A 54,754-nucleotide genomic window follows, 5' to 3' on the forward strand; every position below is an offset into this window, starting at 1 on the left:
ATGGGTGCGACGGGCATCCGGACCCCGCGCGCGTCATCGGCCCGTCGTCAAACCGCCATCGGGCTGTCGCCGGGGCCGTGCAGGCTTCGGCGCATCCGGCCGCCGGACCTGAGGAGCACGCCATGCACGAACTCGAGCAGCGCGACGCGCGGGAGGCCGCCACGCGGCCCGTGACGACCCTGGCGCCCCATCGGCGGGCGGTCTTCCTCTCCGATGTCCACCTGGGCTCGCGCCACTGCCACGCCGCTGAACTGGCCCGGTTCCTGGCCGAGCTGCGCTGCGAGCGCCTGTATCTGGTGGGCGACATCATCGACCTGTGGTGGATGGCGCACCGCCGGGCCAGCTGGCGGCCGGCGCACAGCGAAGTGATCCAGGCCCTGCACGCGCTGCAGCGGGCCGGCACCGGGATCATCTACATTCCTGGCAACCACGATGCTTCGCTGCGCAAGGTCTGCGGACTGATGCTGCCGGCCATGCAGGTCCGCCGGCGGGCGATCCACGTGACCGCCGACGGACGCCGGCTGCTGGTCGTCCATGGCGATGACTACGACGGCATCACCCATTTTGGCGGGCTGCAGGAGCAGTTCGGGGACTGGCTGTACTACCGCATCCTCACCGGCAACCGCCTGCTCAATGCCGCGCGGCGGCGGCTCGGCCAGCGCTACTGGTCGCTCTCCGAATTCCTCAAGAAGCGCAGCGGCGCGGCCGAGCGCTACATCGAACGCTTCGTCCAGGCCGGACTCGAGGATGTGCGGCGGCGCGGTCTGGACGGGATCGTCTGCGGGCATATCCATCGCGCCGCGCTGGTCGAGCGCGACGGGTTGATCTATGCCAACGACGGCGACTGGGTGGAAAGCCTGACCGCGCTGGCCGAAGACCCGGATGGCAGCCTGCGGCTGCTCGATCACACCGGGCAGACCCTGGCGGCGCTGCCCGGCAACGCTGCACTGGCCAGAGCGGCCTGAGCAGAACGGCAGGGGCGCAGGGCCAGGCCCGGCTGCTAGCATCGGCCGATGGACTCCCTTACCCAGATCGTACTCGGCGGCGCGGTGGCCGCCGCCATTGCCCCGGCCGGCCATCGCCGCGCCGCCCTGTTGGCCGGTGCCGCGCTCGGCACCCTGCCGGACCTGGACGCGCTGCTGCTGGCGTTCACCGCCGCCGATCCGGTGGCGCTGATGGTCGAGCACCGCAGCTTCAGTCATTCCCTGCTGGTGCTGCCGTGGGTGGCGGCGTTGATCTGGTGGCTGTTCAAACGCTTTGGTCATGGCCGGGTGGCACAGGCGCCGGGCCGCTGGTTCTGGGCGATCGCGCTGGCGCTGATCACCCATCCGCTGCTGGATGCCTTTACCGTTTACGGCACCCAGCTGTGGTGGCCGTTCACGCCGCCTCCGACGATGTGGGCCAGCGTCTTCATCATCGACCCGCTGTATACGGTGTGGCTGCTGCTCGCCTGTGCGGTGGCGTGGTTCGCCCGTGCGCGGCCGCTGGCGCAGAAAGCGCTGGTGGCGGGGCTGGTGCTCAGCAGTGGTTACCTGGGCTGGTCGCTGCTGGCCAAGCACAGCGTCGACCGCGAGGCCGACCGCGCGCTGGCCGCCATGGGGTTGGGTGACGCCCCGCGCTTCTCGGTGGCGATGCCGTTCAACACGCTGCTCTGGCAGGTGGTGGCGATGACGCCCAGCGGGTACGTGATCGGCGAGCGCTCGCTGATCGCCGACCGCGGCGCGATGACCTTCGAAGGGCATCCTTCCAACGTGCAGGCCTTGCGCCAGGCGGCCACGCTGCCGGCCGTGCAGCGGCTGAACTGGTTCAACCGCGGCTTCATGCGGGCCCAGGTGGTCGATGGCGAACTGCAGCTCAGCGACCTGCGCATGGGCCTGGAGCCGGACTACACCTTCACCTTCGCGGTGGCCCGGGCCGAGGGCCAGGGCTGGGCGGCGATCACGCCACGACAGCTGCGCCCGGCGTATGAAGGGGAGCAGGGCAGGGCGATGGTGAAGCGCCGGTTCTCGGCGATGTGGCAACGCATCTGGCACGCGCCGGCGCATCCCGAGGTGATCGCACCGAAGGCAGGTTGGACGGAGGCACCGTGACCGAACGGTTCGACATGGAGATCAATGGCACGCGCTACACCCGGCTGGCCGATGTGCCGCCGGAGTACCGCGCGCTGTTGCTGGATGTGACCCCGGGCCGCTCCGCCGAGCAGCCAGCGGTGCCGTTGCGCGAGATCCTGCACAAGGCCAAGGCGCAGCCGGACCGCGCGCGTCAGCAGCAGGTGCTGCTGGAGGAACTGCACAAGGTCGACCCCGAGCGGGCGCGGCGCATGCAGAACAAGCTCACCGAGCGTAACCAGCGGCCGGCCACCGGCACCCTGGAGGTGGGCAACACGCCCACCGCGCGGCCGCGCGAAGGCGCCCGCCTCACCGCCGGTGGTGCAACGGTCGCCCCGGGTGATCGGGGCGGGCTGGGTCTGTGGGTGGTGCTGGCAGGGGTGGTCGTGGCCAGCCTGGTGGCGTGGCTCATCGGGTAGGGCGTGCTGCCGATCAATACACCGTCGCGCGCGCCTGCACGAAGGAGAAGAAGAACACCGCGTTCGGATCGTTCTGGACCAGGCTGAACTCGCGGCGCATGCCATCCACCGTCTCCTGGTCGACCAGGCCGGCGTCCAGCAGCGGATCGGCCGCCGACAACAGCAGTTGCTCCCAGAACGCGATCATCGTCTTGCGACGTGCCGGCTCGCGGTTGTCCAGGTGGATGGTCTTGATCTCGGTGTGCACGTCGCGGAAGCCGCCGGCCAGCAGCAGGTTGCCGAGCTTGGCACCGACGAACGGATCGCCACCGTGGTCGTACTGGAAATCGTTGAAGGCCATCCAGTAGCGCCAGATATGCGGTGAATACGGATCGAGCAGGAACGAGGCGTTCATCACTTCGGTGACATACACGGGCGAGCCCGGCACCAGCACGCGGCGCACTTCGTTGAGCACCCGCGCCGGCGAGGGCACGTGCTCCAGCACCCAGCACAGGAAGGCCGAATCGAATTCGCGCGCGCCGAACGGCAGGTTGCCGGCGTCGGCCTGCAGCAGGGTGTAGCGCTCGCGGCACCACGGTGTCCTGGCCAGGTTGGTGGCGGCGGTGGCCAGCTGCGCCTCGCTCAGGTCCACGCCGGTGACGTGCAGCTCCGGGAACCGCCGCAGCAGGATGTCCGTCTGCGCGCCAACGCCGCTGCCGACTTCCAGCAGGCGCGTGGCGCCGCCGTAGTCAATGCCGCTGAAGATGCTCGATTCGAACAGGCGCGACTGGGTGACCAGGCGATGCTGCTCGGTATCGGAGAAGCCGTGGAGGTAGGTCGGTGCGGTGATCGGCGGAGTCATGGCGGAAGGCTCAGGCAGCGGACGACAACGGCTCGCCGGCGGCGAGGGCGTCGAAATAGTCAGTGGTCAGGGCGACTTGGCTGGCGGCATCTTCGGCGCGGTTGACCACCGCACGGAAGGCGGCGTTCTCCGGCCGGTCCTTGGCGTACCAGCCCAGGTGTTTGCGCGCGATGCGCACCCCCTGCTGCTCGCCATAGAAATCGTGCAGCGCGTGCAGGTGCCCCAGCAGCAGGTCGCGCACCTCGGTCACCGAGGGCGGCGCCAGCAGCTCGCCGGTGGCCAGGTAGTGCGCCACCTCGCGGAAGATCCAGGGCCGGCCCTGGGCGGCGCGGCCGATCATCACCGCGTCCACGCCGGTCTGCTTCAACACCTGCGCGGCTTTCTGCGGTGAGTCGATGTCGCCGTTGGCGATCACCGGAATACGCAGCGCTGCCTTGATCGCGGCGATGGTGTCGTACTCGGCGGTGCCGGTGTAATGCTGGTCGCGGGTACGGCCATGCACGGCCAGCGCGGCGATGCCGCTGTCTTCGGCGATGCGGGCGATCAGCGGGCCATTGCGGTGGTCGCAGTCCCACCCGGTGCGGATCTTGAGCGTGACCGGCACGTCCACCGCACTGACCACCGCGCCGAGGATGCGGGCGACCAGGTCCTCATCGCGCATCAGCGCCGAGCCGGCCCAGGCGTTGCAGACTTTCTTGGCCGGGCAGCCCATGTTGATGTCGATGATCTGCGCACCGTTGTCCACGTTGTAGCGGGCCGCCTCGGCCAGCTGCTGCGGCTCGGTGCCGGCGATCTGCACGCTGATCGGGTCCGGCTCACCGGCATGGTCCATGCGGTGCAGCGATTTGCGGGTATTCCAGAAGCGCGGGTCGGAGATGGTCATCTCCGAGGCGGCCAGGCCCGCGCCCAGCTGTTTGCACAGCAGGCGGAAGGGCTTGTCGGTGACACCGGCCATCGGTGCCAGCACCACGTTGGGCTGGATGTTGTAGGGGCCAATCTGCATAGGCGCATTGTAGAGCGCCCGGCCGGCGCCGGCCGCGCTGGCGGCCAGCCCGTTCAGGCCGATCCGGAAGAGCCTGATGCGCTCCGGTCATGAGCATATGCTTGACGATTGGTTCCGCCGCCCCCAGCGGCGGCGGATGCTGGCTGGTTACCGGTCGCGCCGGACGCTGGCTGGGAATCGCATGATCAGGTGGAGCCTGCCGCGATTCCGGCGATGGTCAGGGCGCCGGACCACATGCATAGGCCAACACCGCCAGATGCCGCTGCGGGTCGAGCCCGAGCAGGGCCAGCACGGCGGCGTCCTCGAATGAGCCGATCGCGCAGCCGGCGGCGTTCATCGCGGCCACCTGCTGCCCCAGCGCGCCCAGCCAGACCCCGGCCTCGATCAACACGAAGCGGCCGCCGCGCTCGCCGTACTTGGCCAGCGTCCCACCCGGCTCGGCGATCAGGAACAGCACGGCCGCCGGCCGCTCCGGCCAGTCCACGCCCAGCAGCCTGGACAGCGCCGGCCATGCAGGGCAGGGCGCTACCGGCACCAGGGCGTGCTCGAGCGGGTCGTACCACTGGATGCCCGGCGCTACCGCGGGCGCATCGTCGTTGCCGTACAGCGCGGCATAGGCCTGGATCGGGTACTTGGCCCCACCGGACGGCAGACGCCGCGTGTCACTGTCGCCGGGGCGGGCCCGCAGCGGGGCCAGCACGCGCCCCAGTTCCTGCGCGCCCCACGGTGCATCACCGAAACGGCGGCCACTGCGGCGCTGCGCGAGGGCATCGCCGGGGTGTACCGGGTCCGGCAAGGCGACGCCGGCTGCTGCATGCAACGGCCGTGGCGGCGACCAGGCACGTGCGGCATCTTCGGCGATCCGCGCGCGCATCACGTCTGCGCGCGCGGGATTGAGCTCGCCGTTGTGCCAGAACAGATGGAACAGCGGGGCATCGTCCCAAGGGGAAGGCGGTGACGGCATGCGGTTCTCGGGGATCAGCCCAATGGATGCGGGAAGGGGTTGGGAAACGCGCCGCCGTGCGGCACGCCGGGATAGCGCCATGCCACGTCCCGGCAGCGGCCACCCAGGAAGGGCGCACGTTCGTCGGCATGCAGGCCGACGAGCGCTGGCGACAGCACCCGCATCACCCGCAGGCCGGCCGCGGCCACATCGGCGGTGGTCAACTCGCGGTAGTACAGCGCGATGCCAGCACGGCCCAGCCGGCGTCGCAGCTGATCAAGCTCGATGACCGCGCGCGGCGCGGCGGGCGGGATCGCCGCGCCCGGTGGTGGCAGCTGCAAGGTACTGTCGCCTGCCTTCCGTAGCAGCGGCAACTGCGGCCACAGCTCCGGGCGCAGGGTGTAAAAGGCGGCATGTTCGTCGAAGCTGCGCAGCGCTGACGGTTCACGCGGAAGCCGTGCACGTTCGCGGCCACACAGATGGGCGGCGAAGGTCAGCGCCTGCTGCCATTCCAGCAGCGCCTTGTGCAGCGCCTCACCCGGATCGGCGCGGCAGGCGATGCCGAGGACGTGCCGCGGGCGGCCTTCAAACGGGATGCCACCGGCGACCGCGATCACCGGGTGCGGGTTCCAGTGCTGGGTGAGGTCGAAGACGTGCAGTTCGCCACCGCGCTCGTGCGCGAAGGCCTGCCATTGGGCCGGCAGCGCGATTCGCCGGCCGGCCACGCCATTGAGCCAGGTGACCGCCAGCGCATCGCGCTCCAGCAGCTCCTGCGCCGCGCGCAGCAGCGCCAGCCAGGCGCCATCGCGCCCATCCCGCCAAGCCGCCAGACCACTGGACGTCGACGGCAACCGCGCCTGGCCGCTGCGCGGCCCCAGCCCAACCAGCTCCTGCGGCACCCAGGCGACCCGGTTGTTGTCCAGCGCATGTACCGCTGCGAACAGGTCCTCGTCGCGTTCGGGCATCGGCCACGGGAAGTCCGGCATGGCGCGTTGGCTCGCCGAGAACAGCGCGAACGCCGATTCGTCCAGACGTTGTGTGGGCGTCAGCGCATCGCGGCGACGCACCTCCAGACTCGCCTGCGCCGCCGCCAGCCGCTCCAGGGCCTCGGCGACCGCGCCGTCGGCGGCCGCAGCGGCCTCCAGCGCGACTGCGCCCGAGACGCCCTGCCAGGGATTGGCCGGGTCGGCTGGCGTGGCGGCATTGTGCACGCGCCGTCCCTGGAACAAGGGGCCGGTTGCATCGCACGGGTTGGCCTCGATCGGTTGCGCCGGGCGCACCAGACCGCAGCGCGGACGCGCTGCGCCATGCAGCAGGTGCGACGACAGCGTGGGCGTTTCCGGCACCGCCGCCTGCACGGCGGCGTGGCTCATTTCAACACGCTCAGCCAGAGCATCATCTCGAGCGCGCCCACGGCGAACAGGCCCAGCAGCAGCCCGATGGCGATGCCGATGCCGCGCCCGAGCGAACGCCCCGCGCGCTCGTAGACGAGGGCGTAGATGCCGAGATACAGCCCGACGGCGACGAACAGCCCGAATATCGGATTGGAAGTGCTCATGAAAATGCCACCGCCGATCGCGGCCAGCGGCAAGGCGAACAGCCCCAGCAGGATCCGGCTGGGGCGGCTCATGCCGGCTGCCGGCATCACCGGTGCGGGTGTCGCCGGGTGATCCGGAGTGACGGCGCTGGGTGGTTCCTGCGGCAACGCAGGCGGCTGGCCGTGGCGCTCGGTGGGGGTATCGACGGTGACGGGCGTGATGGCCGCGGCGCCGGGATGGGCGGCAGGCGCAACCGGTTCCAGCCTGCCAAGCACCACCGCCGACAGCACCGAGGTGCCGAGCAGGGTGACGACGCAGGAACTGCAGGTGGTCGACGTCGAGCCGCCGCCTGCCGCGGCAAGGTCCTGGCGCGAGGCACTGGCATCGAACTGGGTCGGCAGGCGATACATGGGGTCACTCCCTTGACCAGGGCGGAAACGCCCGGCGCGTGGCGCACATTATCACGGGCGCCCGGGGTCCCAGGGCAGTGGCAGCGGTGCAGGCAGTGACGCTTCACCGCCGTGGCAGGCGGGGCACCACGGCAGCCGCAGCACCCGGTCGCGCTCCCCATGCAGGCGATGCAGGTCGAGCCAGACGCTGCGTTCGAGATAGCCCAGCAACAGGTGCGGCTGATCCAGCAACGGCGCGACCAGCGCAGCGATCCGCGCCGGTTGCGTTGCGACTTCCGGCAGCGCCGGCACCACTGCTTCGCCCCAGCGACGCAGCACCCGGTTGCCCAGGCAATACACGCAGGCGCTCTGGCCGGGCACCACATAGGGCCCAAGCGCGATCGTGTGGTGATAGCTGAGGTCCAGCAGCACGTGCGGCTGTACCGGCATCTGCGTGCGGTAGCGCGCCAAGGCCTGCTCCCAGCCGAGCCCATGGCGGACCAGCACGAGGAGGTCGGCATCGGCCACGGCATCGACGCGCTGCAGATCCGCGCTGGCATGCTGGTCGAACGCGTCGGCCAACCCGGGCAGCGGTTCGCCGAGCCAATCCAGTGCATAGCGGCGCACAGGGCGCATCGCCTGCGACGGCACCAACACGCCCAGGCGCATCAACTGGCGGACCGCCGGGCCACCGTCCGGATCGTCCTGGAGTATCGCCAGCGTGTCGTCCTGCCAGTGGCCGAGGATGCGTTCGATGATGGCCGGGGTATCCGCCTCATCGACCACGTAGAGCTCGTCGGCGCCACCGGACACCAGCAGCAGTTGGCGCTGCGCATGGGGCTGCGAAAACAGGGCCCAGGCCGGATTGCGCGTCCAGCGCGGTGCATCCGCGTGCGTGCCTGCGTGTTGCTGACTGCCTGCTGCCACTGCGTACAGTCCCTGTATCCGCGAAAGCGCAAGGATAGCGGCAAACAGGCCTGCCACGTTCTGCTACCGTGCGCGCGTGCCCACACCGCCTCATGCCAACGCTCCGGTCCCGCATCCGCCCTGGCGCGAGGCCATGCTGTGGATGCTGCTGCTCGGCGCGATGTTCATCCATGGCTACAGCTGGACCAACCAATGGGCCGCCAGCCAGCCCCATAGCTACAGCCTGCACGGTCGCTGGGACGAGGCGATCCCGTTCTGGGCATGGACGATCTGGCCGTATCTGGCGCTGAACCTGCTGTACCCGCTGACGTTCTTCCTCTGCCCGACCCGGTCGGCGCTGCGCCGCCATGCCCTGGCCATCGCGCTGGTGCAGGCCGCCTGCATGCTTGCGTTCGTGTGCTGGCCGACCGGCAACGTGCGTGTCTTGCCGCAGCCGGAAGGCGCGAGCGGACTGCTGTTCGCCCAGCTACGCGCGTTCGAGGCGCCATTCAACATGGCGCCGTCGCTGCATGCCGCGGTATTGGTGGTGGTCTGGCAGGCATGGCGCCGCTGGCTGCTGGCCGATACGGCGGCGTTGCGCTGGCTGTGGCATGGCGCCTGCGGCCTGATCCTGGTGTCGACGCTCACCACCTGGCAGCACGATCTGTTGGATGTGCTTGCCGGACTGCTGGTCGGCGCGCTGGCGCTGTGGATCACGCGCTGCATACCAATGTCGCTGGGGCGCACCGCGAGCTCAAGGGCCCCGTAGCGACCGGTAGGCCCCTCGGCAAATGTCCCCCGGCCGCCGCTGCGCAGCGCCAGCGCTCGACCTACTCGACGCCTCGCCCGGAAAGGCTCAGAGGGCGCCTCTCGATTTCATGCAGAGGGGAGCAGGACAAAAAAAAGGCCAGCGCGAACGCTGGCCTTGGTATCCACACCGGTGACGCTTACTTGTTCTCGGCATCACCCGGGGTGAAGTGCGGCATCGCCGCGGCGGCGCCTTCCTTCTCGGTCGAACGACCGGCGAACTGGTTGGCGAAACGCACGTGGCGGGCGAACGCCGCGTCCGGATCCTGCGCGATCGAGGCCACCAGCGCACCGTTGAACGCATCGCCGGCGCCGGTGGTGTCCAGCACCTGCACCTGCTCGGCACCGACGCGGTAGTACGGCTGGGTATCGCCACGCAGGTTCTCTTCGGCGTGCGACACGAACACACCCACCGAGCCCAGCGTCACCACCACGGTGCCGTTGCCGACCAGCTTGCGGCACAGCGCATGCAGGCTGGCGCCATCCAGCGCGGCCACATCGTTGGCATCCACGCGCTCGCCGACGTGACGGCCGAGCAGGGCAGCGAACTCGGTCTCGTTCGGGGTCAGCACATCGGCCAGCTTGAGCAGGCCGATGCTGGACGGCGCATCGGCAGGCGCCACGTTGAGCACGGTGGTGGCACCGGCCTCACGTGCGATCGCCAGCGCCGCTTCGATGGTTTCCACCGGCGATTCCAGCTGCGCCAGCACCACCTTGGCGCCGGCCAGCAGCGCGCGCTGCTGTTCGACGAAGTCCAGGCTCAGCGCGGCGTTGGCGCCCGGGCCGATCACGATGGTGTTGCGGCCGCGGCTGTCGACATAGATGCCACCGGTACCGGTCGGCTCGCTGCTGGCCTCGGCGGTCAGCGCGAAGCCGTCCTGCTCGGCCAGCCCACGGGCCATGGCACCGCCGGCGTCATCGCCCAGCGCGCACAGGAACGTGGTCGGCGCGCCGGCGCGGCGGGCGGCCACGGCCTGATTGAAGCCCTTGCCGCCGGGACCGGTGCTGTAGCGGCCGGCAATGGTCGCGCCCGGGGCCGGGAGCGACTCACAACGCCAGACATGATCCACATTGAAGGAACCGATTACGACGACACTGCTACTCATAAAGACTGTTTCTCAGGGAACGGATATCAGCTGAAATGCGTCAGCACGCCGGCGATGGTCGCCGTCATGAAGGTGGCAATGGTACCGCCGAGCACCGCGCGCAGGCCGAACTTGGCCAGATCGTGGCGACGCTCCGGCGCCAGGCCACCAATACCACCGATCTGGATCGCGATGGAGCTGAAGTTGGCAAAACCGCACAGCGCGTAGGTGGCGACCAGGCGGCCCTCGGCGGACAGCACCGTGCCGGGCACCTCGCCTCGGATGATCTTGGCCAGCTCCGAATACGCCACGAACTCGTTGATCACCACCTTCTGGCCGATCAGCGAGCCCACGGTGGTGGCATCGGCCCACGGGGTGCCGATCACCCAGGCGATCGGGGCCAGCAGGAAGCCGAACAGGGTGGACAGGTCGGTCGGGCGGCCGATGAGCGAGGCCAGGCCGGTGACGTCGCCCAGCCAGGTCAGCGGAGCGTTGATCAGGGCGATCAGGGCGATGAAGGCCAGCAGCATCGCACCGATGTTCAGCGCCAGCTTGAGGCCGTCGCCGGCACCGGCAGCAGCGGCATCGATGATGTTGCTGGAGGTCTTCTCCACTTCCATCTTGACCGTACCGCGGGTCAGCGGGGTGCCGGTTTCAGGCACCAGCAGCTTGGCCACCACCAGGGTCGCCGGCGCCGCCATGATGCTCGCGGCCAGCAGATGCTTGGCATAGAAGGCCTGTTCGACCGGATCGCCGGCACCGAGCATGCCCACGTACGCGGCCAGCACGCCGCCGGCGATGTGCGCCATGCCGCCGATCATCATGGTGATCAGTTCGGACTGGGTCATCTTGGCGATGTACGGACGCACCGTCAGCGGGGCTTCGGTCTGGCCGATGAAGACGCTGGCGCAGACGCTGGTGGTTTCAGCACCGGACACGCGCATGATCTTGGTGATCGCCCAGGCCATGCCGCGCACGATCATCTGCATCACGTTGAGGTGGTACATGACCCCCATCAGCGCCGAGAAGAAGATGATGGTCGGCAGCACCTGGAAGGCGAAGATGAAACCGAACTGGCTGGTGTCCATCAGGCTGCCGAAGATGAAACCAGAGCCGGCATTGACGAACTCCAGGATCTTGACGAAGCCCTTGCCCAGCGCGTCGAACACATCACGGCCACCCGGGACCAGCAGCACCACCGCCGCGAAGGCGATCTGCAGTGCGATACCGGTGACCACCAGGCGCCAGTCGACAGCCCGCTTGTTGTTCGAGAACAACCAGGCAATGCCGATCAGCACTGCCAACCCGAACAGGCCGAAGCCAATCCTGCCCAAACCTTCGACCATGAGACTTCCCTTGGGGCGCCGCGAAAAACGGGAAGCCTAGAGCAGCGGCAGGGGCGGGGCAAGGAAAAGCAGCGTCTGCGAGGCGATCGGTCGTGATCGGGCCTGTATCGGCAAGGCACGGCCGCGGTTCCGCGCGGCGTGTCACGGGCTGTGAGACCGCCGCCACGGCAGGCCGCGCGGAACTGCGCCGCCGCGCTCTACACTAACCGGCATCGATCCGGCCCGGTTGCGGGCCCGCAGCAGGAGAACCACATGCTCTATCGCCGTCTCGGCTCCACCGGCCTGAAGCTCTCGGCCCTGTCCTTCGGGGCCTGGGTGACCTTCGGCGACCAGATCGGCCGCGATGAGGCCCGCAAGCTGATCGCCACCGCCTGGGATGCCGGGGTCAACTTCTTCGACAACGCCGAGGGCTATGCCCGCGGCCGCGCCGAGCAGGTGATGGGCGATGTGATCGCCGACCTGCGCCTGCCGCGCGATGGCTTCTGCGTCTCCAGCAAGGTGTTCTTCGGCGCCGTCGACGACCCGCGCCCGACCCAGCACGGGCTGTCGCGCAAGCATGTCACCGACGCCTGCCACGCCGCGCTCAAGCGCCTGCGGGTGGAGTATCTGGACCTTTACTATTGCCATCGCCCGGACCCGGATACCCCGATCGCCGAAACCGTGCAGGCCATGGATACCCTGATCCGCCAGGGCAAGGTGCTGTATTGGGGCACCTCGGAATGGTCGGCCGCGCAGATCCAGGAGGCGGTGGACATCGCCCGCGCGCGCAACCTGCATGCGCCTTCGATGGAGCAGCCGCAGTACAACCTGCTGCACCGCGAGCGGGTGGAGCGCGAGTACGCGCCGTTGTATGCGGAGGCCGGGCTCGGCACCACGATCTGGTCGCCACTGGCCTCGGGCCTGCTGACCGGCAAGTACAACGCCGGCATCGACCCGCAGTCGCGGCTGGGCCAGGAGCAGCTGGGCTGGCTGAAGGCGCAGGTGCTGGACGATGGCAGCGACCGCCTGGAACGGGTCCGCCGCTACACCGCGCTGGCCGCGCAACTGGGCGTCTCGCCGGCGCAGCTGGCGATCGCCTGGTGCCTGCGCAATCCCAACGTCTCCAGCGTGATCCTCGGCGCCAGCCGGGTCAGCCAGCTGGAAGAGAACCTGGGCGCGCTGGCGCTGTTCGAGCAGCTTGATGAGAGCGTCTGGCAGCAGGTGGACGCGGTCTTTGCCTGAGCCCTTCGGCGGGAATCTGCGGGACCTGCGGGAGCCGGCCAGCGGCCGGCCCTGCCCATCACGGCATGACAGTGGAACAGGGATGCCGGGCGCCGGAAGATAGCGGCGGCTGCCCGCTGCAGGCTGCAGGCTGCCCACCGCAGGCTGCCCACCGCAGGCTGCGCTACGGCTCGGCGGCCCCGTCCATTCGCCCATTGCGATTCACAATAACTATCGAAGATCCGCATTCGATCATTAATGCCATCTATCAAAGTGAGAATGGTTGTTGATTGTCAACTGAGAATCATTATCATTTGACTCGCCCCTCGCAACGAGTCCAGACGATGAACACTCAAGCTGCTGTACTGCTGCGCCCCGAAACACTGACCCTGCGCGACCGCCCGGTCCGTGTGGTCCCGCCCGAAGAAGTGATCGACAGCGAAGCCCTGCTCAAGGGCCGCCGCGAAATCCTGATCCAGCACGGCGACCGCTTCTATCGCCTGCGTCATACCAGCAACGACAAGCTGATCCTGACCAAGTAACCGCGCTGCCTCCCCCAGCTCTCTCCCCCTCGACACTCCGCCGTCGACTCCGGTCCGCGGCGTTGGTCGAGGGTCTCCCTTCGCAACCGCCGATTGCAGGTAGATCGCCATGAGCCGCGCCCTTTCCGTCGGCCGCCCACCGGGCCGCCCTCCCATCGCTGGTCTGCCATCGGCTGCACAGTTGGCTTCGCTGGGCACCGTGCTGTGCCTGTACCGTCCGGACAGCAGCGAGCTCGGTGGCTGGAAACATGCCGTCTCGGCCCACGCCTGCCAGGGCATGGACAGCGAAGGCATCCGCGAAAGTCTGTGCTTCGTCGACGCCCGCGGCCGCTGCTGCTGGCGCCTGTACCTGCTGCCGGACAGCGACTTCCTTGCCTGGGATCGGCTGGTCTCCGCGTTCCCGGCACGGCCCGAACCGGTCAACGACGCCGGCGTTGCCGAACGCTTGTGGCGGCGCCTCGCCGTGCGCCTGGGCAACGACGCCTGGCGCATGTGCGCCCTGCGCCTGCAGGTCGGCGAAGGCCGCGAACTTGCGGCCAGCCTGGCCTCGTTGTCGGCCTTGGGCGCCACCACCGCGCGCCGGATCGGCCACGTCGAAGGCGCCGAAGGCGAGCTCTGGGTAGACGACTGCTGCTGCGCCACCGCCGCCCGCCACGGCGGATCGTGGACGGCCGATGGCATGCCGGTGATCCAGCTGTAATCTGAAACGACGGGCCCGCCCGGCGCCGAGGGGGGCCAGCTGACCGCAGCACGCACAAGGACGCCTGATGACGCACTCCCTCGCTCTCGCCGGGCTGCTGCTCGCGCTCACCGCCAGCGCGCACGCCGCGCCGGCCGATCCCGCGCGTGACCGCGCCAGCATCCTGGCCATGCAGGGCCAATACACGGTCGATTTCGCCTTCGACGAAACCGTGCTGCTCAAGCCCGGCTACGAACGCGCCCCGGCCGTGCGCACCGGCGGCAACGAGGTGGTGATCGTGGTCGAAGACAGCCCGGCGCGGATCGTGCTCCAGCACCTGCTGGTCGACCCGAAGAGCGGCCACGTGACCAAGCACTGGCGCCAGGACTGGGTGTTTCAGGCGCCGACCCGGTTCGAATTCAGCGCCGAGCAGACCTGGCAGGTCCGCGCGGTTCCCGCAGCGCTCACCACCGGCGCGTGGACCCAATGCGTGTATGAAGTCAGCGACGCACCGCGCTACTGCGGTACCGGAGCCTGGACCTACGACAACGGCATCGCCGAATGGACCAGCGATCTCAGCTGGCGCCCGCTGCCCCGTCGCGAATACACCCGCCGCAGCGACTACAACGCCCTGGTCGTGATCAACCGCCACACGCTCACGCCCAACGGCTGGACCCACGAGCAGTTCAACACCAAGATCCAGCGCAACCGCGACGGCAGCCAGACACCGATCGCGCGGGAGTTCGGCTTCAACGATTACAGCCGCACCACCGAGGTGGATTTCACCCCGGCCTACGCCTACTGGACCGCCACCGCGGGCTACTGGGCCAGGGTGCGCCAACGCTGGAGCAGCGTCCTCGACAAAGCGCCGGGGGTGCATCTCAACACCAAGCCCGACGGGATGGCCATGATCATCCCGCTGTTCACCCAGGCGCAGGCGATCCAGGACGGCAAGCAGGTCCAGGATGCCGAGATCGACGTGGTATTCAAGCAGTGGGTGGAACAGGCCCCGGCCGACACCCGGCGCTGATCCAGCCGCCACCGTGGGAGCGGTGCAGATAGGACACGGCCAGTGGCGACCGGAATGAAGGCGTCAGCTCATTCCTTGAACATCAGGAACGCCGCCACCAGGATCAACCCGAACGCGGCCCAGTGATTCCACTTCAGCGGCTGATCCAGATAGAACGCCGAGAATGCCGCGAACACCACCAGCGTGATCACCTCCTGCATGCCTTTGAGCTGCGGCGCCGAATACACCGCACTGCCCAACCGGTTGCCCGGCACCTGCAGGCAGTATTCGAAAAACGCGATGCCCCAGCTGACCAGGATCACCGTGATCAACGGCGCGCTCTTGTACTTCAGATGCCCATACCAGGCGAAGGTCATGAAGATGTTGCTGCCCAGCAGCAGCAACACGGGATACAGATAGGCAGTGAACGGGGTGCCGGGCATCCGGGCGATCTCAGGGGGCAGGGGCGTGCAGCATACCGAGGCACACCCCGTTCCCGTGTCATCGCCGCGTGCTCATGCCTCCCGCAGCGCCAGCGCCGGCGGCGTATGCAGAATCCGGCGCGTGCCCCACCAGCCGGCCAGCATGCTCAACAGCACGCCCAGGCCACCGCCGACCAGCAGCGGCCCCCACGGCGGACTCAGCGTCAATTCGAACACCTGCCGCGCCACCACGCTGCCCAGCAGCGCGGCGGTACCCACCGCCAGCAGCCCCGACAACAGGCCCAGCGCCCCGAACTCGACCAGCACCGCGCCCCGCAGCTGGCTGCGCGTGGCCCCCAGCGTGCGCAGCACCGCACTGTCATAGCGGCGCTCACCGGCCGTGGCCTGCAGCGCTGCCAGCAGTACCAGAAGCCCGGCCAGCAGACTGAAGCCCATCACCAGCTGCACCGCTTGGCTCACCCGATCCACCACTTCGCGCACCCGCTCCAGGATCCCATCGATATCCAACAGCGAAATGTTCGGGTACTCCCGGGTCAGCCCGGCCAGCGCCGGCGCCTGCGCGCGCGGCAGATGGAAGGCCGTGATCAGGTTGTACGGGGCATCGGCCACCGCGCCCTCGTTGAGCAGCAGGAAGAAATTGACCCGGAACGAATCCCAGTCCGCCTTGCGGATGCTGGTGATCGTGAAGCTGCGCTCCTGGTCGCCCATCTGCAGGGTCACCGTGTCGCCCAGCGTCATCCCGTAGCGTTCGGCCCAGCCCTGTTCGATCGAGGCTTCCGCCGCCCTACTGCCGGCCTTCCAGAAGGTGCCGCTGAGCAGTGTGTTGGCCGGCGGGAAATCATGCCGCCACGAGAAGTTGACCGGCCGGTTGGCATCGTCGTCTTCGTTGCTGTTGTCCTCGCGCGCCTGCCGCTGCGGCGGACGGTCGTTGACCGCCAGCAGGCGACCGGTACTGAACGGCTCGATCCCGGGTGACACCACGCCCAGCCCGCCCAGCGTGGCCAGCACCGCATCGCGCTGCTCCGGCTGGATGTTCATCAGGAAGTAGTTCGGCGTGTCGCTCGGCAGGCGGTCGCGCCACTGCGCCAGCAACCCCGGGCCGATCACCGACAGCAGCAACAACGAGCACAGCGACAGCGACAGGCCGACCAGCTGCATCACCGCCAGCCCGCGCCGCCGCGTCAACGAGGCCAGCCCCAGCTTCCAACGCCCACGCAGGCGTGGCTGCAACCCACGCAGCAGCCACAGCAGCAGTGCACCGAGCGCACCGGCCAGGGCCGCCAGCGCGGCCAGCCCGCCCAGCACCCACGCGGCCAGCTTTACATCGCCGGTGGCCTGCACGGTCAGCGCCACGGTGGCCGCCAGCGCCGCAGCATAGACCAGCATCGAACTCGGCGGCAGCGCCGCGAAGCTGCGGTTGAGCACACGCATCGGCGGCACGCTGCGCAGGCGCAGCAGTGGCGGCAGGCCGAAGCCCAGCAGCAGCACCAGCCCGATGCCGGCACCACTCAGTGCCGGCGTCGCCTGCGGCAGGGGCAGGCGGTTCGGAATCAATCCGCCCAGTGCCTGCACCAGCCCGGCCTGCGCGGCCATGCCCAGGCCGATGCCGACCAGACAGGCAGGCACCGCCAGCATCACCAGCTGCAGCGCCATCGCGCTGAGGATGTCGCGCTGGCGCGCGCCCAGGCAGCGCAGGATGGCGACCTGGTCGATGCGACGCATCGCGAAGCGGTTGGCAGCCAGTGCCGTGGCGACACCGGCCAGCAGCACCGCCAGCAATGCGGCCAGCGACAGGAAGCGCCCGGCCAGATCGAACGCGCCGCGCACGCCGCGCTGGGCGTCGGCGATGCCGACAATGCGATAGCCCTTGGCCTGCGGCGTGAGCCACTCGCGGAAGGCCTCGATCTGCGCCGGCTCACCGGCGAACATCATCCGGTACGACGCGCGGCTGCCCGGCCCGAGCAGGCCGGCGCGATCCACATCGAGGCGGTTGACCAGCAGCGGCGGCGACAACTGCATCAGCTCGCCGGAGGTATCCGGTTCGGCCTGCAGCACCCGCGTCACGGTCAACGTGCCCGCGCCGAATTCCAGCGCATCGCCCACCTGCAGCCCGAGCGCCTGCATCAGCCGCGGATCGGCATAGGCTTCACCGGGCGGCGGTGTTCCTGCGGTCTCGCTGGTGCTGTCATGCAGGGTGCGGCTGACCCGCAGCTCGCCGCGCAGCGGGTAGCCATCGCCCACCGCCTTGATGTTGGCCATCTGGCTGTCATCGCCATGGAACAGCACGCTGGGGAAGCTGACCATGCGTGTGTTGGCCAGACCGCGCTCGCGCGCTGCATCGGCGAAGGTCCGGGGGATATCCTCGCGGCCGCTCAGGCCGAGGTCGCCGCCGAGCATCTCCGCTGCGCTGCTGGTCAGTGCCAGCGTGACCCGGTTGACCAGCGTGCCGACCGCGGTCATCACCGCCACGCCCAGCACCAGGGCGGCGAACACGGTCAGCAGATCGCCGGCCAGGAACTCGCGGCGCAGCGCACGCGCCGCGTGGCGCACGACGTTCATGCGCCCACGCCGGCAACGGTATCGGCCAGGCGCCCACCGTCGAGCTGGTAGATGCGCTCGCAGCGCTGGGCCAGGCGCAGGTCATGGGTGACCAGCACCAGGGTGGTATCGCTGGTGGCGTTGAGCGCGAACAGCAGGTCGCTGATCTGCTGCCCGGTGGCCTGGTCCAGGCTGCCGGTCGGCTCATCGGCGAACAGGATGCGCGGCCGCGCCACGAACGCGCGGGCGAGCGCCACACGCTGCTGCTCGCCACCGGAAAGCTGGCGCGGGTAATGCCGCGCACGGTGGCCCAGGCCGACCTGCTCCAGCACCTCGCGCACCCGCGCGGGATCCTCGCGGCCGGCCAGTTCCAGCGGCAGCGCGATGTTCTCTTCGGCGGTCAGTGCCGGCAGCAGATGGAAACTCTGGAACACGAAGCCGACTTCGCGTGCACGCAGCTGCGCGCGGGCTTCCTCATCCAGCGCGTTGAGATCGGCACCGGCCAGCGCGATGGTGCCGTGGCTGGGCAGGTCCAGCCCGGCCAGCAGCCCGAGCAGGGTGGTCTTGCCCGAACCTGAAGCGCCGACGATCGCCACGCTCTCGCCTTCATGGACGGTCATGTCAATGTTGTCCAGTATGTGGACTTCACCCTCCGGGCCACGTGCGGACTTGCCCACGTTGTGGGCGGCGATGGCGACCGGCGCGCTGCGGGGGGACAGGCTGTCGATGAGGATTCTCCAATGAACCAAGCAAGTGGAAAGGGCCGCGCGGCCCCGATGGGCTGGCTGCTGGCATGGTTGCTGCTGATGCCGATGCTGGCCTGTGCCAAAGGTCCGGACACCCGTGCGGCGGTGCTGGTGGTCGGCGACAGCCTCAGTGCCGCCCACAATATCCCGGCCGCGTCGGGCTGGGTAAACCTGCTTCAGCAACGGGTCAAACAACAGATCAAGCCGCCGCCAGCGATCATCAATGCCAGCATCAGCGGTGAAACCACGGCCGGCGCGCTGACCCGCCTGCCGGGGCTGCTGGAAAAGCACCGCCCCTCCGTGGTGGTGATCGAACTGGGCGGCAACGATGCGCTGCGCGGGCTCACCCCGGCCCAACTGCGCGGCAACCTGGAAAAGATGATCGTGGCCAGCCAGAAGGCCGGCGCCAAGGTGCTGCTGCTGGGCATCGACGTGCCGCCCAACTACGGCCCGGCCTACCGCCAACGGCTGAAGCAGACCTACGCCGAGCTGGCCAGCCAGTACAAGGTGCCACTGCTGCCGTTCCTGCTCGAGGGCGTGGCGCTGAAGCCCGACCTGATGCAGGCCGACGGGCTGCACCCCACCGCAGCTGCGCAGCCGCAGGTGCTGGACAACGTCTGGCCGCTGCTCAAACCCCTGCTTTGATCGGTGTGTGAGGAACTTCACACCGCGTCCACTGGCGATGCGGCATGTTTCACAAAGCTGAAGAAAGAGGGAATCCCATGCGTCAGACAAAGGAGACCTCCGGCCTGGTGCTGGTGGTCGAAGACAACCGTAATATTTCCGAGATGATCGGCGAGTACCTGGAAGGGCGCGGCTTTGAAGTCGACTACGCCCAGGATGGGCTGGACGGTTATCGCCTGGCGGCCGAGAACAGTTACGACGTGGTCGTGCTGGACCTGATGCTGCCGCGTCTGGACGGCATCGAAGTCTGTCGCCGCCTGCGCAACGACGCCCGCAAGTCCACGCCGGTGCTGATGCTGACCGCGCGCGACACGCTGGACGACAAGCTCACCGGCCTGGGGTTCGGCGCCGATGACTACCTGACCAAGCCGTTCGCCATCCAGGAACTGGAAGCCCGCCTGCGCGCGCTGATCCGCCGCGAGCGTCGCCAGGTCGGCTCGGAAGTGCTCAAGGTCGCCGACCTCGTGCTCGATCCGGTCAGCATGCGCGCCACCCGTGCCGGGACCGAACTGCAGCTCTCGCCGATCGGCTTGCGCCTGCTGACGATCCTCATGCGCGAATCGCCGCGTGTGGTGACCCGCCAGGAAATCGAACGCGAGATCTGGGGCAATGGCCTGCCCGACTCGGACACCCTGCGCAGCCATCTGTACAACCTGCGCAAGATCATCGACAAGCCGTTCGACCGTCCGCTGCTGCATACCGTGCAGAGCGCCGGTTACCGCATTGCCGATATCGCCCAGCCGATGAGCTGATGGGCGGTTGATCGCCGCGCGGCCGCCTTCATCGGGCGGCGCAGCGGCGATCCTCCGGCACCCTCTGGAGCATGACGGCCCGGCGCTTGCCGGGCCGTTGTCATGGTTTGCACGATGGAATCACGGCAAGCTTTCCTATAATCGCCGCGAACCGCCCTGGACCCCGTAATGCCGCACGGTCTGCCGCGCAAGATCCGTATCGTCTTCATCCTCCAAGCCGTGCTCGCCAGCCTGGGCATCCTGCTGGGTGCGTGGCTGGTGTCGTTGGTGATCAAGCACAGCCTGGTCAGCAGCGCGCTGCAGGAAGAGGCCAGCTATTACTGGCAACTGCACGAGGCCTCGCCGGTGCAGCCGCCCCCCAATACCCAGAACATCCGCGGGTATCTGCTCGAGACCGGTCAGTCGCCACTGAGCCTGCCGGCCAACCTGCGCACGTTGACCCCCGGCTTCCATGAGCTCAAGGACGACGACCAGCTGGTGCTGGTCGATGCGCGTCCGGAAGGCCGCCTGTATCTGGTGTTCCTGCGTTCACGCGCGGAGATGCTGGCCTTCTGGTTCGGCATCGTGCCGGTGCTGCTGACCCTGCTCGCCGTCTACGGGGCTTCCTGGATCACCTACCGCGCCTCCAAACGCCTGGTCTCACCGGTCAACTGGCTGGCCCGGCGCGTCTCGCGCTGGGACCCCGGGCACCCGGAAGCGGCCGACCTGGCGCCGGCCAAACTACCGGCCGACATGCAGGGCGAGACCCGCCAGCTGGCCGCCGCGCTGCATTCGCTGGCGACCAAGGTCACCGCGCACGTCGCGCGCGAACGCAACTTCACCCGCGATGCCAGCCACGAGCTGCGCACCCCGCTCACCGTGATCCGCGTGGCCAGCGACATGGCGCTGGGCGACCAGGACATGACCCCGCGCCTGCGCCGCGGCCTGCAGCGCATCCAACGCGCGGGGCGCGACATGGAAGCGGTGATCGATGCCTTCCTGATCCTGGCCCGCGAGGCCGATGTCGAGCCGCAGATCGAGCTGTTCGACGTCAATGAGATCGTCCGTTATGAAGTCGACAACGCGCGCGAGCTGATCGCCGGGCGACCGGTCGAGATCCATCTGCACAGCCACGGCCCGGTGATGCTGCACGCCCCGCCGCGCGTGTTGCAGGTGGTGGTCAGCAACCTGCTGCGCAATGCCTGCAGCTATACCGACGAAGGCCGGATCGATGTCGATGTCGAAGAAGACCGGGTGGTCGTGCGCGATACCGGCATTGGCATGTCCGCCGAAGCGCTGGGCCGCGCCTTCGAGCCGTTCTACCGCGCCGAACCCAGCCGCCCGCAGGGCACCGGGCTGGGGCTGTCGATCGTGCGCCGGCTGTGCGACCGCTTCGGCTGGACGATCGGCCTGACCAGTGAGCCCGGGCAGGGCACCCAGGCCACGATCCACTACCGTTGAGTCGGGGAGGCGCTGTGCCTCCCCGCATGGCTCAGTCGCACTGCACCTTGGGCGCCAGTGCCTTGCGCCAGATCGCATAGCCTTCCGGCGTCATGTGCAGCATGTCCTCGCGGAACAGCGCCGCACGCGGCTGGCCGTCGGCGCCGAGCATTGGCGTGTAGACATCGGTGTAGCCGGTGTTGGGCAACGTAGCCAGCGTGGCCTTGATCCTCGCGTTGGCGTCGTTAATCGCCGGCAGCAGGTTGGCGCGCGACGGGCTGGGCTTGATCGAGATGTACTCCACCGTGGTCCTGGGCAGGTCGCGGTGCACGCGGTTGACGAAGGCCACCACGTCGTCGTGGACCTGGGCCGGGCTGCGGCCGCTGTTGAGGTCGTTGTCGCCGGCGTAGAAGAACACCTTGCACGGCGCATACGGGATCACGATGCGGTCGGCATACCAGGTGCTGTCGCGCACTTCCGAGCCGCCGAAGCCGCGGTTGAATACCGGCTGGCCCGGGAAATCGGTGGCCAGGCTCTCCCACATCCGGATCGACGAGCTGCCGATGAACTCGATGCCGCCGCGCGGGGGCGGAGTGGCCGCGTCCTGGGCCGCGAACTGCGCCATGTCGCCGGCCCAGGCCACGTTGGAGACCTGGCTCGGCACCTGCGGTGCGGCAGGGGCTGGCGTGCGCGCCAGTGCGGGCAGGGCAGCGCTCAGGGCAAGGGCGAGCAGAAGGGGGCGGGCACGACGGTGCAGCATGGACGACTCCTGTAATGGGGCACCCTGGGGCGCCCGGACGGGTAGGCGTTCATCATAGAAGTTGCGGCCCGGCCGCGCTTTACCACGGACGGGCGTTGGCCGCCTTCGACAATGCCCCGGCCGGCTTATGGCAAAATGAGGGATTGCCTGCCCCATTCAGCGATGCCCATGACTGTCTGCCGTGTGCTGTTCCTGCCGTTCCGGCCCGCGTTGCCGACCGGGGTACCTGCCCATGGCCGATGAAATCGGGCACCTGCCGCGCGGCCCCAAGCGCATCTTCAAGGCCGCGGTGTGGTCCTGGCAGGGGCTGCGTGCGGCCTGGCTGCACGAGTCCTCGTTCCGGCTGGAGGTCTACCTGCTGATCGTGCTCGCGCCGCTGGCGCTCTGGCTCGGCCAGACCCCGGTGGAGCGCGCGCTGATGATCGGCTCGCTGCTGCTGGTGCTGGCGATGGAGCTGGCCAACTCGGCGATCGAGGCGGTGATCGAACGCTACGGCGCAGAGTTCCACGAGCTCGCCGGCCGCGCCAAGGACATGGGCTCGGCTGCTGTATTCGTGCTGATGATGAACGTACTGGTGTGCTGGGTCCTGATCCTGCTGCCGCAGATCTTCTGACGTAAAACTTCTGACGCATCACGCGCGTCATCCCCCCTGTAAGGATGGAAGTCCATGTTCCTTGAGTTGTTGTCCGACCCCAATGTCTGGTTGACCCTGTTCACGCTGAGCGCGCTGGAAATCGTGCTGGGCATCGACAACCTGGTCTTCATCTCGATCGCGGTGAGCAAGCTGCCCGAGGCGCGCCGTCCGTTCGCGCGCAAGCTCGGCATCGCGGTGGCCTGCATCACGCGCATCCTGCTGCTGGTCTCGCTGGCCTACCTGGCGCACATGGAAGCCAACCTGTTCACCATCGCCGGCATGGGCATTTCCATCCGCGACCTGGTGCTGATCCTCGGTGGCCTGTTCCTGATCATCAAGGGCACCATGGAGATCCGCGAGCTGATCACCGGCGGCGAAGACGAAGACCCGACCACCACCAAGGCCTCGGCCGTGTTCGGCATGGTGATCGCGCAGATCGCCGTGATCGACATCGTGTTCTCGCTGGACTCGGTGATCACCGCCGTCGGCATCGCCGACCACATCCCGGTGATGGTCGCCGCGATCCTGCTGTCGGTGGCGGTCATGCTGCTGGCCGCCAACCCGCTGGGCCGCTTCATCGACGCCAACCCGACCGTGAAGATGCTGGCCCTGGCCTTCATCCTGCTGATCGGCGTGGTGCTGATCCTGGACGGCCTGAGCGTGCACGTGCCCAAGCCCTACATCTATGCCGCGATGGGCTTCTCGGTGCTGGTGGAGTGGCTGAACCTGCTGATGCGCCGCCGCGCCGTGGCGCACAACGTGCCGGGTGCCGGCAACTGGTAAGGGGTGCGCGGCAACCCCCTGACCCAGGGGGCGTGGGTGGTTACGCGGGCTTTACTGCAGACGTGGCATGCTCCGGATCCCGTTCATCGAGATCCGGAGCCGGCCATGCGATCGTTCTCCCGTTTGTTGTGCCTGGCCGTGCTGGCCTCCCTGTTGTCCGGTTGCGGCTACAACGCCATCCAGCAGAAGGATGAGCAGGTCAAGGCCGGGTGGGCCGAGGTGCTCAACCAGTACAAGCGCCGCGCCGATCTGATCCCCAACCTGGTGCAGACCGTAGAAGGCTATGCCAACCAGGAACGCCAGGTCCTGACCGATGTCACCAACGCCCGTGCGCGCGTGGGGCAGGTCAACGTCAACGCCGACGATGCCGATTCCCTCAAGCAGTTCCAGCAGGCCCAGGGCGAGCTGAGCGGTGCGCTGTCACGCCTGCTGGTGGTCACCGAGAACTACCCGAACCTCAAGTCCGACCAGGGCTTCCGTGATCTGCAGGCGCAGCTGGAAGGCACCGAGAACCGCATCACCGTGGCGCGCGGCCGCTACATCCAGATGGTGCAGGACTACAACACCTACATCCGCCAGTTCCCGCAGGTGATCACCGCCAAGCTGTTCGGCTATGCGACCAAGCCGAACTTCACGGTGGAGAACGAAGCGCAGATCTCGCAGCCGCCGGCGGTCAAGTTCGGTTCGCAGCCACCGGCTCCGGCACCCGCACCGCAGGCGCCGCAGCCGCAGCCGGCGAACTGAGCCCGTGACCACGCGCCTGCTGCGTTGCCTGCTGCTGTTCTGCCTGGCGCTGGGGCTGCCTGCCTGGGCGCAGAGCCAGGCGGCGATCCCGCCGATGTCCTCGCCGGTGGTGGACACCACCGGCACCCTGGACGCGGCGCAGATCCAGGCGCTGGAGGCGCAGGCGTTGGCGTTGCAGCAGCGCAAGGGCAGCCAGCTGCAGATCCTGATGGTGCCGACCACCGCGCCGGAAACGATCGAGCAGTACACCCAGCGCGTGTTCGAGCAGTGGTCCATCGGCCGCAAGGGCGTGGATGACGGCGTACTGCTGGTGGTGGCCAAGGATGATCGGCGGGTCCGCATCGAACCGGGCTACGGGCTGGAAGGCGCGATCCCGGATGCGATCGCCAACCGGGTGATCCAGGAGTACCTGGCCCCGCGTTTCCGCAGCAACGATTACGCCGGTGGCCTGACCGACGCCAGCGCCGCGCTGGTCAAGCTGATCGACGGCGAGGCCTTGCCCGCGCCGGTCAGCACGCATCGCGCCCAGGACGCACCGGCGGGAGGCAACTGGACGATGGCGCTGGGCATCGGCCTGTTTGCCGGCCTGTTCCTGCGCGGCATCCTAGGCTGGCTGCCGCGACCGCTGCGCGCGCTGGCCAGCGGTGCCGGGGCCGGGATGGCCGCGTTCCTGTTCACCTCGCTGGTTGTCGCCAGTGGCGCGGCCGCCTTGGTGGGCCTGCTGGTCGGCCTGACGTCGGCCGGCCGCGGCGGCGTGTTCGCGCGCAGTGGCGGCTGGGGTGGCGGTGGCTGGGGCGGTGGCGGAGGGTTCGGTGGTGGCGGTGGCTTCGGCGGCGGTGGTGGCTGGGGCGGTGGTGGTGGGCGTTCGGGAGGCGGTGGCGCCTCGGGAGGCTGGTGATGCGCTGGCTGCGGCACGTGTTTTCTCCTTCGGTGCGGCGCGCCTTCCCACCGGCACATCTGCAGGCGATCACCGATGCGATCAGCGCCGGCGAGCGGCGCCACGGTGGCCAGGTGATGTTCGCGGTGGAAGCGGATCTGCCGCTGGCCGCGTTGTGGCAGGGCGTCACGCCCCAACAGCGCGCCGAACATGCCTTCGCCCAACTGCGCACCTGGGATACCGAACACAACAACGGCGTGTTGATCTACCTGCTGCTGGCCGACCATGCCATCGAGCTGATCGCCGACCGCGGCCTGCGCGGGCGGATCGGCGAGGCGCAATGGCAGGCGATCTGCGCGCACATGCAGCAGCGGCTGCGTGAGGGCGCCCTGCAGGACGCCGTGCTGCTGGCCATTGACGAGGTCTCGGCGCTGTTGGCCGGGCACTATCCGCCGGTTCCGGGGTCACAGGAGGACGGCCTGCCGGACACGCCGCAGATTCTGGGCTGAAGCCTGGCAATCGCGTGATCGGGGCCGCCGCGAGGCCGCTCCCGGGCGGCGCTAGAATATCTGCATCCCTGCAAGGCATCGCCCATGATCTATTTCCACGACATCGACCCCATCGCCATCTCGCTTGGGCCGATCAAGGTGCATTGGTACGGCATCATGTACCTGCTTGGCTTCACCGCCGCCTGGTGGCTGGGGCGCAAGCGGATCGCGGCTGGGCGCCTGCCCGGGGTCGATGCCAACGGCTTCTCCGACCTGTTGTTCTACGCGATGCTCGGCGTGGTCGTCGGTGGCCGGGTGGGCTACATGCTGTTCTACGCGACCGCCGAATTCCTGCATAACCCACTGTTGCTGTTCAAGGTCTGGGACGGCGGCATGAGCTTCCACGGCGGCCTGCTCGGTGTGCTGTTCGCCTCGTGGTGGTGGTCGCGCAAGCATCGCCTGCACCTGTTCGATACCCTCGATTTCATGTCCCCGCTGGTGCCGCTGGGCCTGGGCTTCGGCCGCATCGGCAACTTCATCGGCGCCGAGCTGTGGGGCAAGTACACCGATGGCACCTGGGGCGTGGTGTTCCCGAGCGGCCTGCCGGCGCCGTTGAACGGGCTGGACCTGGCCACGCTCAAGGCCGAGTTCGCCACCGGCGCGCTCAACCAGTACGCCCGTCATCCCTCGCAGTTGTATGAAGCGCTGCTGGAAGGCCTGGTGATGTTCGTGGTGCTGTGGGCGGTGTCGGCCAAGCCGCGCCATCGCTACGTGATCGCCGGCCTGTTCGCGCTGATGTACGGCATCTTCCGCTTCGCGGTGGAGTTCGTGCGCATGCCCGACAACGGCGTCTACCTCGCCTTCGACTGGTTCACCCGTGGCCAGCTGCTCAGCCTGCCGCTGGTGGCCTTCGGCCTGGTGTTGCTGGCGCTGTCGCGCCGTGCGCCGGTGCTGCAGCCGGTGCTGCCGGTCGCTACCGCGGGCGCCAAGGCATGAAGGCCTATCTGGAACTGCTCGAGCATGTGCTCGAGCACGGCACGGAAAAGTCCGACCGCACCGGCACCGGCACGCGCAGCGTGTTCGGCTGGCAGATGCGCTTCAATCTCAATGACGGCTTCCCGCTGGTCACCACCAAGAAGCTGCACCTGCGCTCGATCATCCATGAGCTGCTGTGGTTCCTGAAGGGCGATACCAACATCGGGTATCTCAAGGAGCACCAGGTGCGGATCTGGGACGAATGGGCCGATGCCAACGGCGAGCTCGGCCCGATTTACGGCAAGCAGTGGCGCAGCTGGGCCACCGCCGATGGCGGGGCGATCGACCAGATGCAGTGGCTGGTCGACGAGATCAAGCGCAACCCGGATTCGCGCCGGCTGGTGGTCAGCGCCTGGAACGTGGGCGAGCTGTCGCAGATGGCGTTGATGCCGTGTCACAACCTGTTCCAGTTCTACGTGGTGGACGGCAAGCTCAGCTGCCAGCTGTACCAGCGCAGCGGCGACATCTTCCTCGGCGTGCCGTTCAACATCGCCAGCTACGCGCTGCTGACCCACATGGTGGCGCAGGCGACCGGGCTGGGCGTCGGCGATTTCGTGCACACCCTGGGCGATGCGCATCTGTACTCGAACCACGTCGAGCAGGCCCGCGAACAGCTCACCCGTGCGCCGCGCGCGCTGCCGACGCTCTGGCTGAATCCCGAGGTGACCGATCTGTTCGGGTTCCAGTTCGACGACATCCGCATTGATGGGTACGACCCGCACCCGGCGATCAAGGCCGCGGTGGCGGTGTGAGTGGCACGCGCATGAAGCTCTCGCTGATCGCCGCGCTCGACACCGACCACGGCATCGGCCGTGACAACGACCTGCCGTGGAAGCTGCCGGACGATCTCAAGCGCTTCAAGGCGCTGACCGTCGGCAAGCCGATCCTGATGGGGCGCAGGACCGCACAGTCGCTCGGCCGTGCCTTGCCGGGCCGCCTGAACCTGGTGCTGACCCGCAGTGGGCAGGTGCCGTTCGAGGGCATGCAGGCGGTGGCCTCGATCGAGCAGGCGCTGGCGGCTGCAGGCGATGCGGGGGCAGAAGAGCTGTGCGTCATCGGTGGCGGCGAGATCTATCGCCTGGCCATGGACCAGGCTACCGATCTGCACCTGACCTGGGTGGACACCACCGTGTCGGCCGATACCCATTTCCCTGCCGTCGATCCGGCGCGGTGGGTGGAAGTGGCACGCGAGCACCACGCGGCCGACGAGCGGCACGCGTTCGCGTTCGATTTCGTGGATTACCGCCGCGCCTGAGCCGGCGGTGCAGGCAGGCCGGTCGTGCTGACCGGCCTGTGGCTCATTCCGCGTCGCTGGTGACGTCGCTGTTCTGCGGCTGAGATTGCGGCTGGGCGTTCTGCGCGGGTTTCGCACCGCCTCCCTGGCGGCCCTGGCCTCCCCGGCCACGGTCACGCCCCTGGCCTTGACCTTGGCGCGGCGGACGCCCGTTCGCCTGCACCCCTTCGGCGGCCGGCCGGCGGGCCGGCGGACGCGGCGCGGACACCGGCTTGGGCACATCGCGGCCCGGCACCTGCACCACGCGCAGCTCGTCGGTATCCAGCTGCAGTGCGGTGAGCTTGCCCCCCCAGACCGCGCCGGTATCGATCGCGTGCACGCCCTGGGTGATGGTCAGGCCGAGGGCGGACCAGTGCCCACAGACGATCTTCAGGTCGCGCTCGGCGCGGCCCGGGACCTCGAACCAGGGGTACAAGCCCTGTTCCTGCGTACCCGGCGTGCCTTTGTCTTCGATCCCGATCCGGCCACGCGGCGTGCAGTAGCGCATGCGGGTGAACAGATTGATGATCGCGCGTGAGCGGTCGTAGCCGGCCAGCCCGGGGGACCAGCTCGGCTTGTCGCCGTACATGTTGCGGAACAGCTTGCGGTAGCCGCTGCCGTGCAGCTGCTGCTCGACCTCGCGGGCGTGCTTCTCGGCCAGCTGGGTGGTCCACTTCGGGGCCAGCCCGGCGTGGATCATCATCCAGCCCAGCTCACGGTCCACATGGGCCAGCTTCTGCATGCGCAGCCATTCCAGCAGTTCGTCGCGGTCCTCGGCCTGCACGATGCGCAGCAGGTCCGGGTTGACCTTGCGCTGCTCTTCTTCGGTGCGTGCACCGACCGCGAGCAGCGACAGATCATGGTTGCCCAGCACGATCACGCTGCTCTCGCGCAGCGAATGGACCAGGCGCAGGGTCTCCAGCGACTGCCCACCGCGGTTGACCAGGTCACCGCAGAACCATAGTTTGTCGACCGCGGGGTCGAAGTTGATCTTTTCCAGCAACCGCTGGGTGACGTCGTAGCAGCCCTGCAGGTCGCCGATGGCCCAGACACTCATGCGTGCGCCTCCATCAGTGCAGTGTGCGCGGAACGGTCAGGACGAACGGTGCGATGGGGGCGGCGAACTCGGTGCCGTCATCGGCCACCATGTCGTAGTGCCCCTGCATCGTGCCGTGCTCGGTCTCCAGCATGACACCGGAGGTGTAACGGAAGTCTTCACCGGGGCGCAGCCGCGGCTGCTCGCCGATCACCCCGTCGCCGTCGACGCGCTCGGTGCGGCCGTTGGCATCGGTGATCCGCCAGTGGCGGGCCACCAGGCGCGCGGCCACACGGCCCTGGTTGAGGATGCGGATCGTGTACGCGAACGCGTAGCGGCCGTCCTCCGGCGTGGACTGGTCATCGAGGAAGCGGGGGGCGACCTCGACGGAGATCGCGTAATTTGCAGCGTCGTTCATGCAGGCAGTTTAGTGAATGTTGTGCACGATGAGATGAGTGCTGCCCAAGCTGGCAGCGCTCCCGTCATGAAGGTCAGGCGGTTTCCACGTGCGTGCGGCCGTTCGGGGCCGCAGGCGAGGCGCTCATCCCTGCGCGGCGTCGTCACCGTCGGTGTACGGCACGTTCGCCAGCGCGATGAACTGCGCCACGTCCAGCTGCTCGGCACGGGCATCGCTGCGCACCCCGGCTGCTTCGAACTGTTCGGGCGTGCACACGTTCTGCAGCGCGTTGCGCAGGGTCTTGCGGCGCTGGCCGAAGGCGGCCTTGACCACATGGGCAAAGCGCTTGCGGTCCAGGATGCCGACCGTGGCCGGGTCGCGCGGCACCAGCCGCACCACGGCTGAATCGACCTTCGGCGGCGGCCGGAACGCACCCGGCGGCACCACGAACAGCGAGGTGACCTTGCAGAACGCCTGCAGCATCACGCTGAGCCGGCCGTAGACCTTGCTGCCCGGATCGGCGGCCATGCGGTCGACCACTTCCTTCTGCAGCATGAAGTGCATGTCGGTGATCACCGCCGCGTGGTCCAGCGCATGGAACAGGATCGGCGAGGAGATGTTGTAGGGCAGGTTGCCGACCAGGCGGATCGGGCTGCCGGCGGCCAGTTCGGTGAAATCCACCTGCAGCACGTCGCGGTGGATGATGGTCATCTCGCCCAGCGGTTCGGCGGCGGCGGCCAGCGGCCCGACCAGGTCACGATCGAACTCGATCACGGTCAGTTTCGGGTGGCGGCGCAGCAGCGGCAGGGTGATGGCGCCCTGACCCGGGCCGATTTCGACCAGGCGGTCGCCGTCTTTCGGGTTGACCGCCAGGACGATCTTGTCGATATAGCTGCGGTCGGCGAGGAAGTGCTGGCCGAGCTGCTTCTTGGCGGGGCCGGAGAAACCGGGCGCGCCGGAGGAGGAATACGAAGAAGTCATGGCACCAGTGTACGTTGGCGCGCCAGCCGGGCACACAGCGCGGTGGCAGCGAGGAGGCTGGAGGGGTCGGCGATGCCGCGGCCGGCCAGATCCAGGGCGGTGCCGTGGTCGACCGCGACGCGCGGGTAGGGCAGCCCCAGGGTGATGTTGACGGCCTGTTCGAAGCCGCTGTATTTGAGCACCGGCAGGCCCTGGTCGTGGTACATGGCCAGCACGGTGTCGAACCCGGCCAGCTTGGCCGGCAGGAAGGCGGTATCGGCCGGCAGCGGCCCGACCAGGTCCATGCCGCGGGCGCGCAGGCGCTCCAGCAGCGGAATGATCAGGTCCAGCTCCTCGCGCCCCAGGTGGCCGTCTTCGCCGGCGTGCGGGTTGAGCCCGAGCACGGCGATACGCGGCGAGGCCAGGCCGAAATCGCGCCGCAGGGCGTCGTGGACGATCTGCAGGGTCAGGGCCAGGCCATCGGCGGTGATCGCATCGGCCACCGACCGCAGTGGCAGGTGGGTGGTCGCCAGCGCGACCCGCACGATCTCGTTGGCGAGCATCATCACCACCGGGGTGCGGGCCTGGTCGGCCAGCAGTTCGGTGGTGCCGCTGTAGGCGATGCCGCCCTCGTTGATGACCGCCTTGTGCACCGGGCCGGTAACCACGCCGGCCAGTTCACCGGACAGGCAGGCCTGGCCGGCCTGGCGCAGCGCGCCGATCACCGCGCCGGCATTGGCCGGGTCCGGGGTGCCGAAGCGGGACGGAACAGCATTGGGAACCACGCGCAACGGCAGATCGCCCGGCTGGCGGGCGATGGCGTCTTCAGGCAGGAGCTGCAGCGGCAGCGACAGCGCTGCGGCGGCGGCCTGCAGCGTGTCGGGGTCGGCAAACGCGAGCAGCCGGCAGTCGGTGCGCGGCTGCTGGATCAGGCGGAGGCAGAGCTCCGGGCCGATCCCCGCCGGCTCGCCCGGTACCAGCGCGAGCTGCGGGAGCATGGATCAGGACTGCGGCGGCGTGGTCGCCGCGGCACCCGGCGCATAGGCGCGCATGTCCACGTAGGCTTCGCCACGCAGTTCCTGCAGGAAGCGGTTGTACTCTTCCTCCAGCTTGCGGCGGCCGATCGTTTCACGGATCTGGGCGCGCTGGTTGTCGGTGGTGGCATCGGTCTGGCGCGTGGCAACGCGCTGGACGATGTGCCAGCCGGCATCGGTGCGGAACGGCTGGCTCACGCCGCCGTCGGCGACGCCTTCCACCTGCTTGCCGAAATCCGGACCGAAGGCATCGGCCGGGAACCAGCCCAGATCGCCGCCCTGGCCCTTGCTGTTGTTGTCTTCCGAGGATTCCTTGGCGACGGCATCGAACTCGGCGCCACCGGCGATGCGGGCGCGCAGAGTGTCGATCTTGGCCTTGGCCGCGGCATTGTCCTGCTGGTCGGTGATGCGGACCAGGATATGACGGGCGTGGTACTCGGTGATGGTGTGGCCGCCGGCAGCGGCCGCGCTGGCATCACGCACCTCCACCAGCTTCAGCAGCTGGAAGCCACTGGGGCCACGCAGCGGACCGACCACATCGCCGGCCTTCATTTCCTTCATCATCTGCGCGAACGCATTCGGGATCTCGTCCAGCGAACGCCAGCCCAGGTCGCCGCCTTCCAGCGCGTTCGGGCTATCCGAATAACGGACCGCCGCGGCGTTGAAGTCGAGCTCACCCTTGTCCAGCAGTGCCTTGACGCCATCGGCCTTCTTCTGGCCGGTGGTGATCTGCTCGGCGGTGGCGCCTTCGGGCAGGCCGATCAGGATGTGGGCCAGGTGGTACTGGGTGCCGGCGGTGGCCTGCTGCTTGAGCGCGCCATCCACTTCGCCTTCGCTGACGGTGATGCGGCTCTGCGCGAAGCTCTGGCGCAGGCGCTGGACGGTGATCTCGTCACGCACCGAATTGCGGAAGTCGTTGAAATCCAGACCGTCGCTGGCCAGACGCTGGCGCAGGGCATCCAGGGTGGAGCCGTTCTGCTGGGCGATGGCGTTGATGGCCTGGTTCAGTTCCTGATCGCTGACCTTGATGCCGCTGCTCTCGGCACGCGCCACCTGCAGCTTCACCAGCACCAGGCGCTCGAGCACCTGGCGGCTGAGCACGTCATCGGGCGGCAGCTGGTTCTCACGACCGGCGTACTGCGCCTTGATGTTCTGGACGGCGCGGTCCAGTTCGCTCTGCAGCACGACGTCCTCATCGACGATCGCCGCGATGCGGTCCAGCTGCTGACTCTGCTGGGCCAGCACCTGCAACGGGGCCGTCGCGGAGGAGACCGCCAGCAGGGAGGCGAGGAGTACGGGAAGGGTCTTGGTCATGGGATCTGATTCGGATCGTAGTCGTCGCGGGCTGCACCGGTGTTGCTGGGCGGCACCAGATAGAGGTCGTCTCGGTAGTACCCGAGAATAGCACGGCGCAAGGTGCGGTCCGTGTTCTGGCCGATGGAGCTCAGGCCCTTGAGCACGAACTCGATCTGGAAGGAGTTGTTGAGTTCACCCTCGCGGTTGCGCACGTAGCGGCGGGCGATGGCGCGAACGGCCAGGCAGCAGCTGTCCCACTGCACACCGCCGATGATTTCCAGCGGGGCACGGTCCTGGATGGAGTAGTAGTACCGGCCGACCAGGCTCCAGCGCTCGTTGAGCGGGTAGAGGAAGGACAGGTCGGCCTGCTCCAGCAGGGTCCGGTCGCGGCGGGTCGCCGTGGTCGAAGCCTGCGGATTCAAACGGCTGCGGTAGGTCAGGTTGACGATGCCGTCGTTGGACATCAGGTAGCGCGCGCGCACGCTGGCCAGGTCCTCGCGCTTGTACTTGGGATCCCACTGATAGGTGGCGCCAAGCGTCCAGCGATCGTTGATCATGTAGTTCGTATCGGCGATCCAAGCCGACTTGCCCTGCTCGACCGGGGTTTCGCTGCTGTTGAGCGTGACCCGTGAATCGTCGAAGTACAGGATCTGGCCGATGCTGCCCGAGAAGCGCTCCTTGCCGGTGTCCTGGTCGATGAAGCGGGTGCTCACCGCCATGGTCAGCTGGTTGGCATCGTTCTGGCGGTCAGCACCGGAATAGCGCGAATCGCGGAACAGCTGGCCCCAGCTGAAGGTGAAGTCACGCGTATCGAACACCGGCAGATCGCTCTGGTCGCGGTACGGCGTACGCAGATAGAACAGGCGCGGTTCCAGCGTGTGCAGGAAGCGCGTGTCGCCGATGGTGGTCTCGCGGTCGAAGAACAGCCCGGCGTCGATGGTGCCGATGGGCAGGCTGCGGCTCGGCGAGGTGTTGCCGCGCAGCTGTTCCGGGGTCGCGGTGGCCGGGTCGATCCCGGCGGCGATCAGATTCTGCCTGCGGATGTCGTCGGCCAGCCCGCGCTCGAGGTCATACCCGGTATAGCGGTAGGCCAAGGTCGGGGTGACGTACCAGGCCGCGCCGCTGAACGGCATCGAGACATACGGTTTCACGTCCAGTCGCGAGCCGCCGTCCATGCTGCGTGACACGCCGGTGCGCTCGTATTCCTGGTCGGCGCCGAACTTCTCATGCACATCCAGATGGGTGAAGTTCACCGCTTCGGCGTACACACCGGTTTCCAGCCACGGCAGCAGCGGCTTGTCCCAGTTGACGAACAGGCGCGGCTGGCGCGCGTACGGCAGGGACGCTTCGGTCAGGGTGTAATCGGTGAGCTGCCAATAGTCGGCCATCAGGCCGCCGGTCCAGTTCTCACCCGTGCCGTAGATGCCGATCTGGCTCTGCAGGTTGGACGTGGTCACGCCGAGCAGCTTATTGGAGAAATCCTCCAGGTAACGCTCATCGCTGACCCAGGCCAGGTTGGCACGGGCCTGCCAGTTGGCGTTGATGTTGTGGTACCCGCTGAACTCCACGCGGCCGCGATCCTTGTCGCGCAGCTTGTCGTTGGGCAGGTAGGCGGTCAGCAGCTCGCCGCGGCCACCGTCGTAGAGATAGCGGAATTCGTTGTCGAGCATGAAGCCGCGCTTGCTCATGTAGCGCGGCATCAGGGTGTCGTCGAAGTTCGGCGCCAGGTTCAGGTAGATCGGCTGGGTGTAGTCGAAGCCGTTGCGGCCGGACAGGCCCACCTGCGGATACAGAAGACCGGTCTGGCGGCGGTCGTCGATCGGGAACTTGAAATACGGTGCCCACAGCACCGGCACCTTGCCGATACGCAGCACGGCGTTGCGTGCGGTACCGAAGCCGGCGTCGTTATCGACCTCGATCTGCGGTGCCGAGAGCTTCCACACCGGCTGGGAGGGGTCGCAGGTGGTGTAGGTGGAGCGGTGCATCTGACCCACCGCACCCTGCAGGTCGATCGACTCGGCGCCACCGTTGCCGCGGCGGGACACCAGCTGGTACTGGATGTCGGAGATCTTGTGGGTGTCGCTTTCCTGGTTGCCTTCGGCGCGGCGGGCCTTCATCCGGATCGAGGAGTCCTGGTACCGGACGTTGCCCTCGGCGATGTAGTTGCCGGTTTCGGTGTCGAAGCTCAGGTTGTCGGTGCCCAGGAACTGGTCGCCGCGCTTGAGCGCGACATTGCCCTGGTAGTTGGGCACCACGGAGGTACCGGTCAGTTGGTCGCCTTCGATGTCCGTCGGCTGCTGGTCACGCGTCGCGGCCGCGGCTTTGTCGGCCTTGGGCGCGTCGTCGAACACGGGCAGCACGTCGGTCACCGGGCACAGGCCCCAGTTCACCGGCTTGTCGTCGGCCAGGGCCGGCAGGCAGATGGCGATACTGAGGGGGAGGGGCAGCAGGCGGAGGGCTCGGCGCACGCGGTATCGGATTCGGACGAAAACGGATCGTAGCTTGCCCCATCCCTTGCATAGGGGCAATGAAGGTCCGGCCCACGCAGGGGGCCGGGTTCATTCGCAACCCGGACCGGGCTGCCTCAGCGCAGCTGGCCGACGTGGGCCACGCTGCACTCGGCCAGGGCCTGCAGGTCGTAACCGCCCTCAAGCATCGAGACGATGCGGCCGGCCCCGTGGCGGCGGGCCAGCCCGCGCAGCTCGGCGGTGATCCAGGCGAAATCCTCGGTTTCCAGCATCAGATCGGCCTGCGGGTCGCGCATGTGTGCATCGAAGCCGGCCGAGATCAGCAGCAGCTGCGGGCGGAAATCATCGATGGCCGGCAGCATCTCGTCGGCCCAGGTGTTGCGGAAGCGGAAGCCGCCGCTGCCCGGCGGCAGCAGGATGTTCATCAGGTTGCCCGCCCCGCGGTCGCGGCGCAGCCCCGAGTTGGGGAACAGCCCGGCCTGGTGGGTGCTGTAGTAGGCCACGCCAGGATCGGCGATGAAGATGTCCTGGGTGCCGTTGCCGTGGTGCACGTCGAAATCGACGATGGCGATCCGCTCCAGCCCATAACGGTCACGGGCGTAGGCCGCGGCGATGGCGATGTTGTTGAACAGGCAGAAGCCCATCGCCGTGTTGGCGCTGGCATGGTGGCCCGGCGGGCGCACCGCGCAGAAGGCGACCGGGTCCTGGCCGAGCATCACCGCATCGACCGCCGCCACGCCGGCACCGGCCGCATGCAGGGCCGCGCTGGCCGAGCCGGGCGAGGTCATGGTGTCCATATCGATCAGGCGCAGTGCTTCGGTCTGCGGCTTGAGCACCAGGTCGATCAGTTCGCTGTCATGGACCCGGGCCAGCTCGCCGAGCTTGGCCGGCGGCGCTTCGCGCCAGTCCAGCTGGTCGGGGTAGGCGGCCTTGAGCGCATCGATCACCCCCTGCAGACGGGCCGGGCATTCGGGGTGGCCGCGGCCGGGATCGTGTTGCAGACAGGCGGGGTGGGTGAAAACCAGCATGCGGGCAGGATATCCGGTGGGGCGGCAGGGCCGCTCAGGCGTGGCGGCGCTCGTGGCGCCAGAGCACCTCGCCGTGGCCGTCAGCACGAGCCAGCACGCGCGCGAGCACGAACAGCAGGTCCGACAGGCGGTTGAGGTAGTGCAGGGCTTCCGGGCGGACCGTCTCCTGGCGGGCCAGCGTGACCGTCTCGCGCTCGGCGCGGCGCACGATGGTACGGGCCAGGTGGCAGCGCGCCGCCGCTTCGCCACCGGCTGGCAGGATGAACTCCTTCAGGACCGGCAGATCAGCGTTGTAGTGGTCCAGCTGTTGCTCCAGCGCCTCGATGTCGGCCGCGTGGATCGCGGCGTGGCCGGGGATGCACAGCTCGCCGCCGAGGTCGAACAGCTGGTGCTGCAGCACCGTCAGCAGGGCACGGACCTGCTCGGGCAACGGCACCGCCAGCAGGACGCCGAGCGCCGAGTTGGCCTCATCGACGGTGCCATAGGCGGCGACGCGGGCGTCGTCCTTGGTCACGCGGCTGCCATCGCCGAGGCCGGTGCTGCCATCGTCACCGGTGCGTGTATAGATGCGGGAAAGGCGGTTGCCCATCGGGGAGCCTGGCCGCGCTCAGTGCAGGACGTCGCGGCGCTCCTGCAGCAGCTTGCCGACCTGTTCGGTCGCCAGCTGCAGCGCGGCGGCCAGGCCGACGTAGACCGCGGCGGTGCGCAGGTAGGGCAGGAACCAGTCGCTGTAATTCTTCGCCCAGCCGCCGAGGGTGGGCGCGGCCACGTTGTCGCTGGTCCAGTAGAAGCCGCCCTGGGCGAACAGGTGGCAGACCGCCACCGCCGCCACCAGCAGCAGCGCGCCCTTGCCCAGCGCGGCCCAGTTGGCGCCCTGGTAGCCGCGGCGCAGCAGCAGGCCGCCGCCCCACATCGCAAAGTAGGCCGGCAGCAGCATCCAGTAGCCCGGCGAGACACAGTAGTGCTGCCAGAAATCCAGGCCGCTGCGGCGGATCACGATCCAGTCGACCAGCACCGCCAGCGCCATCAGCAGCGGGAACGCCCAGCGGGTCCACTGGCGCAGGTAGAAGCCACCGATGAAGAACACCGCCCAGGACGCATCCGGAATCGCCGCGAAATGGTTGACGCGGGTCGCCGCCATCAGCAGCACGAGCACGGACAGGACGAAGGCGCGTTGGGCAGTGGAGGTCATGACGGTGACGGGTGGGGGCAGGCATTCATTCTAGCGCCTGCTGCGGCAGCCCGCCGCACGCCGCCGGAACGGGCGAACCCTTATCATGGCGGGCATGAGTGAACGACATAATGTAGTGATCGTAGGCGGCGGGCTGGTCGGTGCCAGCCTGGCCATCGCCCTGGACCGTGCCGGCCGCGATGTCGGCCTGGTCGAGGCCTCGCCGCTGGGCACGCTGCCGGCGGTGTTCGACCAGCGCAACCTCAGTTTCGCGGCCGCCACGGTCAACGCGTTGACCGCGCTGGGCGTGATGCAGAAGCTGGCCGGCGCGCCGGGGGCGATCACCCGCATCCATGTAAGCCGCGCCGGTGACTTCGGCCGCGTGCAGATGGAGGCCGCGCAGTATCAGCGCCCGTGGTTCGGCCAAGTGGTGGTGGCCCGCGATTTCGGCCAGGCGCTGGAAGCGCGGCTGGACACGCTGACCCGGCTGACCCGCTATCGCCCGGCGCGGTTCGTGCGCCTGGGCGCGACGGTGGACGGTTATCGCCAGGTCTTCATCGCCGACGACCGCGGTGAGCGCTGCCTGCTGGCGCGCCTGGTGGTCGGTGCCGACGGGACCCGCAGCGGCGTGCGCGAGGCGCTGGGGATCGAGGTGGATGAGCATGATTTCGAGCAGACCCTGTTCGTTTCGCGGGTGCGCGCCGCACGTGCACCGGACGGCACTGCGTATGAGCGCTTCACCGACACCGGCCCGACCGCGCTGTTGCCGCGCGGCGATCGCCACTTCGGTGCGGTGCACGGTGTTGCCCGCGACCAGGCCGATGCGGTGATGGCGCTGGACGATGCCGCCTGGGTGAGCAGGCTGCAGGGGGCCATCGGCTGGCGTGCCGGCCGGTTGCTGGAGAGTGGGCCACGCAGCGCATACCCCTTGATCCAGGTGCTGTCGCGCGCGTTGATCGGCGAACGTGCCGTGCTGCTCGGCAATGCCGCGCAGACCATTCACCCGCTGGGCGCACAGGGCTTCAACCTGGGCCTGCGCGATGCGCTGACCCTGGCCGAACTCGTGGCCGACGCCGAGGATGCCGGCAGCGATGCGCTGCTGCGCGAACACGTGGCACGGCGTCTTGACGACCGCGAGCAGACCATCGCGTTCTCCGGTGGGCTGGCGCGCTTGACCAGCAACCCGGCACCGCTGATGCGGCCGCTGCGGTCGCTTGGCCTGCTGGCCGCACAGGCGACGCCGATGCAATCGATGCTGGTGGGCGGCGCGATGGGCTTCCGCGGCCAAGTGCCGGCGCTGTGCCGCGGAGCAGGCCTGTGAGCCGGCGCCCGCAGGACGTGGTGGTGGTGGGTGGCGGTGTGGTCGGTGCGGCCTGTGCCTTGGCGCTGGCCGATGCCGGGCTGTCGGTGACGCTGGTCGAAGGCCGCGAGCCGGCCGCCTGGCAGCCGCAGCAGCCGGATCTGCGTGTGTATGCCTTCGCGCCGGACAACGCCCAGCTGCTGGCCGCGCTCGGCGTGTGGCCGGCGGTGACTGCCGCGCGTGCCTGCGCCTACCGCCGGATGCGGGTCTGGGATGCGGCCGGTGGCGATGAACTGCGTTTCGATGCCGATACGCTCGGCCGTGAACAACTGGGCTGGATCGTGGAGAACGATCTGCTGGTGGACCGCCTGTGGGCGGCGCTGCCGGCCGCCGGCGTGCAGCTGTGCTGCCCGGCACGGGTGGAAGCACTCGAGCAGGACACCCACGGGGTGCGACTGCGCCTGGATGACGGCCGTCGGCTGGAAGCGTCGCTGGCGATCGCCGCCGACGGTGCCGAATCCACCCTGCGCCGTCTGGCAGGTCTTGAGGTCAGCCGCCACGACTATGCCCAGCGCGGCGTGGTGGCCTACGTGGATACCGAAAAAGCCAACGAAGCCACCGCATGGCAGCGCTTCTTGGTCACCGGCCCGCTGGCGGTACTGCCGATCAGCGCGCACCGCAGTTCAATCGTGTGGACGCTGCCCGACGCGGAGGCCGAACGCGTGCTGGCGCTGGAGGATGCCGCGTTCGGCCGCGAGCTCACTCACGCCTTTGCCGGCCGCCTCGGCGCGATGACGCTGGCCTCCCGGCGCGCGGCCTTCCCGCTGCGCCGGCAGCTGGCCACCGCCTACGTCGCTGGCCGCGTGCTTGCGCTCGGCGACGCCGCCCACGTGGTGCATCCGTTGGCCGGGCAGGGCGTCAATCTGGGCCTGCGTGATGTCGCCGCGCTGCGGGCGATGGTGCTGGCTGCGCAGCAGCGTCGCCAGGACTGGATGTCACCGCACCGCCTGCAGCGCTGGGCGCGCGAACGCCGCAGCGAGAACACCGTCGCTGCGTACAGCTTCGATGCGATCAACACGGTGTTCTCCAACGATGAAATGCACCTGACCCTGGCGCGCGGGCGCGCGCTGGGGTGCGCCGGCAAGCTGCCGCCACTGGTGTCGATGTTCTGGAAGCGCGCGGCGGGGCTGTGACCGGCCCGCTCAGTCGATCAGCCAGCCGGCCAGGTCGGCGCGGTCCAGCTTGCCGCGCCGCTTCACGTCCAGCGCATTGAATTCATCGGCCAGCGTCGGGTTGGCCTGCGCCTCGGCCCGGCTGATGAAGCCGTCGCCGTCGACATCCAGCGCCGCGAACGCGATGCGGTACTGACCGACCACGCTCACCGGCTGCACCGAACGCACCGTCACCGCGGCTTCGCCGGCCGGTGCGGCCAGCGTCACCTGGTGGGTGACTTCACCCTGGGAGAGCGGCTGCGCACGCACGCTGGCCGGCACCTCGCGCAGCGGTTCGCTGACCGCCGGTGACGGGGGGCGGACCTGGGCCAGCGCGAGCGCGGGCAGCAGGGACAGCAGCAGGAAAAGACCGGATCGGCTTAGCATGGAAACTCCGTGAATGACGTGGGGTAGCGCCGGGCGATGCCCGGCCGATCACTTCAAGGGCGAAGCCAGCACCGTGATTTCTTCGCGGTCGTGGTACAGCTGCTTGGCGCGCAGGTGCAGCGGCTTGCCGGCCTGTTCCTGGAACAGGTCCAGGCACAGGCGGGTTTCATCCCAGCGCTTTTTCATCGGCAGCTTGAGGTTGAAGATCGCGTGCTTGCACCAGCCCTCGCGGAACCAGGTGGCCATGCGCTCGGCCACGCGGCGCGGCTGTTCCACCATGTCGCAGACCATCCAGTCCAGCGGGGTCTCCGGCTGCCAGTGGAAGCCGTCGGCGCGCAGATGTTCCACCAGTCCGGTCTCCAGCACGTGCTCGCGCAGCGGGCCGTTGTCCACGCTGATCACCTTCAGGTGCTGGCGGGTCAACACCCAGGTCCAGCCGCCCGGTGCAGCGCCCAGGTCGGCCGCGCGCATGCCCGGCTTGACCAGCAGTTCGCGCTCTTCCGGCGTCATCAGGGTGAGCAGGGCTTCATCCAGCTTCAGCGCCGAGCGCGAAGGCGCGTCGGGCAGCAGCTTCAGGCGCGGAATGCCTAGCGGCCACGGTGCGCTGTCGCGGGTATCGGCTACGCACACAAACGCATGACGACCATCGACGAACACGATGTGCAGGCGCGGCAGGCCGGTGTTCGGCTTGTCGGTCAGCAGGCCGGCCTTGCGCAGCGCAGGGCGCAGTGCGTTGCCGAACGCGCGGGCCAGGCCGGCCAGCGGCTTGCCTTCGTCCGAGTCCGGATGTTCCACCCACATGTCGCCGAAGCGCTGCTGCCCCTGCAGCGCGGCGATGATCGGGGTGATGCGATCAGCGGCATCCAGCTGCGGCAGCTCGGCCAGCACCTGCAGCTTCTGCCGGGCGAAGATCAGCGAGCGCCAGGACAGGGCCTTGGACAGCGCCGCGCCTTCCTCGGTGACGAACACCACGTAGCCGTCATTGCGCTGGGTGCGCGCATAGCCGGCCACGTTGGCATACGCGGCGCGTTCGGACAGTTCGGCGGCCAGCTCCGGTTCAAACCCCTGGCGGCACAGACACAGCAGGCCGCTCATCGCATCGCGCCCGAAGCGCGGATATCAGTAATGGGCACCGTTGATCTCTCCGTACTGGCGCAGCACCGCACGCGCGGCGTCGCGCTCGATGTCGCGCACGACCTCGATGCCACGCTTGTTGAGTTCGCCGATCCAGTCCGCCGGCAGCGGACCCTCGTCGAACGGGGTCAGTTCTTCCACGTCCTGTGCACTGGCACCGATCAACAGGCGGTCGATGCCGGCCCAGATGGTGGCGCCGTAGCACTGGCAGCACGGCTGCGAGGAGGTGGCCAGGGTGATCGGCGACAGCACATCGTTCAGGCGCGGGGTCTGCAGGCGCTGCTGGGCCAGCATGTAGGCCATGTTTTCGGCATGCGCCAGCGAGGTCGTATGCGGGACCACGCGGTTCACGCCGGCGGCGATCACGCGATGATCCGGCCCAAACACCACGGCGCCGAACGGGCCGCCGCTCTGCGCCTCGACATTCAGGCGCGACAGTTCGATCGCCAGCGCGACCTTGTCGGCGTCCTCGGGATAGACACGGCCCAGATCGATCTGGTCGTGGATCCAGGCGGGCAGGGTGAGATGGACTTGCGCGTACAGCATCGGGACATGAACCTCTTCAAAGATGAAGCAACGGCAGTGTATCGGGCCGCGCCCGGGGATGCCGTGCCCGCGCTGAACGCGGCCACGCGCACGCCGGCGCAGGGCGGCGCCGGTCGCAGGGAATCTGGAGCGCAGGCCCTGCCGATGCACGGCCGCGCAGGGGTCACGCGTCGGCCGGTGCCTGGCACCGGCCGGGTGCAGCTTACGCCGACCAGGTATCGCGCAGGGTCACGCTGCGGTTGAACACCGGCTTGGCGGCGGTGTGATCGCGGCGGTCGGCCACGAAGTAGCCGGTCCGCTCGAACTGGAACGACTGTTCCGGGGCCGCAGTGGCCGCGGCCGGCTCGACATACCCGGTAACGGTGCGACGCGAGTCCGGATTGAGGTAATCGCGGTAGGTCTTGCCGTCGGATTCGTCGTCCGGGTTGGGCACCGAGAACAGACGGTCGTACAGGCGGATCTCGGCCGGCACCGCATGCACGGCGCTGACCCAATGGATGGTGCCCTTGACCTTGCGGTTGGCGCCTTCCATGCCCGGGCGCGATTCCGGATCCAGCCAGCCACGCAGTTCGGTGATGGTGCCGTCGGCGTCCTTGATCACTTCATCGCAGCGGATGATGCCGGCGCCGCGCAGGCGCACTTCGCCGCCCGGCACCAGACGCTTCCAGCCCTTCGGCGGAACCTCGGCGAAATCCTCGCGCTCGATCCACAGCTCACGTGCGAACGGCACCTCGCGGGTCCCGAACGCTTCGTCCTTGGGATGGTTGGAGAAGCTCAGGGTTTCCTCGTGCCCCTCGGGCAGATTGGTCAGCACCAGCTTGACCGGATCGACCACCGCCATGCGGCGCGCGGCGGCACTGTCGAGGTCTTCGCGCAGCGCGCCTTCCAGCACGCTGAAATCGATCAGCGAGTTCTGCTTGCTGATGCCCACGCGTTCGGCGAACAGACGCATCGCCGCCGGGGTATAGCCACGGCGACGCAAGCCCTGCAGGGTCGGCATGCGCGGGTCTTCCCAGCCATCCACCAGCTGCTCGGTGACCAGCGCCATCAGCTTGCGCTTGCTCATCACCGTGTAGTTGATGTTCAAGCGCGAGAATTCGATCTGGCGCGGCTTGGCGGCTTCACGCGCCAGGCCGCGATCGACCAGCGGCTGGGTCAGCGCATCGTGGTGGGCGAAATCGACGTTGTCCACGCACCAGTCGTACAGCGGGCGGTGGTCTTCGAACTCCAGCGTGCACAGCGAGTGGGTGATGCCCTCGATGGAATCGCCCAGTGCATGCGCGAAGTCGTACATCGGGTAGATCGGCCATGCGTTGCCGGTGTTCTGGTGTTCGACGTGCTTGATCCGGTACAGGGCCGGGTCGCGCAGGTTGATGTTGCCGCTGGCCATGTCGATCTTGGCGCGCACGGTGCGCGCACCATCCGGGAACTCGCCCGCGCGCATGCGGCGGAACAGGTCCAGGTTTTCTTCGACGCTGCGGTCGCGGAACGGCGACGGACGGCCCGGCTCGGTCAGGGTGCCGCGGTAGGCGCGCACTTCCTCGGCCGACAGGTCGCACACATACGCCTTGCCATCGGTGATCAGCTTCTGCGCGGCCAGGTAATAGGCATCGAAGTAATCCGAGGCATGGCGCAGCTCGTTCCACTCAAAGCCCAGCCAGCGCACGTCATCCTGGATCGCGGTCACGTACTCCGGATCTTCCTTGGCCGGGTTGGTGTCGTCGAAGCGCAGGTTGCACACGCCGTTGAACTCACCGGCGATGCCGAAGTTCAGGCAGATCGACTTGGCGTGGCCGATGTGCAGGTAGCCATTGGGCTCGGGCGGGAAGCGCGTCTTGATCGCGGCATGCTTGCCGGCGGCCAGGTCCTCGCGGACGATCTGACGGATGAAATCCCGTTTTTCCTGGGTTTCCGGAAGGGCGTCGGTGGGGGCGGCGGTAGACTCGGACATGATGCGCGGTCGCAGTTAAAAGGCAGAAAGACCAACAGTTTAGCCTGTCGCAGGGCGACAGGCTAAACGGTAGGTGCCGACCGTTGGTCGGCACGCCTTCAGCCCCCGGCGTATGCTGGGCCCATGCCCTCCGGAGCCGCCCCATGCACGTGATCTACCAGGCCGACAACCTGTTCGACGCCCATCTGGTCAAACACGCCCTGGAGGACGCCGGCATCCCCGCCTTCGTGTTCGGCGAATCCCTGCTGGGCGGCATGGGCGAACTCCCGCTGTTCGGCGTCCTGCGCGTGTGCGTGCCCGACCTGGCCCGTCCCGAGGCGGAAGACATCGTCGCCCAACTGGACTTGGGCGCGGCCCCGGACGCCCCCATATTCGACGGAGACGAAAGCGCCGGCCTGTTGCCGGCCTAGGAGAACGCCATGTTGGGTATTGCAAACGGTCTGTTGGGCATCGGCGCCTTAAAGCAGCGCCTGCCGCGCCCGGAAGAGGCGTTGCCCGGCCGCGAACAACCCCTGCCGCTGCTGCACAACCAGCATTACGTCAACAGCCACCCCCTGAAAGACAGCTTCACCGGCCTGGCGCGCATCCGCTTTGCCATGGGCTGCTTCTGGGGCGCCGAGCGCAAATTCTGGACGATCCCCGGGGTCTACTCGACCTCGGTCGGCTACGCCGGCGGCGTCACCCCGAACCCCACCTACGAAGAAGTCTGTTCCGGCCTGACCGGGCACACCGAAATCGTCGAGGTCGTCTACGACCCCGCCATCGTCCCCCTGGAACGCCTCCTGCAGGTCTTCTGGGAAAGCCACGACCCGACCCAGGGCATGCGCCAGGGCAACGACACCGGCACCCAGTACCGCTCCGCGATCCACGCCACCACCCAGGCCCAGCTCGACGCCGCCCTGGCCAGCCGCGACGCCTATCAGCAGCGCCTCAACGACAGCGGCTACGGCCCCATCACCACCGATATCGTCTTCCCCGCGCCCGAGTACTACTACGCCGAGGACTACCACCAGCAGTACCTCGCCAAGAACCCCAACGGCTACTGCGGCATCGGCGGCACCGGCGTCAGCTGCCCCATCGGCGTGGACGCCTGATACCCCAGAGCCGACCAACGGTCGGCTCTACCAAGCCCAACGGACAGCAAAGGGTTCGATGCTCTACTGCTCTCCCCAACGCACCAGCCACGTGTCGACGGCGCGTCCAGCAAACGCGCCCACACCGCGCCGACCCCGACGAAAGTGAGCGGTTGCCGTTGCCGTGAGCGCCAACGCAAAAGGCCCCGCAGAACGGGGCCTTTTGCATAGCGAACCAACCGCCAGCGCTTACAAGCGCTCGCGGATCGTCTGACGCAACGCCTCCAGATCCTTGGCGAACGCATCGATACCGCTCGCCAGCTTCTCCGTGGCCATCGGATCGGCCGCCAGATCGGCTGCAAACCGCGCCGCATCGATCGGCGTCGCCTGCACCGGCTCCGCCGCGCCGGCCACCAGCCTGCGCGGCAGTTCGCCATGATCGGCGTCCAGCTTCTCCAGCAGATCCGGCGAAATCGTCAGGCGATCACAGCCTGCCAGGGCCTCGATCTGCGCCGTCGAACGGAACGAGGCGCCCATCACCACCGTCGGCGAACCGCGGCGCTTGAACTCGGCATACACCCCGCGCACGAACACCACGCCCGGGTCGTCATCGATGTTCGCCGGCGCCTGCCCGTTGGCCACGTACCAATCCAGGATGCGGCCCACGAACGGCGAAATCAGGAACGCCCCGGCCTCGCTGCAGGCCAGCGCCTGGGTCGGATTGAAGATCAAGGTCAGGTTGCAGTCGATCCCCTCGGCCTGCAGCTGGCGCGCGGCCTCCACGCCTGCCCAGGTCGCCGCGATCTTGATCAGCACCTTGCTGCGCGGCACACCGGCCGCTTCATACATCGCAATGAACTGGCGCGCCTTGGCCACCGTGGCGGCGGTATCGTGCGCCTGGTCGGCATCGACCTCGGTCGAGACCCGGCCCGGCACCAGTGCGCTGAGCGTGGTGCCGACACCCACCGTCAGGCGATCGGCGACCGCGTGCACCACCGCCTCGCGTTCGCCGCCCTGTTCGCGGCCCCAGGCCAGCGCACTCTCGATCAGATCGGCGTACACCGGCAGGTCCAGCGCTTTCTTCACCAGGGTAGGGTTGGTCGTGCAGTCGACCGGCTTCAAGCGCTTGATCGCCTCGACATCGCCGGTATCGGCAACCACGACGGACAGATCACGCAGCTGGGAGAGTTTGGACAGCGAAACGGTGCTCATTGCAACTCCTGGGACGAACGGTGGAACCTGCGCGATGACGCGGCAGGCGGGGTCAGGCGTGGGGCTGGTGATGGACGGCGGTCACCCGCAGGCGCAGCTTGCGCCCGCCCGGTGCCACCCAATCCATGGTCTGGCCGATCGACAGGCCGAGCAGGGCGGTGCCCACCGGTGCCAGGATCGATACCTTGCCCTGTTCAACATCGGCTTCACGCGGATAGACCAGCGTCAGAACGTGCTTTTCGTTCTGCAGCTCATCTTCGCACTCCACGCGCGAATGCATCATGACGGTGCCCTCGGGAACCTGGTCCGGCGCCACAACGGTCGCGCGGTTGAGTTCCTCGGCCAGGGCGATCCCGGCGGGGGTCTGGCTGACAGTGGGAGACTCGAGCATGGCATCCAGGCGGTCCATGTCGTGGCTTGAAACGATGATCGAGGGGGGCAGTCCGCTGGAAGTGGACATGGTGTAGCTCCTTGCGTTTGTGGAAGACCCATGCAAAAAGGCGGCGCCTGCTGGCACCGCCTCATCCTATTGTGCTGACAATCGTAGACGGATGCGACCCGTCCGGCGTATCGGCCCCGCCGGCCGGTTCAGTCAGGCTCAGCCAGCGCGTGGCAGCGGCGTGGCGGCGACACCCGGGACATCGGTCGACTCCAGCGCGAACAGGCCCTGCGGCAGCCGTTTGAACTGCTGGGCCAGCTGCTCCAGGAAGCCGGTCATCGCTGAACTGCGGCGCCAGGCCATCGCGATGCGGCGGCTGGGGCGGTCATCGCCACTGAAATCCAGCAGGCGGATGTTGTCCGAGCGCGGCACCGGTGGCTTGACCGACAGCGTCGGCAGCAGGGTGATGCCCACATCGGCGGCGACCATCTGCCGCAGCGTTTCCAGGCTGGTCGCGCGGAACTCCGACTTTTCGTTGGCACCAAACAGCCGGCAGACCGCCAGCGCCTGGTCGCGCAGGCAGTGCCCATCCTCGAGCAGCAGCAGCTTCTGCGAGGACAGCTCCTGCACATCCAGATGCTGGCGGCGCGCCAGCGGATGCTGCCGGGAGACCGCCAGCAGGAAGGGCTCTTCGAACAGGAACTCGGCATGCAGCTGGTCATCGTCCAGCGGCAGCGCCAGCAGGGCGGCATCCAGTTTGCCTTCGCGCAGGCGGGTCAGCAGCTCATCGCTCTTTTCCTCGACCAGCAGCAGCTCCAGCTGCGGGAAACGCTCGCGGATGTTGGGAATCACATGCGGCAGCAGGTACGGGCCCAGCGTCGGGAAGATGCCGAGCCGGACGGTGCCGGCTTCGGGATCGCGACTGCGCCGCGCGGCTTCTTTCATCTGTTCCACTTCGGCCACGATGGTGCGTGCGCGCGCGGCCGCTTCTACCCCGGCCGGGGTGAGCATCACCTTGCGCGGGGCGCGTTCCACCAACGGCAATCCCAGCTCGTCCTCGAGCTTGCGGATCTGGGTGGACAGGGTGGGCTGGCTGACGAAGCAGGCGGCGGCCGCCTTGCCGAAATGGCGGTGGTCGGCCAACGCCACCAGATACTTCAAATCACGTAGGTTCATTTCCTTGGACCTCTCACGGCAATGGACCGGGTGATGGCGTGGCTTACCCAGCAGACAGACAAGGTTCCCGGCGAACCGGGAACCGGACGTTTCAGGCAGCTTCGGCGACAGCGCCGCTGCTCTTGGGAACGGAGGTGCGGATCAGGTGATCAAAGGCGCTCAGTGCCGCAGTGGAACCGGCGCCCATCGCGATGACGATCTGCTTGTACGGAACGGTCGTGCAATCGCCTGCGGCGAAGACACCCGGCACGCTGGTCTGGCCGCGGTCGTCGATCAGGATCTCGCCACGCGGTGACAGGGCCACCGTGTCCTTCAACCATTCGGTATTCGGCAGAAGACCGATCTGCACGAAGATGCCTTCCAGTTCCACCCGGTGCGAATCGCCACCGACGCGGTCCTGATAGACCAGACCCGTCACTTTCTGGCCATCGCCCAGCACTTCCTGGGTGAGGGCGCTGGTGATGATGGTGACGTTGCCCAGACTGCGCAGCTTCTTCTGCAGTACTTCATCGGCCCGCAGTTTGTCATCAAATTCCAGAAGGGTCACATGCGTCACAAGGCCCGCCAGATCGATCGCCGCTTCCACGCCGGAGTTGCCACCGCCGATCACCGCCACGCGCTTGCCCTTGAACAACGGACCGTCGCAATGCGGGCAGTACGCCACGCCCTTGTTGCGGTACTGATCTTCGCCGGGCACGTTCATCTGGCGCCAGCGTGCACCGGTGGACAGGATCACCGAACGCGACTTCAGCGACGCGCCGTTCTCCAGTTTGATCTCGACCAGACCGTCATCGCCGGCGGGCACCAGCGCGGTGGCGCGCTGCAGGTTCATGATGTCCACCTCGTACTCGCGCACATGCTGTTCCAGCGCGGCGGCGAGCTTCGGACCTTCAGTTTCCTTGACGGAAATGAAGTTCTCGATCGCCATCGTATCCAGCACCTGGCCACCGAAGCGTTCGGCCGCCACACCGGTGCGGATGCCCTTGCGTGCGGCATAGATCGCCGCGGCCGCGCCGGCCGGTCCACCGCCCACCACCAGCACATCGAACGGTGCCTTGGTGCTCAGCTTTTCGGCATCGCGCTTGCTGGCGCCGGTGTCCAGCTTAGCCACGATCTGCTCCAGCGTCATGCGGCCCTGATCGAACACCTCGCCGTTGAGATACACGGTCGGCACGGACATGATCTGGCGCGCCTCGACCTCGGCCGGGAACAAGCCGCCATCGATGGCCACGTGCTGGATGCGCGGGTTCAACACGGCGGCCAGGTTCAGTGCCTGGACCACATCCGGGCAGTTCTGGCAGGACAGCGAGAAGTAGGTTTCGAAGCGGTACTCGCCCTCGAGATTGCGCACCTGCTCGATCAGCTCGGCGGTGGCCTTGGACGGGTGACCACCGACCTGCAGCAGGGCCAGCACCAGCGAGGTGAACTCATGGCCCATCGGCAGGCCCGCGAACACCAAGTGGATGTCCTGGCCCGGGGTGGTCAGCGCGAAGGAGGGCGTGCGCTCGCTGCTGTCGCGACGCACGTCCAGGCGGATCTGCGTGGAGAGCGTGGTCAGCGTGTTGAGCAGCTCGAGCATTTCCTGCGACTTGGCGCCGTCATCCACGTGCGCCGTGATCTGGATCGGACGGGTGACACGTTCCAGATAGGTCTTCAGCTGGGACTGGAGGTTGGCATCCAACATCGAAAAACTCCTTGATTCAGGCAAGGGAACAGCGTCGACGAACCCCGCGGGTGCATCTGCGCGACATGGGGGTGAACCGAAACCGGCGCGTGGGGCACCGGCTTGGGTTCACCCCCACCCCCGGCGGGCGGGGATGGGGATGAGGAGCGGCTTAGATCTTGCCGACCAGGTCCAGCGACGGGGTCAGGGTCTTCTCGCCTTCCTTCCACTTGGCCGGGCACACCTGGTTCGGGTTGGCGGCGGTGAACTGGGCAGCCTTCAGCTTGCGCAGGGTCTCGGAGACGTCACGGGCGATCTCGTTGGAGTGAATCTCCAGGGTCTTGATCACGCCTTCCGGGTTGATGATGAAGGTGCCGCGCAGGGCCAGGCCTTCTTCTTCGATGTGCACGCCGAAGGCGCGGGTCAGCTGGTGGGTCGGATCGCCGACCAGCGGGAACTGGGCCTTGCCGACAGCCGGCGAGGTTTCGTGCCACACCTTGTGCGAGAAGTGCGTGTCGGTGGTGACGATGTAGACCTCGGCGCCGGCCTTCTGGAACTCGGCGTAATGATCGGCGGCGTCTTCAATCTCGGTCGGGCAGTTGAAGGTGAACGCGGCCGGCATGAAGATCAGCACGGACCAGTGACCCTTCAGGGTGCTGTCGGAGACCTTGATGAACTCGCCGTTCTGGTAGGCGTTGGCTTCGAACGGCTGGATCTGGGTGTTGATGAGCGACATCGTTGTTCCTCTTGGTGAAGGGGGTGGGTGAAGCGACCAACACAGGTTAGCGGCTCCGTTCCCATAAGGACAATCCATTGATTGCATCTATGCGATAGTCACAGACTATCAAAATGGTCTGATCCTGTGATGAATGGTGATGGCCACATCCGTCAGAACCGTTGCAGCGCAATGACCGGCGCACCAAGCCAGGTGATGGGTGCAATAGTTTCTGCATATCCGTTGCCCCGGGAAGCTGAACGATGGCGGGCACGGTGTTACTGGTGCGCCCGGATTTCAGCCGGAAATCGATAGCTGGCACAAACCCATATATGAGTAGCGATGGGTGGATTCAATCGCCCGCCCGGTCGCAACTACGCGTCGCGCGCGCCCGGCCCGCAGGGGCCGGTGCACTACACTGCGCGCCCCGATGCTGCCCCGTCCCGCCATGACTGCCGCCCCGCCAGACGTCCGCCAGCTGCTCGCCGATGCCGCCACCCGCCTGCCGGGTGTGGAAGGCCGGCATGAAGCCGAACTGCTGTTGCTGCATGTGCTGGAGCGTGAACGCAGCTGGCTGTTCGCGCATGCCACCGATCCGGTCGAGCCGGCACACGTGGCGGCGTTCGAGGCGCTGCTCGCCAAACGCCTGGCTGGTGAGCCGGTGGCGTATCTGCTGGGCCGCCGCGGCTTCTGGACCCTCGATCTGGAGGTCAGCCCGGCCACCTTGATCCCGCGCCCGGAGACCGAGCTGCTGGTCGAGCTGGCGCTGGCGCGGTTGCCCGAAAACAGCGGGCTGCGGGTCGCCGACCTTGGCACTGGCAGTGGCGCGATCGCGCTGGCGCTGGCCAGCGAGCGCCCGCAGGCGCAGGTGGTCGCAACCGACCTCAGCCAAGCGGCCCTGGCGGTCGCCGCACGCAACGCGCAGCGCCACGCACTGGGCGACGTCCAGTTCCGGCAGGGTGCGTGGTACGCGCCACTGGCCGGTGAGCGCTTCGATCTGATCGCCACCAATCCCCCGTACATCGCCAGCGACGACCCGCACCTGGCGCAGGGCGATCTGCGTTTCGAACCCCTCACCGCGCTGGCCTCCGGCCACGATGGGCTGGACGACATCCGCCTGATCATCGACGGCGCGGCAGCGCATCTGCGGCCGGGCGGTTGGCTGCTGATCGAGCACGGCTGGGACCAGGGCGAAGCGATCCGCGCACTGCTGCAGCAGGCCGGTTTCCACGCGGTTGCCACAGAGCGCGATCTGGAACAGCGCGACCGGATAAGCCTGGGCTGTCTGCCCGGCTGACCGCGCGCCATCGCTGCGGGGACCCCGGGGCTAGAATGACCTGTCCACCGGGCCGCCGCGCAGCGTGATGCGGCGACTGTCATTCCACATGGAGTTCCTGTCATGCGTAAGCTGTATCCCGCCATCACCCCTTACGACGTCGGCACCCTGAAGGTCGATGACCGCCACACGCTGTATTTCGAGCAGTGCGGCAATCCCGACGGCAAGCCGGTGGTGATGCTGCACGGTGGCCCGGGCGGCGGCTGCAGCGACAAAATGCGCCAGTTCCACGACCCGGCCAAGTACCGGATCATTCTGTTCGACCAGCGCGGTGCCGGCCGTTCCACGCCGCATGCGGACCTGGTCGACAACACCACCTGGGACCTGGTCGCCGATATCGAAACGCTGCGCGAGCACCTCAAGGTGGATCGCTGGCAGGTGTTCGGCGGCAGCTGGGGCTCGACCCTGGCGCTGGCCTACGCGCAGACCCACCCGCAGCGCGTGACCGAGCTGGTCCTGCGCGGCATCTTCATGCTGCGCCGCTGGGAGCTGGAGTGGTTCTACCAGGAAGGCGCCAACCGCCTGTTCCCGGATGCGTGGGAGCACTACCTCAAGCCGATCCCGGCGGTAGAGCGCCACGACCTGATTTCGGCCTTCCACCGCCGCCTGACCAGTGATGATGAAGCCACCCGCCTGGCCGCGGCCAAGGCATGGAGCGTGTGGGAAGGCGCGACCAGCTTCCTGCACGTGGACGACGATTTCGTGAACAGCCATCAGGACCCGCAGTTCGCGCTGGCCTTCGCCCGCATCGAGAACCACTACTTCGTCAACGGCGGTTTCTTCGAGGTGGAAGAACAGCTGCTGCGCGACGCGCACCGCATCGCCGACATTCCGGGCGTGATCGTGCACGGCCGCTACGACGTGGTCTGCCCGCTGCAGAGTGCGTGGGAACTGCACAAGGCGTGGCCGAAATCGACGCTGGAGATCAGCCCGGCTTCGGGTCATTCCGCGTTTGAAGCGGAGAATGTCGACGCACTGGTGCGTGCGACGGATCGCTTCGCGGGTTGATGGAGGGGTGCCGACCGACCCCACGGTCGCCACCTCCCGTGCAACCCCCGGGCATCGCGCGGTGGATAACGACGTTGGTCGTGATCGCCATCGCCCCGTGCAGCACACGGTAGATCACGACCGTTGGTCGTGATCGGCCGGTCACCAGTTCCCGGCCAGCAACGCTTCGGCCAACACCTGCAGCTTCGGTGAGGCCTGCCGCGAAGGCGGGTACACCAACGACAGCACCCGGCTGCGGCCTTCGAAGGGCTGCAGCACCCGCTGCAGCCGCCCGTCGGCCAGCGCATCGGCGACCGCGAAATCCATCACCTGCACGATGCCGATCCCGGCCAGCGCGCCTTCCACCAACGGGTCGCCGCTGTCGAACACCATCCGCGCCGGTGGAGTGAATTCACGCAATTGGCCGTCGCCCTCGCGGAACTGCCAATCCACCAGCCGTCCGCTGCGCAGATTGCGCACCGCCAGGCAGGCGTGATCGTGCAGTGCATCCACCGTGGCCGGTTCTCCGTGCTGCGCGATGTAGGCCGGCGAGGCGACCGTGACCCAGTTCAACGGCCGCAGCGGGCGCGCCACCATGCGCACGTCACTGATCGGCCCGGTGCGCAGCGCGGCATCGAAGCCTTCTTCAACCAGATCGACCAGACGGTCGTTGAGCACCAGCTCGAACTGCAGCTGTGGGTGCGCCGCCATCAACTGCCCGGCCAGCGGCACCAGCACCTTGCGCCCGAACATCGACGGCGCGGTCAGCTTCAACACGCCCGAGGGCGTGGAGGGGCGATCGCCCAGCCGGCGCTCGGCATCCTCCAGCCCACTCAGCAGCGGCGCGCAGTGCTCGACGAACTGGCGGCCGTCCGGGGTCAGGCTGACATTGCGGGTATTGCGGTGGAGCAACCGCACCCCCAGGGCGCTCTCCAGCCGGCTGATCGCCCGCGACAACCCGGATTGGCTGATCCCCAGCTGCCCGGCGGCGAGGGTGAAGCTGCGCGCGTCGGCCACCTGCACCAGCATGCGCACGGCGTTGAGGTCCATGGATGTCTCCGATTCATGCGGATATGCATGACAGATATCGAAGTATCCGGGTTTATTTCTGCAGCGTCATCAATGAGACTGCCCACCTTCTTACGCAGTACCGAGTCGGCATGACCTCCCCCCTGTCTCCCGCTGGCGCGCCGGCGCCCGCATTTCCACGCCTGGCCCTGGCCTTGCTGGCCACCGCCCAGCTGATCATCGCGCTGGATTCCACGATCATCTTCGTCGCCCTGCACGAGATGGGCGCGCAGCTGCACATCAATGCCCAGCAGCTGCAGTGGATCGTCAGCGGCTATACGGTGGCCTTCGGCGGGTGCCTGCTGCTGGGCGGCCGTGCGGCGGATCTGCTCGGTCGCCGCCGGGTCTATCGGCTCGGCATGGCGCTGTTCGCGCTGGCTTCGCTGGTGGGTGGGTTCAGTGACAGTGCGTGGCTGCTGATCGCCGCCCGCGCGGTGCAGGGCATCGGCGCGGCGCTGCTGTTCCCGGCCACGCTGGCGCTGATCAATACGATCTATGCCGAAGGCGCGCCGCGCAACCGCGCGCTGGCGATCTGGTCGATGGCCAGCGCTGGCGGCCTGGCCTTGGGCACGCTGCTGGGGGGCGTGCTGACCCAGAGCTTCGGGTGGGCCTCGGTACTGCTGGTGATCGTGCCGTTCGCCGGGGGCTGCGCGCTGCTGGGCGGCTGGTGGCTGCCCCGGGATCCCGCGCCGCTGGCGGGCCGCTCATTCGATCTGGCCGGCTGTGTCACGGTGACCCTCGGCGGCAGCCTGCTGGTGACGACGCTGGTGCAGGGCCCGGAATGGGGGTGGTCGGCCCCGCGCACGCTGATCTGCCTGGCCGTGTCGGCGGTGATGCTGGCCGCCTTCGTGCAGATCGAGCGCCGCAGCCGCGACCCGCTGATGCAGTTCTCGCTGCTGCGCCTGCGCAGCCTGCGTGCGGCGATGCTGCTGACGATGCTGTTCATGAGCAGCTACGGCGTCCAGTACTACTTCCTGGCGCTGTACTACCAGGATGGCTACGGCTGGAGTGCGCTGCAGGCTGGCCTGGCGTTCCTGCCGCCGACCCTGGTCTGCACCTTCGGCATCCGCATCGCCGAGCGCATGCTCGCGCGGCGTTCGCCGCGCCAGGTACTGACGGTGGGCATGCTGGCCGGTGCGATCGGCATCGCCGCGGTCGCGGTTGCGCTGCCGTATGGCGCGACCTACTGGGCACTGCTGCCGGGCATCGTGGTGCTCAGCCTCGGCCAGGGCATC

The 54,754-nt window shown here is 68.1% G+C and carries 57 protein-coding genes (1 of these 57 only partly in view); 26 read left to right on the plus strand and 31 right to left on the minus strand.

The features are described from left to right. Positions 1-122 precede the first annotated feature (122 nt). Genes ACTT2I_RS01485 through ACTT2I_RS01495 form a run of 3 tightly spaced genes read left to right on the plus strand, consistent with a single transcriptional unit; the run spans position 123 to position 2,527 of the window. Positions 123-965 (plus strand): UDP-2,3-diacylglucosamine diphosphatase, encoded by an 843-nt coding sequence (locus tag ACTT2I_RS01485; RefSeq protein WP_088433977.1) that lies wholly within the window; start codon positions 123-125, stop codon positions 963-965. A 48-nt stretch (positions 966-1,013) separates the two neighbouring features. Continuing rightward, positions 1,014-2,090 (plus strand): metal-dependent hydrolase, encoded by a 1,077-nt coding sequence (locus tag ACTT2I_RS01490; RefSeq protein ID WP_421100183.1) that lies wholly within the window; start codon positions 1,014-1,016, stop codon positions 2,088-2,090. Then, a complete protein-coding gene (locus tag ACTT2I_RS01495) occupies positions 2,087-2,527 on the plus strand; it encodes a hypothetical protein (RefSeq protein WP_088434025.1) in 441 nt (146 codons plus the stop codon). Before ACTT2I_RS01490 ends, ACTT2I_RS01495 begins: the two co-directional genes overlap by 4 nt. 13 nt (positions 2,528-2,540) lie before the next feature. Here the strand turns inward: ACTT2I_RS01495 and ACTT2I_RS01500 are convergent, their stop codons facing one another. The 6 genes from ACTT2I_RS01500 to ACTT2I_RS01525 form a co-directional block, all read right to left on the minus strand. Continuing rightward, on the minus strand, positions 2,541-3,368 hold the full coding sequence (locus ACTT2I_RS01500) for a methyltransferase domain-containing protein (protein ID WP_088433979.1): 828 nt from the start codon (positions 3,366-3,368) through the stop codon (positions 2,541-2,543). Between the two features lie 10 nt (positions 3,369-3,378). After that, positions 3,379-4,371: a tRNA dihydrouridine synthase DusB gene (gene dusB / locus ACTT2I_RS01505; protein ID WP_293981147.1), complete on the minus strand. Its 993-nt coding sequence runs from the start codon at positions 4,369-4,371 to the stop codon at positions 3,379-3,381. 217 nt (positions 4,372-4,588) lie between these two features. After that, positions 4,589-5,335, minus strand: a complete 747-nt coding sequence (locus ACTT2I_RS01510; RefSeq protein WP_421100182.1) for a SagB/ThcOx family dehydrogenase — start codon at positions 5,333-5,335, stop codon at positions 4,589-4,591. A 14-nt stretch (positions 5,336-5,349) separates the two neighbouring features. Beyond that, a complete protein-coding gene (locus tag ACTT2I_RS01515) occupies positions 5,350-6,687 on the minus strand; it encodes a YcaO-like family protein (protein ID WP_421100181.1) in 1,338 nt (445 codons plus the stop codon). Beyond that, entirely contained in the window at positions 6,684-7,262 is a 579-nt protein-coding gene (locus ACTT2I_RS01520) for a hypothetical protein (protein ID WP_443096766.1), read from the minus strand. The genes ACTT2I_RS01515 and ACTT2I_RS01520 overlap by 4 nt, the downstream gene beginning before the upstream one ends. Before the next feature lie 51 nt (positions 7,263-7,313). After that, positions 7,314-8,168 (minus strand): hypothetical protein, encoded by an 855-nt coding sequence (locus tag ACTT2I_RS01525; RefSeq protein ID WP_421100179.1) that lies wholly within the window; start codon positions 8,166-8,168, stop codon positions 7,314-7,316. A gap of 133 nt (positions 8,169-8,301) precedes the next feature. Between ACTT2I_RS01525 and ACTT2I_RS01530 the strand changes: the two genes are divergently transcribed. Beyond that, positions 8,302-8,916: a hypothetical protein gene (locus tag ACTT2I_RS01530; RefSeq protein WP_421100178.1), complete on the plus strand. Its 615-nt coding sequence runs from the start codon at positions 8,302-8,304 to the stop codon at positions 8,914-8,916. A gap of 178 nt (positions 8,917-9,094) precedes the next feature. Here the strand turns inward: ACTT2I_RS01530 and ACTT2I_RS01535 are convergent, their stop codons facing one another. Both ACTT2I_RS01535 and ACTT2I_RS01540 read right to left on the minus strand, forming a co-directional pair. Then, positions 9,095-10,060, minus strand: a complete 966-nt coding sequence (locus ACTT2I_RS01535) for a ribokinase (protein WP_088433986.1) — start codon at positions 10,058-10,060, stop codon at positions 9,095-9,097. A 26-nt stretch (positions 10,061-10,086) separates the two neighbouring features. Continuing rightward, positions 10,087-11,385, minus strand: a complete 1,299-nt coding sequence (locus tag ACTT2I_RS01540) for a NupC/NupG family nucleoside CNT transporter (RefSeq protein WP_088433987.1) — start codon at positions 11,383-11,385, stop codon at positions 10,087-10,089. Between the two features lie 252 nt (positions 11,386-11,637). Between ACTT2I_RS01540 and ACTT2I_RS01545 the strand changes: the two genes are divergently transcribed. The 4 genes from ACTT2I_RS01545 to ACTT2I_RS01560 all read left to right on the plus strand — a co-directional run bounded on the left by ACTT2I_RS01545 (position 11,638) and on the right by ACTT2I_RS01560 (position 14,836). Continuing rightward, on the plus strand, positions 11,638-12,606 hold the full coding sequence (locus tag ACTT2I_RS01545; RefSeq protein WP_293980435.1) for a potassium channel beta subunit family protein: 969 nt from the start codon (positions 11,638-11,640) through the stop codon (positions 12,604-12,606). 323 nt (positions 12,607-12,929) lie between these two features. Continuing rightward, a complete protein-coding gene (gene hemP, locus ACTT2I_RS01550) occupies positions 12,930-13,127 on the plus strand; it encodes a hemin uptake protein HemP (RefSeq protein WP_019182448.1) in 198 nt (65 codons plus the stop codon). Between the two features lie 109 nt (positions 13,128-13,236). Beyond that, positions 13,237-13,827, plus strand: a complete 591-nt coding sequence (locus ACTT2I_RS01555) for a Hemin transport protein (protein ID WP_293980432.1) — start codon at positions 13,237-13,239, stop codon at positions 13,825-13,827. Positions 13,828-13,894: 67 nt separating this feature from the next. Then, complete coding sequence (locus ACTT2I_RS01560; RefSeq protein ID WP_421100177.1) at positions 13,895-14,836, plus strand: DUF6607 family protein; 942 nt, start codon at positions 13,895-13,897, stop codon at positions 14,834-14,836. A gap of 68 nt (positions 14,837-14,904) precedes the next feature. On the opposite strand, the gene ACTT2I_RS01565 is transcribed toward ACTT2I_RS01560, so the two are convergent. The 3 genes from ACTT2I_RS01565 to ACTT2I_RS01575 all read right to left on the minus strand — a co-directional run bounded on the left by ACTT2I_RS01565 (position 14,905) and on the right by ACTT2I_RS01575 (position 18,488). Further along, entirely contained in the window at positions 14,905-15,258 is a 354-nt protein-coding gene (locus ACTT2I_RS01565) for a DMT family protein (protein ID WP_088433991.1), read from the minus strand. Positions 15,259-15,330: 72 nt separating this feature from the next. Continuing rightward, positions 15,331-17,817 (minus strand): ABC transporter permease, encoded by a 2,487-nt coding sequence (locus ACTT2I_RS01570; RefSeq protein WP_421100176.1) that lies wholly within the window; start codon positions 17,815-17,817, stop codon positions 15,331-15,333. Then, positions 17,814-18,488 (minus strand): ABC transporter ATP-binding protein, encoded by a 675-nt coding sequence (locus ACTT2I_RS01575; RefSeq protein ID WP_421100296.1) that lies wholly within the window; start codon positions 18,486-18,488, stop codon positions 17,814-17,816. The genes ACTT2I_RS01570 and ACTT2I_RS01575 overlap by 4 nt, the downstream gene beginning before the upstream one ends. A gap of 48 nt (positions 18,489-18,536) precedes the next feature. On the opposite strand from ACTT2I_RS01575, the gene ACTT2I_RS01580 reads away from it, so the two are divergent. The 3 genes from ACTT2I_RS01580 to ACTT2I_RS01590 all read left to right on the plus strand — a co-directional run bounded on the left by ACTT2I_RS01580 (position 18,537) and on the right by ACTT2I_RS01590 (position 21,418). Further along, on the plus strand, positions 18,537-19,187 hold the full coding sequence (locus tag ACTT2I_RS01580; RefSeq protein ID WP_026069656.1) for an arylesterase: 651 nt from the start codon (positions 18,537-18,539) through the stop codon (positions 19,185-19,187). A 77-nt stretch (positions 19,188-19,264) separates the two neighbouring features. Further along, positions 19,265-19,978 carry a response regulator transcription factor gene (locus ACTT2I_RS01585; RefSeq protein WP_019182442.1) on the plus strand — a complete coding sequence of 238 codons (714 nt, stop codon included), beginning with the start codon at positions 19,265-19,267 and terminating at the stop codon, positions 19,976-19,978. Positions 19,979-20,146: 168 nt separating this feature from the next. Continuing rightward, entirely contained in the window at positions 20,147-21,418 is a 1,272-nt protein-coding gene (locus tag ACTT2I_RS01590) for a sensor histidine kinase (RefSeq protein WP_088433995.1), read from the plus strand. Positions 21,419-21,449: 31 nt separating this feature from the next. Here the strand turns inward: ACTT2I_RS01590 and ACTT2I_RS01595 are convergent, their stop codons facing one another. After that, complete coding sequence (locus tag ACTT2I_RS01595; protein WP_421100175.1) at positions 21,450-22,157, minus strand: SGNH/GDSL hydrolase family protein; 708 nt, start codon at positions 22,155-22,157, stop codon at positions 21,450-21,452. A 232-nt stretch (positions 22,158-22,389) separates the two neighbouring features. On the opposite strand from ACTT2I_RS01595, the gene ACTT2I_RS01600 reads away from it, so the two are divergent. From ACTT2I_RS01600 to ACTT2I_RS01635, 8 genes are all read left to right on the plus strand, one after another. Next, positions 22,390-22,770: a diacylglycerol kinase gene (locus tag ACTT2I_RS01600; RefSeq protein ID WP_088433997.1), complete on the plus strand. Its 381-nt coding sequence runs from the start codon at positions 22,390-22,392 to the stop codon at positions 22,768-22,770. A 54-nt stretch (positions 22,771-22,824) separates the two neighbouring features. Next, positions 22,825-23,574, plus strand: a complete 750-nt coding sequence (locus tag ACTT2I_RS01605; RefSeq protein ID WP_088433998.1) for a TerC family protein — start codon at positions 22,825-22,827, stop codon at positions 23,572-23,574. Between the two features lie 105 nt (positions 23,575-23,679). Beyond that, positions 23,680-24,318, plus strand: coding sequence for a LemA family protein (locus tag ACTT2I_RS01610; RefSeq protein ID WP_293980415.1), 639 nt, complete (start codon positions 23,680-23,682; stop codon positions 24,316-24,318). 16 nt (positions 24,319-24,334) lie between these two features. Next, entirely contained in the window at positions 24,335-25,216 is an 882-nt protein-coding gene (locus tag ACTT2I_RS01615) for a TPM domain-containing protein (protein ID WP_421100295.1), read from the plus strand. Further along, positions 25,216-25,704, plus strand: a complete 489-nt coding sequence (locus ACTT2I_RS01620; protein ID WP_421100174.1) for a TPM domain-containing protein — start codon at positions 25,216-25,218, stop codon at positions 25,702-25,704. Before ACTT2I_RS01615 ends, ACTT2I_RS01620 begins: the two co-directional genes overlap by 1 nt. A gap of 84 nt (positions 25,705-25,788) precedes the next feature. Continuing rightward, positions 25,789-26,679, plus strand: coding sequence for a prolipoprotein diacylglyceryl transferase (lgt, locus tag ACTT2I_RS01625; RefSeq protein ID WP_088434002.1), 891 nt, complete (start codon positions 25,789-25,791; stop codon positions 26,677-26,679). Further along, entirely contained in the window at positions 26,676-27,470 is a 795-nt protein-coding gene (locus ACTT2I_RS01630) for a thymidylate synthase (RefSeq protein ID WP_421100173.1), read from the plus strand. Before lgt ends, ACTT2I_RS01630 begins: the two co-directional genes overlap by 4 nt. 11 nt (positions 27,471-27,481) lie before the next feature. Continuing rightward, a complete protein-coding gene (locus tag ACTT2I_RS01635; protein WP_421100172.1) occupies positions 27,482-27,973 on the plus strand; it encodes a dihydrofolate reductase in 492 nt (163 codons plus the stop codon). A gap of 43 nt (positions 27,974-28,016) precedes the next feature. Here the strand turns inward: ACTT2I_RS01635 and ACTT2I_RS01640 are convergent, their stop codons facing one another. The 9 genes from ACTT2I_RS01640 to ACTT2I_RS01680 form a co-directional block, all read right to left on the minus strand. Continuing rightward, positions 28,017-29,048, minus strand: a complete 1,032-nt coding sequence (locus ACTT2I_RS01640) for a symmetrical bis(5'-nucleosyl)-tetraphosphatase (RefSeq protein ID WP_421100171.1) — start codon at positions 29,046-29,048, stop codon at positions 28,017-28,019. 13 nt (positions 29,049-29,061) lie between these two features. Further along, the gene (gene apaG / locus ACTT2I_RS01645) at positions 29,062-29,445 is read right to left on the minus strand and encodes a Co2+/Mg2+ efflux protein ApaG (RefSeq protein WP_046272001.1); all 384 of its coding nucleotides are present in this window, start codon (positions 29,443-29,445) and stop codon (positions 29,062-29,064) included. 123 nt (positions 29,446-29,568) lie between these two features. Then, entirely contained in the window at positions 29,569-30,405 is an 837-nt protein-coding gene (gene rsmA / locus ACTT2I_RS01650) for a 16S rRNA (adenine(1518)-N(6)/adenine(1519)-N(6))-dimethyltransferase RsmA (RefSeq protein ID WP_019182429.1), read from the minus strand. Then, entirely contained in the window at positions 30,402-31,382 is a 981-nt protein-coding gene (gene pdxA / locus ACTT2I_RS01655; protein WP_293981122.1) for a 4-hydroxythreonine-4-phosphate dehydrogenase PdxA, read from the minus strand. Before pdxA ends, rsmA begins: the two co-directional genes overlap by 4 nt. A 3-nt stretch (positions 31,383-31,385) precedes the next feature. Beyond that, the gene (locus tag ACTT2I_RS01660; protein WP_088434008.1) at positions 31,386-32,732 is read right to left on the minus strand and encodes a peptidylprolyl isomerase; all 1,347 of its coding nucleotides are present in this window, start codon (positions 32,730-32,732) and stop codon (positions 31,386-31,388) included. Then, a complete protein-coding gene (gene lptD, locus ACTT2I_RS01665) occupies positions 32,729-35,182 on the minus strand; it encodes an LPS-assembly protein LptD (protein WP_088434009.1) in 2,454 nt (817 codons plus the stop codon). The genes ACTT2I_RS01660 and lptD overlap by 4 nt, the downstream gene beginning before the upstream one ends. A gap of 116 nt (positions 35,183-35,298) precedes the next feature. After that, positions 35,299-36,210 (minus strand): histone deacetylase family protein, encoded by a 912-nt coding sequence (locus tag ACTT2I_RS01670; RefSeq protein ID WP_088434010.1) that lies wholly within the window; start codon positions 36,208-36,210, stop codon positions 35,299-35,301. 34 nt (positions 36,211-36,244) lie between these two features. Continuing rightward, entirely contained in the window at positions 36,245-36,799 is a 555-nt protein-coding gene (locus ACTT2I_RS01675) for a cob(I)yrinic acid a,c-diamide adenosyltransferase (RefSeq protein WP_088434011.1), read from the minus strand. Between the two features lie 18 nt (positions 36,800-36,817). Next, positions 36,818-37,402 (minus strand): hypothetical protein, encoded by a 585-nt coding sequence (locus ACTT2I_RS01680; protein WP_421100170.1) that lies wholly within the window; start codon positions 37,400-37,402, stop codon positions 36,818-36,820. Positions 37,403-37,496: 94 nt separating this feature from the next. On the opposite strand from ACTT2I_RS01680, the gene ubiH reads away from it, so the two are divergent. Together ubiH and ACTT2I_RS01690 are read left to right on the plus strand one after the other, a co-directional pair. Next, on the plus strand, positions 37,497-38,702 hold the full coding sequence (gene ubiH / locus ACTT2I_RS01685; RefSeq protein WP_421100169.1) for a 2-octaprenyl-6-methoxyphenyl hydroxylase: 1,206 nt from the start codon (positions 37,497-37,499) through the stop codon (positions 38,700-38,702). Further along, the gene (locus ACTT2I_RS01690; RefSeq protein WP_293981112.1) at positions 38,699-39,874 is read left to right on the plus strand and encodes a UbiH/UbiF family hydroxylase; all 1,176 of its coding nucleotides are present in this window, start codon (positions 38,699-38,701) and stop codon (positions 39,872-39,874) included. Before ubiH ends, ACTT2I_RS01690 begins: the two co-directional genes overlap by 4 nt. A gap of 9 nt (positions 39,875-39,883) precedes the next feature. Here ACTT2I_RS01690 and ACTT2I_RS01695 read toward each other — a convergent pair whose 3' ends face one another. The 4 genes from ACTT2I_RS01695 to ACTT2I_RS01710 all read right to left on the minus strand — a co-directional run bounded on the left by ACTT2I_RS01695 (position 39,884) and on the right by ACTT2I_RS01710 (position 43,910). Next, positions 39,884-40,279, minus strand: a complete 396-nt coding sequence (locus tag ACTT2I_RS01695; RefSeq protein ID WP_421100168.1) for an EF-hand domain-containing protein — start codon at positions 40,277-40,279, stop codon at positions 39,884-39,886. Positions 40,280-40,327: 48 nt separating this feature from the next. After that, a complete protein-coding gene (gene rlmM / locus ACTT2I_RS01700) occupies positions 40,328-41,374 on the minus strand; it encodes a 23S rRNA (cytidine(2498)-2'-O)-methyltransferase RlmM (protein ID WP_088434016.1) in 1,047 nt (348 codons plus the stop codon). A gap of 24 nt (positions 41,375-41,398) precedes the next feature. After that, a complete protein-coding gene (locus tag ACTT2I_RS01705) occupies positions 41,399-41,959 on the minus strand; it encodes a nucleoside deaminase (RefSeq protein WP_019182418.1) in 561 nt (186 codons plus the stop codon). A gap of 202 nt (positions 41,960-42,161) precedes the next feature. Further along, on the minus strand, positions 42,162-43,910 hold the full coding sequence (locus tag ACTT2I_RS01710; RefSeq protein WP_421100167.1) for a glutamine--tRNA ligase/YqeY domain fusion protein: 1,749 nt from the start codon (positions 43,908-43,910) through the stop codon (positions 42,162-42,164). A gap of 143 nt (positions 43,911-44,053) precedes the next feature. Here ACTT2I_RS01710 and ACTT2I_RS01715 point away from each other — a divergent pair, with 143 nt between their 5' ends. Then, on the plus strand, positions 44,054-44,320 hold the full coding sequence (locus ACTT2I_RS01715) for a putative signal transducing protein (RefSeq protein WP_088434018.1): 267 nt from the start codon (positions 44,054-44,056) through the stop codon (positions 44,318-44,320). A 30-nt stretch (positions 44,321-44,350) separates the two neighbouring features. After that, complete coding sequence (msrA, locus tag ACTT2I_RS01720) at positions 44,351-45,004, plus strand: peptide-methionine (S)-S-oxide reductase MsrA (RefSeq protein WP_421100294.1); 654 nt, start codon at positions 44,351-44,353, stop codon at positions 45,002-45,004. 228 nt (positions 45,005-45,232) lie between these two features. On the opposite strand, the gene ACTT2I_RS01725 is transcribed toward msrA, so the two are convergent. The 5 genes from ACTT2I_RS01725 to ahpC all read right to left on the minus strand — a co-directional run bounded on the left by ACTT2I_RS01725 (position 45,233) and on the right by ahpC (position 50,149). Continuing rightward, a complete protein-coding gene (locus ACTT2I_RS01725; RefSeq protein ID WP_443096767.1) occupies positions 45,233-46,195 on the minus strand; it encodes a transaldolase in 963 nt (320 codons plus the stop codon). Between the two features lie 52 nt (positions 46,196-46,247). Further along, the gene (gene rnk / locus ACTT2I_RS01730) at positions 46,248-46,655 is read right to left on the minus strand and encodes a nucleoside diphosphate kinase regulator (protein WP_088434906.1); all 408 of its coding nucleotides are present in this window, start codon (positions 46,653-46,655) and stop codon (positions 46,248-46,250) included. Between the two features lie 138 nt (positions 46,656-46,793). After that, positions 46,794-47,750 carry a DNA-binding transcriptional regulator OxyR gene (gene oxyR, locus ACTT2I_RS01735; protein ID WP_088434907.1) on the minus strand — a complete coding sequence of 319 codons (957 nt, stop codon included), beginning with the start codon at positions 47,748-47,750 and terminating at the stop codon, positions 46,794-46,796. 91 nt (positions 47,751-47,841) lie between these two features. Next, complete coding sequence (gene ahpF, locus ACTT2I_RS01740) at positions 47,842-49,434, minus strand: alkyl hydroperoxide reductase subunit F (protein ID WP_421100673.1); 1,593 nt, start codon at positions 49,432-49,434, stop codon at positions 47,842-47,844. Positions 49,435-49,585: 151 nt separating this feature from the next. Further along, complete coding sequence (ahpC, locus tag ACTT2I_RS01745; RefSeq protein WP_019182410.1) at positions 49,586-50,149, minus strand: alkyl hydroperoxide reductase subunit C; 564 nt, start codon at positions 50,147-50,149, stop codon at positions 49,586-49,588. 427 nt (positions 50,150-50,576) lie between these two features. On the opposite strand from ahpC, the gene prmC reads away from it, so the two are divergent. Beyond that, the gene (prmC, locus tag ACTT2I_RS01750; protein ID WP_421100672.1) at positions 50,577-51,425 is read left to right on the plus strand and encodes a peptide chain release factor N(5)-glutamine methyltransferase; all 849 of its coding nucleotides are present in this window, start codon (positions 50,577-50,579) and stop codon (positions 51,423-51,425) included. Between the two features lie 102 nt (positions 51,426-51,527). Next, the gene (gene pip / locus ACTT2I_RS01755) at positions 51,528-52,472 is read left to right on the plus strand and encodes a prolyl aminopeptidase (RefSeq protein WP_088434909.1); all 945 of its coding nucleotides are present in this window, start codon (positions 51,528-51,530) and stop codon (positions 52,470-52,472) included. A 141-nt stretch (positions 52,473-52,613) separates the two neighbouring features. On the opposite strand, the gene ACTT2I_RS01760 is transcribed toward pip, so the two are convergent. Beyond that, positions 52,614-53,501 (minus strand): LysR family transcriptional regulator, encoded by an 888-nt coding sequence (locus tag ACTT2I_RS01760; protein ID WP_088434910.1) that lies wholly within the window; start codon positions 53,499-53,501, stop codon positions 52,614-52,616. 110 nt (positions 53,502-53,611) lie between these two features. Between ACTT2I_RS01760 and ACTT2I_RS01765 the strand changes: the two genes are divergently transcribed. Then, positions 53,612-54,754, plus strand: the 5' portion of a protein-coding gene (locus ACTT2I_RS01765; RefSeq protein ID WP_421100670.1) for an MFS transporter. 294 nt of this gene lie beyond the right edge of the window; only the first 1,143 of its 1,437 coding nucleotides appear in the window; it begins with the start codon at positions 53,612-53,614; its stop codon lies off the right edge, out of view.

The organism is Stenotrophomonas sp. PUT21 (assembly GCF_052232875.1).
Classification (GTDB): domain Bacteria; phylum Pseudomonadota; class Gammaproteobacteria; order Xanthomonadales; family Xanthomonadaceae; genus Stenotrophomonas; species Stenotrophomonas maltophilia_N.

Coding starts and splice junctions, on each gene's coding strand:
- ACTT2I_RS01485 (WP_088433977.1), top strand. CDS start 123: ATGCACGAACTCGAGCAGCGCGACGCGCGGGAGGCCGCCACGCGGCCC.
- ACTT2I_RS01490 (WP_421100183.1), top strand. CDS start 1,014: ATGGACTCCCTTACCCAGATCGTACTCGGCGGCGCGGTGGCCGCCGCC.
- ACTT2I_RS01500 (WP_088433979.1), bottom strand. CDS start 3,368: ATGACTCCGCCGATCACCGCACCGACCTACCTCCACGGCTTCTCCGAT.
- dusB (WP_293981147.1), bottom strand. CDS start 4,371: ATGCAGATTGGCCCCTACAACATCCAGCCCAACGTGGTGCTGGCACCG.
- ACTT2I_RS01510 (WP_421100182.1), bottom strand. CDS start 5,335: ATGCCGTCACCGCCTTCCCCTTGGGACGATGCCCCGCTGTTCCATCTG.
- ACTT2I_RS01515 (WP_421100181.1), bottom strand. CDS start 6,687: ATGAGCCACGCCGCCGTGCAGGCGGCGGTGCCGGAAACGCCCACGCTG.
- ACTT2I_RS01520 (WP_443096766.1), bottom strand. CDS start 7,262: ATGTATCGCCTGCCGACCCAGTTCGATGCCAGTGCCTCGCGCCAGGAC.
- ACTT2I_RS01530 (WP_421100178.1), top strand. CDS start 8,302: ATGCTGTGGATGCTGCTGCTCGGCGCGATGTTCATCCATGGCTACAGC.
- ACTT2I_RS01535 (WP_088433986.1), bottom strand. CDS start 10,060: ATGAGTAGCAGTGTCGTCGTAATCGGTTCCTTCAATGTGGATCATGTC.
- ACTT2I_RS01540 (WP_088433987.1), bottom strand. CDS start 11,385: ATGGTCGAAGGTTTGGGCAGGATTGGCTTCGGCCTGTTCGGGTTGGCA.
- ACTT2I_RS01545 (WP_293980435.1), top strand. CDS start 11,638: ATGCTCTATCGCCGTCTCGGCTCCACCGGCCTGAAGCTCTCGGCCCTG.
- hemP (WP_019182448.1), top strand. CDS start 12,930: ATGAACACTCAAGCTGCTGTACTGCTGCGCCCCGAAACACTGACCCTG.
- ACTT2I_RS01555 (WP_293980432.1), top strand. CDS start 13,237: ATGAGCCGCGCCCTTTCCGTCGGCCGCCCACCGGGCCGCCCTCCCATC.
- ACTT2I_RS01560 (WP_421100177.1), top strand. CDS start 13,895: ATGACGCACTCCCTCGCTCTCGCCGGGCTGCTGCTCGCGCTCACCGCC.
- ACTT2I_RS01565 (WP_088433991.1), bottom strand. CDS start 15,258: ATGCCCGGCACCCCGTTCACTGCCTATCTGTATCCCGTGTTGCTGCTG.
- ACTT2I_RS01570 (WP_421100176.1), bottom strand. CDS start 17,817: ATGAACGTCGTGCGCCACGCGGCGCGTGCGCTGCGCCGCGAGTTCCTG.
- ACTT2I_RS01580 (WP_026069656.1), top strand. CDS start 18,537: ATGAACCAAGCAAGTGGAAAGGGCCGCGCGGCCCCGATGGGCTGGCTG.
- ACTT2I_RS01585 (WP_019182442.1), top strand. CDS start 19,265: ATGCGTCAGACAAAGGAGACCTCCGGCCTGGTGCTGGTGGTCGAAGAC.
- ACTT2I_RS01590 (WP_088433995.1), top strand. CDS start 20,147: ATGCCGCACGGTCTGCCGCGCAAGATCCGTATCGTCTTCATCCTCCAA.
- ACTT2I_RS01595 (WP_421100175.1), bottom strand. CDS start 22,157: ATGCTGCACCGTCGTGCCCGCCCCCTTCTGCTCGCCCTTGCCCTGAGC.
- ACTT2I_RS01600 (WP_088433997.1), top strand. CDS start 22,390: ATGGCCGATGAAATCGGGCACCTGCCGCGCGGCCCCAAGCGCATCTTC.
- ACTT2I_RS01605 (WP_088433998.1), top strand. CDS start 22,825: ATGTTCCTTGAGTTGTTGTCCGACCCCAATGTCTGGTTGACCCTGTTC.
- ACTT2I_RS01610 (WP_293980415.1), top strand. CDS start 23,680: ATGCGATCGTTCTCCCGTTTGTTGTGCCTGGCCGTGCTGGCCTCCCTG.
- ACTT2I_RS01620 (WP_421100174.1), top strand. CDS start 25,216: ATGCGCTGGCTGCGGCACGTGTTTTCTCCTTCGGTGCGGCGCGCCTTC.
- lgt (WP_088434002.1), top strand. CDS start 25,789: ATGATCTATTTCCACGACATCGACCCCATCGCCATCTCGCTTGGGCCG.
- ACTT2I_RS01630 (WP_421100173.1), top strand. CDS start 26,676: ATGAAGGCCTATCTGGAACTGCTCGAGCATGTGCTCGAGCACGGCACG.
- ACTT2I_RS01635 (WP_421100172.1), top strand. CDS start 27,482: ATGAAGCTCTCGCTGATCGCCGCGCTCGACACCGACCACGGCATCGGC.
- ACTT2I_RS01640 (WP_421100171.1), bottom strand. CDS start 29,048: ATGAGTGTCTGGGCCATCGGCGACCTGCAGGGCTGCTACGACGTCACC.
- apaG (WP_046272001.1), bottom strand. CDS start 29,445: ATGAACGACGCTGCAAATTACGCGATCTCCGTCGAGGTCGCCCCCCGC.
- rsmA (WP_019182429.1), bottom strand. CDS start 30,405: ATGACTTCTTCGTATTCCTCCTCCGGCGCGCCCGGTTTCTCCGGCCCC.
- pdxA (WP_293981122.1), bottom strand. CDS start 31,382: ATGCTCCCGCAGCTCGCGCTGGTACCGGGCGAGCCGGCGGGGATCGGC.
- ACTT2I_RS01660 (WP_088434008.1), bottom strand. CDS start 32,732: ATGACCAAGACCCTTCCCGTACTCCTCGCCTCCCTGCTGGCGGTCTCC.
- ACTT2I_RS01670 (WP_088434010.1), bottom strand. CDS start 36,210: ATGCTGGTTTTCACCCACCCCGCCTGTCTGCAACACGATCCCGGCCGC.
- ACTT2I_RS01675 (WP_088434011.1), bottom strand. CDS start 36,799: ATGGGCAACCGCCTTTCCCGCATCTATACACGCACCGGTGACGATGGC.
- ACTT2I_RS01680 (WP_421100170.1), bottom strand. CDS start 37,402: ATGACCTCCACTGCCCAACGCGCCTTCGTCCTGTCCGTGCTCGTGCTG.
- ubiH (WP_421100169.1), top strand. CDS start 37,497: ATGAGTGAACGACATAATGTAGTGATCGTAGGCGGCGGGCTGGTCGGT.
- ACTT2I_RS01695 (WP_421100168.1), bottom strand. CDS start 40,279: ATGCTAAGCCGATCCGGTCTTTTCCTGCTGCTGTCCCTGCTGCCCGCG.
- rlmM (WP_088434016.1), bottom strand. CDS start 41,374: ATGAGCGGCCTGCTGTGTCTGTGCCGCCAGGGGTTTGAACCGGAGCTG.
- ACTT2I_RS01705 (WP_019182418.1), bottom strand. CDS start 41,959: ATGCTGTACGCGCAAGTCCATCTCACCCTGCCCGCCTGGATCCACGAC.
- ACTT2I_RS01710 (WP_421100167.1), bottom strand. CDS start 43,910: ATGTCCGAGTCTACCGCCGCCCCCACCGACGCCCTTCCGGAAACCCAG.
- ACTT2I_RS01715 (WP_088434018.1), top strand. CDS start 44,054: ATGCACGTGATCTACCAGGCCGACAACCTGTTCGACGCCCATCTGGTC.
- ACTT2I_RS01725 (WP_443096767.1), bottom strand. CDS start 46,195: ATGAGCACCGTTTCGCTGTCCAAACTCTCCCAGCTGCGTGATCTGTCC.
- rnk (WP_088434906.1), bottom strand. CDS start 46,655: ATGTCCACTTCCAGCGGACTGCCCCCCTCGATCATCGTTTCAAGCCAC.
- oxyR (WP_088434907.1), bottom strand. CDS start 47,750: ATGAACCTACGTGATTTGAAGTATCTGGTGGCGTTGGCCGACCACCGC.
- ahpF (WP_421100673.1), bottom strand. CDS start 49,434: ATGTTGGATGCCAACCTCCAGTCCCAGCTGAAGACCTATCTGGAACGT.
- ahpC (WP_019182410.1), bottom strand. CDS start 50,149: ATGTCGCTCATCAACACCCAGATCCAGCCGTTCGAAGCCAACGCCTAC.
- prmC (WP_421100672.1), top strand. CDS start 50,577: ATGACTGCCGCCCCGCCAGACGTCCGCCAGCTGCTCGCCGATGCCGCC.
- pip (WP_088434909.1), top strand. CDS start 51,528: ATGCGTAAGCTGTATCCCGCCATCACCCCTTACGACGTCGGCACCCTG.
- ACTT2I_RS01760 (WP_088434910.1), bottom strand. CDS start 53,501: ATGGACCTCAACGCCGTGCGCATGCTGGTGCAGGTGGCCGACGCGCGC.